Source organism: Bradyrhizobium sp. SUTN9-2, assembly GCF_003122645.1.
Taxonomy (GTDB): Bacteria; Pseudomonadota; Alphaproteobacteria; order Rhizobiales; family Xanthobacteraceae; genus Bradyrhizobium; species Bradyrhizobium yuanmingense.
Genome location: NZ_LAXE01000001.1, coordinates 4,683,322 through 4,725,066 on the forward strand (window position 1 = coordinate 4,683,322; position 41,745 = coordinate 4,725,066).

The following is a 41,745-nucleotide window of genomic DNA, read 5'->3' on the forward strand; positions in this document are numbered from 1 at the left end:
GACCGTCGCCGCCATCACGGACGGATCGGCGCCGGGCCGGCTGGCGGAGACGAAGATGGCGGGAAAGTCGACGTTCGGGACCGAGGCGACCGGCAGGAACCGGTAGGCGACGACACCCAGCAGGAACAGCCCGATCGACAGCAGCGTGGTCGCGACCGGACGGCGGATGAAGGGCTCCGAGATCGATGCCATCACTGCATCCCCTCGGTCGCGCCGGCGACCGGCGGGCCGCCGGATCCAGCCGGCGGCAGCGCCTGCTCGAGGCGACGGTTGATACGATCGAGCGCCAGATAGATCACGGGCGTCGTGTAAAGTGTCAGGAGCTGGCTGAGCAGCAGGCCGCCGATGATGGAGATGCCGAGCGGAAAGCGCAGCTCGGCGCCGGTGCCGCTTTCGATCGCGAGCGGCAGCGCCCCGAACAGCGCCGCCAGCGTCGTCATCATGATCGGACGGAAGCGCAACAGACAGGCCTGCACGATGGCTTCACTGGGCGACATGCCCCGCCCGCGCTCGGCCTCGAGCGCAAAGTCGATCATCATGATCGCGTTCTTCTTGACGATGCCCATCAAGAGGATGATGCCAATCAGGCCGATCACCGAGAGGTCCTGTCCGCACAGCATCAGCGCCAGGATGGCGCCGACGCCGGCCGAGGGCAGCGTCGACAGGATCGTGATCGGATGGATATAGCTCTCGTAGAGCACCCCTAACACGATGTAGATCGTGATGACGGCGGCGAGCAGCAGCCAGGGCTGGCCGGCGAGTGCCTTGGCGAATTCGGCGGCATCGCCGGCATAGACTCCGACGATACTGCCCGGCACGCCGATGCGGGTCTCGATCACCTTTACGGCTTCGACGGCATCGCCGAGCGCCGCGCCCGGCGCCAGGTTGAAGCTGAGCGACACCGACGGGAATTGCGCCTGATGCGAGATCGCGAGCGGCGCCGTGGTCCGCTTCAGCGTCGCCACGGCCGACAGCGGCACCTGGGCATTGGGCGCGCCCGCGGTGGCGCTCGCGGCACCCGGCAGATAGAGCTTCGACAGGATCGAGGGATCGCGCTGATACATCGGCAGCGCCTCCAGCACCACCCGGTACTGGTTGGCCTGACCGTAGATGGTCGAGATCTGCCGCTGCGCGAAGGCGTCGTTCAGCGTGTCGGTGATTGCTTGCAGGCTCACGCCGAGCTGGCCGGCGCGCGTGCGGTCGACATCGAGCTGCGCCCGCAGGCCGCCCTCCTGCGCCTCGGAGGAGACGTCCCGGAACAAGGGATCGCGCCGCATCTCCGCAACCAGCTTGCGCGCCCATTCCGAGACCAGCGTCGCATCGGTGCCGGTCAGCGTGTACTGGTATTGCGAGCGGCTCGACTGGGTCGAGATCTGCACGTCTTGCACCGGCTGGAAATAGACGGTCATGCCGGGGATGCCGGAGACCCGCTCCTTCAACCGGGTCACGACCACGCTGACATCGTCGCGGCGCTCGCCGCGCGGCCGCAAGCTCATGACGAGGCGGCCGACATTGGTGGTCGGGTTGACGGAGCCCGCACCGATCACCGAGACCACGCCGACCACATCAGGGTCGGCCCTGATGGCCTCGGCCGCCTCGGCCTGCCGCCTCTTCATCTCCGCAAACGACACGTCGGGCCCCGCCTCCGTCACCGCCGTGATCGACGCGGTGTCCTGCAGCGGCAGGAAGCCCTTGGGCGCGACGACATAGAGCACCAGGGTCGCGATCAGCGTAACGAAGGTCACGACCAGCGTGGCGCGCTGGCGCTCCAGCACCCACAACAGCGATCCGTGATAGGCGTCGACCGTGCGGTCGATGAAGCGGCTGATCGCGGCCAGTCCCGGCACGGCCAGCTCCTCGTGCGCGTGCTTGAGCAGCCGGGAGCACATCATCGGCGTCAGCGTCAGCGAGACCACCGCCGAGGTTACGACCGCAATCGTCAGGGTCAGCGCGAATTCGCGGAACATGCGTCCGACCAGGCCCGACATGAACAGGAGCGGGATGAAGACCGCAATCAGCGACACCGTCAGCGAGATCACGGTGAAGCCGATCTCGCTGGCGCCCTTGCGCGAGGCCTCCATCGCGCCGTCGCCATTTTCCATGTGGCGCACGATGTTCTCGATCATCACGATGGCATCGTCGACGACGAATCCGGTGCCAATCGTGAGCGCCATCAGCGACAGATTGTCGAGACTGAAGCCGGCAAAATACATGATGCCGAAGCTCGTGATCAGCGACAGCGGCAGCGCGACGCCGGCGATCACGGTCGCGCGCAACGAACGCAGGAACAGCAGCACCACCAGCGTCACCAGCACGACGGCAAGGACCAGCGTGAATTGTACGTCGCGCACCGAGGCGCGGATGGTGACGGTGCGATCGGAGACGATGGTGAGATTCACGCCGGCCGGGATCGCGCGCTGCAGTTTCGGGATCTCGGCGCGGATCTGGCTGACGACGTCGATGACGTTGGCGCCGGGCTGGCGCTGGATGTCGAGGATGACCGCCGGCGTGCCCTGGTACCAGCCGCCGGTGCGGTCGTTCTCGAGGCCGTCGACGATCTGGGCGACGTCGGCAATGGTCACCGGCGAGCCGTTGCGATAGGCGATGATGACGGGCTTGTAGGCTTCAGCCGCCGCGATCTGGTCGTTGGCGGCGATGATGTAGGATTGCTGCGCGCCGTCGAGCGAGCCTTTCGGCCCCGAGACATTGGCATTGGCGATCGCGGTGCGCAGATCTTCCATCGCGATGCCGTAGGCTGCAAGGCGCGCCAGATCGGCCTGGATGCGCACGGCCGGCTTCAACCCGCCCAGCACGGACACGCGCCCGACGCCGGAGATCTGGCTCAAACGTTGCGCCAGAATGGTGTCGGCGATGTCGCTCATCACCCGCAGCGAGATCGTGTCCGAGCGCAGCGCCAGCGTCATCACCGGCGCATCCGCCGGGTTCACCTTGGCGTAGGTCGGCGGGTAAGGCAGCGTCCTCGGCAGCACGCCCGCGGCGGCATTGATCGCGGCCTGCACGTCCTGCGTCGCCCCGTCGATGTCGCGGTTGAGCTCGAACTGCAGCGAGATCTGGCTGACGCCGAACGAGCTCGTCGAGTTCATCGCCGAGAGCGACGGGATCTGCCCGAGCTGCCGCTCCAGCGGCGCGGTGATCAGCGAGGCGATCACGTCCGGACTCGCGCCCGGCAGCTGCGTCGTCACCTGCACGGTCGGGAAATCGACCTGCGGCAGCGCCGAGACCGGGAGTGCGAAATAGCCGAGCAGCCCGCCGATCAGAAGCGCGATGCCGAGCAGCGAGGTCGCGATCGGCCGGCGGATGAAGGGTTCGGAGACACCCATGGGTTATGCCTGCCGCTTCAAGCGGCTGTTGTCGGGATCATGGCTGCTTGGCTCCACTTTCCGATGCCCCCGGCCCCGGCGCCGGTCCCGTCTGCCCCTTCTGGTCGCCTTCACTGCTCTTGCGCTTGGCGCGCAACTCGCCGTCCTTGGCTTGGCCGTCCTTCTGCCCGTCCTTCTGGCCTTCGTTAGCACCATCCTTCTTCTGAGCGTCCGGTGCGCGCGAGCGCTTGCGCGGGGCAAGATCGGCCGACGGAGTCTGGTCATCGCGGCCGACGATCACCTTGGAGCCGTCGGACAGATTTGCGAAGCCCGTGGTGACCACCCTCTCGCTCGCCGACAGGCCGCTCGCGATCACGGCGTCATGCTCGTTCTGCTGGGTCACCGTCACGGGCTTGGCCGAGACGATGTTGTCCGCGCCGATGACGTAGCTGAAAGTGCCGATCGGGCCGCGCTGCACCGCCGAGGTCGGCACCACCAGCGCCTGCGTCAAGGTCTCGACCTTGAGGCGGACATTGACGAACTGGCCCGGCCAGAGCTGGTAATTGGCATTGGGGAATTCGGCCTTGAGCTTGAGCGTGCCGGTGGTCTGGTCAACCTGGTTGTCGATGCCGGTGAGCTTGCCAGTATCGATCACCGTGATGCCGTCATTGCCGAACACGTCGACCGCGAGCGGCCCCTTCGCCGCCGCCGCGTTGACGCGCATGATCTGCTGTTGCGGCAGGCTGAACCACACCGCGATCGGCTGCAATTGCGTGATCACCACGAGGCCCGTGGTGTCGGAGGCATGGATGATGTTGCCCTGGTCGACCAGGCGCAGGCCGACGCGGCCCGAGATCGGCGCCACGATCTTGGTGTAGCTCAGCGTCGCCGCCGCGTTGTCGATCGCAGCCTGGTCGGCCTTGACGAGCGCCTCGGTCTGCGCGACCAGCGCACGCTGGGTGTCGGCCTGCTGCTTGGAGCCGGCGTTGGAGGCAGCGAGCTGCTCGTAGCGCGCGAGGTCGATGCGCTGGTTGGCGAGCTGGGCCTGATCCTGCGCCTTCTTGGCAACCGCCTGGTCGTACTGCGCCTGATAGATCGCCGGATCGATCTCGCCGAGCACGTCGCCCTTCTTGACGTCCTGGCCTTCCGTGAAATTGACCGCGATCAGCTTGCCATCGACCTGCGAGCGCACGGTCACGGTGTTGAGCGCGCGGATCGCGCCGACGCCGTCGAGATAAACCGGCACGTCCTGGATGCGCGGGCTCGCCGCCAGCACCGGCACCGGCAGATCGGGGCGCTGATTGCGGTTGTTCGCCTGCTGCTGTTGCATGACGATCCAGCCGACATAGCCGAGGCCGGCGAGGATCGCGAGCGTGATCAGGGTCATGACGAAGCCGCGGCCGCGCGATCGCTTCGCTGTCCCCTCTCCCGCTCCCTGCTTGGTGTCCGGCTTAAAGAGCATTGACCGGTTTCTCCATTCGCGGCTCCCAGCCGCCGCCGAGCGCCTGGTACAGGCTGACGATGGCCAGAAGCCGTGCGAGTTGGGCCTGCCACAACGCGTCTTCCGCCTGGAACAGGGTCAGCTGGGTGTTGAGCACGGTCACGATGTCGGCGGTGCCGGCGCGCAATTGCTGCTCGGAGAGATCGAAGGCGCGACGCGAGGCGGCGACGACGTCGCGCTGCAATTGCAGCCTGATCGTGGTCTGCTTGATCGAGAACAGCGCGTTGTCGACGTCGGCAAAGGCCTGGATGATGGTCTTGCGATAGGTTTGCAGCAGCTCGTCCTGCCGCGCCTTGGCCAACTCGAAATTGCCGAGGATCCTGCCGCCGTCGAAGATCGGCTGTGTCGCGCTGCCGACGAGCTGGAAGAAGGCCGCATGCGGCTGGAACAGCGAGACCAGCGCCGAGCTCTGGTAGCCGCCATTGCCGGTGAGCTGGATGGTCGGAAAGAATTGTGCCCGGGCATTGCCGATGTTGGCGGTGGCCGAGGCGAGCTGCGCCTCCTGTCGGCGGATGTCCGGCCGCTGCGTCAGCAACTCCGACGGCAGGCCGGGCGTCACGCGCGGGATCGCGATCCGGTCCAGAGAGCCGCCGTGCACGCGCACGCTCTCCGGCGGCCGCGACACCAGCACGGCGAGCGCGTTGACGTTCTGGTCCAGCGTCTGGCGCAACGGCGGCACCAGCGCCTTCTGGTTCGCCAGTACGCTCTCCTGCTGGGCGACGTCGAGATCGGTGCCGGTGCCGGCCCTGCGGCGCTCCCTCACCGCATCGAGGATGCGCTGCGCGCTTGCGATGTTGCGCTGTGAGGTCCTGATGCGGTCCTGCGAGGCCAGCACCTGGAAATAGGCGTTGGCGACGGCGGCGAGCGTGGTCAGCGCGACCGTGTCGCGATCGAAACGGTTGGCGTTCGCCGTCTCCTCTGCCGATTGCAGCGCGTCGCGGTTCTGGCCCCAGAAATCGAGCTGATAGCTCGCGCTCAGCGAGGCCGAATAATTGACGACCTCGCGTCCGCCGATGGACAGTCCCGAAGCGCTCGAGCCCGATGTGCGCGAATAGGTTTCGGATCCGCCTGTCGAGACACTCGGCAGCAGCGCCGCGCCGGCCTGCCGCGCCTGGGCGTCGGCCTGGACGATGCGCGCCACGGCCGCGGCGATGTCGAGATTGACGGTCTGCGCCTCCTCCATCAGCTGCGCGAGCTCCGCAGAGCGGAAGCCGCGCCACCAATCGAGCGACGGCGGCGCATCGCCCTTGCCGGCATATTTGTAGTGCGCGGGAACGTCGAGCGCGGGATCGGGAAGATCCTGGGTCAGCACGCACGCCCCCGAGCCGGCGGCGAGGCACAGCACCGCAATCCATCGTGCCGCGCGCAGCGTTCCGAATGCAGAACCGAGGGACCGCCGCGAGGCGATCACTGGAACTTGCTGTGTCACATCCACCCCCCGCCGAGCAGATCAAGCCGCCGCAACGCTGCCGGATTAACCGATTCGCGGCGGGATGGTCGGGAGGCTTTGGACGACGCGCTCACAGTGATGATGCTTTCTGCGGAACCTGAGCTTCATACTAGCCGGGCGCGGAACGGCGGGACAGTGCCGCAATTGCGAGATGCCCGTGCCAACGAGGCGGGAGCGAACTGACAAGAATGCGAAAAGCGGCTGTCTCGCAGAGACTTTCTTCATTGCGAAACATTGGGAAAACGTAAGCAAGCTTACCAAGATTTCATGTGATATCGCGGCCACACCCGTTGCTGCAGGGTTCGCTTCGCCTCTCCCGCTGCGGCGGCTGAGGTTCTTACCACCGAGGGACAACCGCATTTCTAGATAATCCCCCGCGAACAGGACACGCGCCCTGTCGCGACCCGTTTCGCCCGTGGCAAGAATTGGTCGCAACAACGTTGATCGGGAGCGCAATCGTTTCGTGCACGGGCCGGGGTTGGGCCATTTCCTACTGCAGGCATATCACTGTTTCCGCGGGCGTTTCGGTCGGGTTCGCCGCAGCGCAAAAGCCTTCCCCTTTGGCCTCCCAAGCACTAGGTTCGGGCCAAAGCCGATCAACCCCTTGGTAGTGATTTTCCCCGACATGACCATTCGCAACGACGTTGTCGAAGCCATCGGCAACACCCCCCTGATCAAGCTCAAGCAGGCTTCGGAATTGACCGGCTGCACCATCCTGGGCAAGGCCGAGTTCATGAATCCCGGTCAGTCGGTGAAGGACCGCGCCGGGAAATGGATGATCCTGGAGGCCGAGAAGCGCGGCGAGCTGAAGCCCGGCGGGCTGGTGGTGGAAGCGACCGCCGGCAATACCGGCATCGGCCTTGCCGTGGTTGCGAGCGCGCGCGGCTACCGCACCCTGATCGTGATCCCGGAGACGCAGAGCCAGGAGAAGAAGGATTTCCTGAAGCTTTGCGGTGCCGAGCTGATCGAGGTGCCGGCCCTTCCCTACGCCAACCCCAACAACTACCAGCATGTTGGCCGGCGGCTCGCCGACGAGCTGCGCAAGACCGAGCCCAATGGCGTGCTGTTCGCCGACCAATGGAACAACCTGGACAACGCCAAGGCGCATTACGAATCCACGGGACCTGAGATCTGGGAGCAGACCGGCGGCAAGGTCGACGGCTTCGTCTGCTCGGTCGGCAGCGGCGGCACGCTCGCCGGCGTCAGCCGCTATCTGAAGGAAAAGAACAAGAACATCCGCATCGCCTGCGCCGATCCGCACGGTGCCGGCATGTACGAATATTTCAGGACCGGCGATCCCAAGGCGACGCCGGGCGGCTCGATCACGGAGGGCATCGGCCTCAACCGCGCCACCGCGATCGTCGAGACTGCCAAGGTCGACGATGCCTATCTCATTCCCGACACCGACGCCGTCAGTGCGATCTACGAACTGCTCCAGCATGAAGGTCTGTGCCTCGGCGGCTCGACGGGCATCAATGTCGTCGGCGCGATGCGGCTTGCGAAGCAGCTCGGGCCCGGCAAGACGATCGTCACCGTGCTGTGCGATTCCGGCAGCCGCTATCTGTCGAAGCTGTTCAACGCCGACTTCATGCGCGCCAAGAACCTGCCGGTGCCGGAATGGCTGGAGAAGCGCAGCAACATCAAGCCGCCCTTCGTCTGATCGTCACGCGCATCCTCGGGCCGAAGGCGCAGATCCACAAAATCTGCGCGGTTCGGCCGGCTTAAGCGACCTCCCCGCTTTCCGAGGCCGCGGCACAATAGTCGCGCCAGAACTTGCGGTAGCCCTCCTCGACCCTGCGCGTGTAGGTTTCGACATTACCCGCGGCCGACGCCGCGATCCGGGCCGGCAATTCCGCACGCAGCCTTGCCAGATGCGCGGGCTGGGCAGCGAATTTGCACGCGATGGCGGCGTAGCCCTCGTCGTCCTCGGCCACCCAGTCGTCGAGACCGACGGCGGCCACGATGGAGCCGCCGGCGCGCGAGGATGCGCCGTGGCCGAGCTTGGCGACGACCGGAACGCCCGCATAGAGGGATTCCCAGGTGCTGACGCCGCCGTTCTGCGGAAACGGATCGAGCGAAATATCGACCAGCGCGAAGGCTCGCAGATGATCGGCGCGCTCGGACGAGCCGAGGCAGGTGATCCTCTCCTCGGCAATCCCGTGGGCGACAAATCGCGCGAGAAGGCCGTCGCGCACCAGGGGATCGTCGAGCAGCGTATGCTTGATGATGATCTTCGATCCGGCCACCTCCCGCATCACGTTCGACCACACGCGAATGGCCTCGTCCGAGATCTTGTTGACGCGGTTGAACACGCCGAAGGTGACGTAGCCGTTGCGGAGCATGGGGAGCTCCGAAGGCGGCACATCGAGGATGGGATCGATCGTGATCAGGCACGGCAGGTCATAGACCTTTTCGGCCAGCAGATGCCGCGCCGATTGCGGAATGAAGACCGGGTCCGCGAGCACGTAGTCCATCGTCCGAAGGCCCGTACCGGTCGCGTGCCCGAAGCCCGTGACCTGGATGGGAGCCGGCTTGCGGGCGAAGACCTGAAGCCTGTTGCCCGACGAGTGCCCGGACACGTCGATCAGGATATCGACCTTGTCGGCCTCGATACGATCGGCCAGTTCTTCGTCGAACATCTGCCAGGCATCGACCCAGCCGTCTGCCGCCGACTTGAATTCGGCTGTGATCGCATCTTGAGTCGGCGAACACGAATAGCAGACGACCTCGAAGCTGGCGTGATCGTGATGGCGCAGCACCGGCAGCAAGCCGAACGCCGCCGAATGATACCAGAATTCGGCGGAAACATAGCCGATCACGATCCGCCTGGCGGGATCGAGCTGCCGGGGGGCGAGCTTCCTCTGCGGCACGCGGGCACCGATCGCTTCGCCCCAGGACCGTCGCGTCGCCTGCTGGATAGTGAAATCGGCGTCGGGGAGAAAGTCCAGATAGTAGATCTTCCGCGCCATCAAGTCTGGATCCGGCGAGATCGCCAACGCGGCGTCGAGATGTTCGATTGCGGACGCGATTTCTCCCTGATTTGCAAAACAGGAGCTCAGCAACGCCAATGCGATCGTGGAACGTGGATTCTGCTCGAGCAAGGTCGTGCAGGCCAGGATCGCCTGTGCGGTGTTTCCCAGGCTGAGCGAGACCTCCGCCTTGCCCCGCAAGGCCATCTCGAACCGGGGTGAAAGCGCAAGTGCCGCATCGAAGTCCGCGGCCGCCTGTTCCAGCCGCGACAGGGACGAATTGAGGCGTCCGCGCTGCGCCAAGATCTTCGCTGAATCGGGCTTGATCGCGAACGCCGCTGCGAGCGCAGCCTCCGCCTCATCGTAGCGCTTGAGCTCGATGCTGACCACGCCTTTGCCGATGAGCGATTCGACGTGGCGCGGCTGAAACAACAACGCGCGGTCAAAGCTCTCCCTGGCGCGGTCAAACCGGAACAGCGCCAGCTCCGCCACGCCACGATTGCAAAGCGCGTCGGCGTAGTCGGGCTTCAGCTTGATGGCGCGCTCGTAGACCTCGATGGCCTGTTCGGGCAGGTTCATCTGGAGCAGGATGTTGCCGAGGCCGGCCAGGGCGGGGGTAAAACTCGGCTTCAGCGCGATCGCTTTCTCCTGACAGGCGCGCGCCGCTTCCAATTTCTGAAGCACGAAGTAGACGGCCGCGAGATTGCTCTGAGCCTCGTGCGAGCGCGGATCGATCGCAATCGCGCGCTCGAGCAGCTGTTGCGCTTCGTCGAGGCGCCCGCCCTGCTGCACGCTGAGGCCGAGCACGTGCGTCGCGTCGAAATGATCCGGAACGGCTTGCAAGATCTGGCGGCAGAGCGCCTCGCTCTCCGCATATCTGCCTTGACCATAGGCGCTCGCCGCGGCGGAGATGACGGCGTCGGCCTGCTTCTTCAATTTCTTCTGCAATCGCGCATTCTGGAATGCGCGCGCGCCGACGCTGCTCTGCAAGGTGTCTCTCCGGAAGATGGCCCAAGGCCGAGTCTAACTGATTCGCGCACCGACCCGGCCGGGCTGCCGGACCAGAAATCCGTCCGGGATATCCCGGGGGTCGCCTGCAGGATGCGGCTCAGGAGCCGCCAGGTGCGTCCGCCCCGCTGACCGCAGCGTCGCCGTGCTCGGCGGCAGCGGCACAATAGTCGCGCCAGAACTTTCGGTAGCCCGCCTCGAGCTCACGCGTGTAGATCTCGACATTGCCGGCGGGCGAGGCTGCGATCTGGGCCGGTAAGCCCGCGCGCAACTTTGCCAGATATTCGGGCTGCGAGGCGAACTTGCGGGCGATCTCGACATAACCGTCGTCATCCTCCGCGACCCAGTCGCCGAGGCCGACGGCCGCCACGATGGAGGCGCCAGCACGCGAGGAGGCTCCAATGCCGAGCTTGGCCACGACCGGAACGCCCTTGTAGAGGGATTCCCAGGTGCTGATGCCGCCGTTCTGCGGGAACGTGTCGAGGGAAATATCGATCTTGTCGAAGGCCATCAGATGGTCGTCACGCGAGGTGGTGCCGAGGCAAGTGATGTCCTCCTCCGCAATACCCTGTGCGATGAAGCGTGCGACCAGGCTATCGCGCAGCAGGGCATCGTCGAGCAAACCATGCTTGAGGATGATCTTCGATCCCGGCACTTCCCGCATGATGCGCGACCACACGCGGATCGCATCATCCGAGATCTTGTAGATGCGGTTGAACACACCAAAGGTGACGTAGCCGTTGCGGAGCATCGGCAGCTCGGAGGGCTTTAGATTGGTGACCGGCTCCATCGTGATCAGGCACGGCAGATCGTGGATCTTCTCGGGAAACAGATGCCGGGCCGATGGCGGAATGAAGATGGGATCGGCGAGCACGTAATCCATAGTCGGCATGCCCGTGCCCGTCGCGTGTCCGAAGCCGGTGGCCTGGATCGGAGCCGGCTTCCGCGCGAAGCATTGCAGCCTGTTGCCGGTCGTGTGGCCGGAAACGTCGATCAGAATGTCGACATTGTCGGCCTGAATACGATCGGCGAGCTCGTCGTCCGACATCTGCCAAGCGTCGACCCAGACGTCCGCCAGCGCCTTGAACTTGGCGGTGTACTCGTCCGCCCCCGGCCAGGCGTAATAGCAGACGATCTTGAACTTGGCGTGATCATGATGGCGCAACACGGGCAGCAAGGTGAGTCCCGCCGAGTGTTGTCGGAATTCGGCCGCGACATATCCGACCACAATCTGCTTGTCCGGATCCAGCGGCCGCTTCGGCAGCGTCCTTTGCGGAATCCTCGAGCCGATTGCATCCCACCAGGACTTTCGCACCGCCTGCTGGACCGCGAAATCCGCCTCCGCAAGGTAGTCCAGCAAGAAGATCTTGCCTCTGATCGCGTCTCCATAGTCCGGTCGGAGCGCCAGCGCGCGATCGAGATATTCAATCGCGGATTCCATATCTCCCTGGTTCGAATAAGCGAAGCCCAGAAGCGCCAACCCCATCTCCGAGCGAGGATTTCGCTCGATCAAGGTCGTTGCGGCCGCCATCGCCTGCGCGGTCCTTCCCATGACGAGGCAGACCTGCGCCTTGCCCCGAAGGGCCAGCTCGAGCTTGGGCGAAATCGCAAGCGCCGCATCGAAATCCGCCAGGGCCTCCTGCAGGTGCTGCAGCTCGTAACTGAGCCGTCCGCGCTGGGCCAGAATTCGTGGCGCGCCTGGCTTGATTGCGAGGGCCTGAGCGAACTTGGCTGCGGCCTCATCGTGGTGCCGCAGCTCCATGCTGACCATGCCGCTGCCGACGATGGCCTCGGCGTGACGCGGCTGAAACAGGAGGGCGCGATCGAAGCTCTCCTTGGCACGCATGATCTGCCCTAGCACGATCTCGACCATGCCGCGATTGCAGAGCGCATCGGCATAATCCGGCTTAATCTTGATGGCGCGCTCGTGCATCTCGAGCGCCTGTTCGTACAGCCCCATATGCATCAGCGTATTGCCGAGGTTGGTCAGCGCCACCGCGAAATTCGGCTTGAGCGCGATCGCCCTCTCCTGGCAGCGCCGCGCCTCCTCGTAATTGCCGAGGTCGAAATGCACGGTCGCGAGGTTGTTGTGTGCATCGTGCAGGCGCGGATCGAGCGCGATCACGCGCTCGAGCAGCTCCCTCGCCTCTTCCAGGCGCCGGCCGTCATGGGCGCACATGCCGAGCAGGTGCATGGCATCGACATGATCCGGAAGGGCTTTCAGGATCTCGCGGCATAGCGCCTCGGTCTCGGCATATCGGCCCTGGCCATAGGCGTTCGCCGCAGCGGCAATGACGGCGTCGGCCTGCTTCGTCAACTTCTTCTGCAATCGCGCATTCTGGAACGCGCGCGCGCCGCCGCCGCTCTTCTGCAAGGTGTATCTCCGGAGGATGCCCTCGGCAGAGTCTAACTGATTCGCGAGCCTGGCCCGCCGGTCACCGAGTCCTATCGCCTCCGGGATTTCCCGGGGCCCAGCGCAATCGTCCTACGCCACCTCCGAGGCGGCGGCGCAATAATCGCGCCAGAACCGGCGATAGGCCGCTTCGACCTCGCGCGTGTAAAACTCGACGTCGCCGGCCGGCGAGGCTGCGATCCGAGCCGGCAGATCCGCCCGCAGCTTTGCCAGGTAGGCCGGCTGCGCCGCGTGTTTGCACGCGATCGCGGCATAGCCCGCGTCATCCTCGGCGACCCAGTCCTCCAGGCCGACGGCGGCAACGATGGAGCCGCCGGCGCGCGACGAAGCGCCGCTGCCGAGCTTGGCGACCACGGGAACGCCGGCATAGAGGGACTCCCAGGTGCTGATGCCGCCGTTCTGCGGGAAGGTGTCGAGGGAAATGTCGACCATCGCGAAGGCCCGCAGATGCTCGGGACGCGAGGTCGAGCCCATGCAGACCACGTTCTCTTCGGCGATGCCCTGTGCCGCGAACCGCGCGATCAGTCGATCGCGCAGCAATGGATCGTCAAGCAGCCCGTTCTTGACGATGATCTTCGATCCCCTCACCGCATGCATCACGTTCGACCACACCCGGATGGCCTCGTCCGAAATCTTGAAGATGCGGTTGAACACCCCGAAAGTGACGTAGCCGTTGCGGAGCATGGGTGGCTCTGAAGGCGGAATGTCCAGGATCGGATCGATCGTGATCAGGCACGGCAGATCGTGTACCTTCTCGGCCAGGAGATGGCGCGCCGATTGCGGGATGAAGATCGGGTCCGCGAGCACGTAGTCCATGGTTTGAAGGCCCGTCCCCGTGGCATGCCCGAAGCCCGTCACCTGGATCGGCGCCGGCTTGCGGGCGAAGACATGAAGCCTGCTGCCGGTCGTGTGCCCGGAGACATCGATCAGAATATCGATGCCATCGGCCTGGATGCGGTCGGCCAGCTCGTCATCGGACAATTGTGCGGCATCGACGAAGACATCCGCGAGAGGCTTGAAGCTCTCCGTCATCTCGTCCTGCACCGGCCAGCAGGAATAGCAGACGACCTTGAACTGGGCGTGATCATGATTGCGCAGCACCGGCAACAGAGAGTATGCCGCCGAGTGGTCCCTGAATTCGGATGCGACGTATCCGATCACGATCCGCCGGTCAGGATCGAGTGGCCGCGGCGCCAGCGTCCTTTGCTGCAGCTTCGCGCCGATCGCGTCCCACCAGTATTTCCGCGCGGCCTGCTGGGCGGCGAAATCGGCCTCCGGCAGGTAGTCCAGCACGAAGATCTTGTATCCGATCGCCTCCGGAAAATCCGGCGCGATCTCGAGCGCGGCGTCGAGGTGCGCGAGCGCGGTCAGGATGTCTCCCTGGTTCACATGGCACGCCGCCAAAAGCGCCAACCCCATCTCGGATTGCGGATTGACCTCGAGCAGCGTCTTGACGCCTGCCATCGCCCGCGCCGTGTTTCCCGCGAGAATGTCGATCTGCGCCCGCCAGCACAGCGCGAGCTCGAGCCGTGGCGATTGCGCCAGCGCCGCGTCGAGGTCCGCGGCCGCCTGCTCCAGCCGGGCTAAACTCAAATTGAGCCTTCCACGCTGCAACAGAATCCGCGGCGAACCCGGCTTGATCGCGAGCGCGGCGTCGAAGGCGGCACCCGCCTGCGCGAAGTGCCGGAGCTCGAGGCTGACCATCCCCCTGCCCGCGATCGCCTCGGCGTGAGATGGCTGAAATGTCAGGGCACGGTCGAAGCTCGCCTTGGCGCGTTCGAACTGGCCCGTCATCAATTCCGCCATGCCGCGGTTGCAAAACGCATCGGCATAATCCGGCTTCAGCCTGATCGCCCGCTCGTGCAGCCCGATCGCCTCGTTGCCGAGGCCGATGTGCAGCAACGTATTGCCGAGATTGGTCAGGGTGATCGGACAATTCGGCTTGAGCGCGATGGCCTTCTCCTGGCAGGCGCGGGCGCCAGCGAATTTCTCCAGCGCGAAATAGACGGCGCCGAGATTGCCGTGCGCATCGGGCGAACGCGGCTCGAGTGCAATCGCACGTTCGAGCAGGAATTCCGCCTCGTCGAGCCGCCCGCCGTCGAACGCGCGCAGGCCGAGCAGGTGCGTGGCATGAAAATGATCCGGCACCTCCTTCAAGATCTCGCGGCAGAGCATCTCGGCCTCATCAGGCCTGCCCTGCCCGAGTGCCTCGATCGCGAAGGCCATGACGGCGTCCGCCTGCTTCTTCAGCTTCTTTTCCAGTCGCGCATTCTGGTATGCGCGCACGCCGGCACTGCTCTGCAAGGTCTCTCTCCGGAGATGGTCCGAAAAGAGGCAAGCCGATTCGGATGGTGCCAGGCTTGCGCTCAGACCGGCGAGGCCACGGGTCGCCGGGCTCAGCGCAGAATCTGGCTCAGGAACAGCTTGGTGCGGGCGTGCTGCGGGGCGGCGAAGAACTCGTTCGGGGTGTTGGCCTCGATGATCTGCCCGGCGTCCATGAACACGACGCGGTTGGCGACCTCGCGGGCAAAGCCCATCTCGTGAGTGACGACCAGCATGGTCATGCCTTCCTCGGCGAGGTCGACCATGGTGTCGAGCACCTCCTTGACCATCTCGGGGTCGAGCGCCGAGGTCGGCTCGTCGAACAGCATCACCTTCGGGTTCATGGTCAGGGCTCGCGCGATCGCGACACGCTGCTGCTGGCCGCCGGACATCTGACCCGGAAACTTGTTGGCCTGGTGCGGGATCTTGACGCGCTCGAGGAACTTCATCGCCGTCACCTCGGCGTCCTTCTTGGGGATGTTGCGGACCCAGATCGGCGCCAGCGTGCAATTGTCGAGCACGGTCAGATGCGGGAACAGGTTGAAGCTTTGGAACACCATGCCGACTTCACGGCGGACCGCGTCGACGTGCTTGAGGTTCGGTCCGAGCTCGATGCCGTCGACGACGATCTCGCCTTCCTGGAATTCCTCCAGCGCATTGATGCAGCGGATCAGCGTGGACTTGCCCGAGCCCGAGGGGCCGCAGATCACGATGCGTTCGCCCTTCTGCACCGCGAGATCGACGTCACGCAGGACGTGGAATTCGCCGTACCATTTGTTCAGGCCGGAAATCTTGACGATGGGCTCGGACATGGTGGCCTCGATCAGTTGCGGCGGTGGGCGTTGAGGCGGTGCTCGACGAACAAGGAATAGCGCGACATGCCAAAGCAGAACAGGAAGTAGATGATCCCGGCGAAGGCGAAGCCGGTGAACGCCGTCGACGGCGTCGACCATTTCGGATCCGCGAACGAGGCGCGCAGCGAGCCGAGCAGATCGAACAGCGCCACGATCGAGACCAGCGAGGTGTCCTTGAACAGCGAGATGAAGCTGTTGACGAGGTTCGGAATGACGTGCCGCAGCCCCTGCGGCAGCACGATCAGCGAGGTCGTCTTCCACCAGGACAGTCCGAGGGCGGCGGCCGCCTCGCTCTGCCCGCGCGGGATGGCCGCGAGCCCGCCGCGGACGTTCTCGGCCTGATAGGCGCCGGTGAACAGCGCGATGCCGATCAGCGCACGCACCAAGCCGTCGACGGTGAAATTGCCGGGAAGGAACAGCGGCAGCATGTAGGTTGCGAAGAACAGCACGGTGATCAGCGGCACGCCGCGCCAGAACTCGATGAAGGCGATCGAGAAGATCCGGATCAAGGGAATGGTCGAGCGGCGGCCGAGCGCGAGCGCGATGCCGATCGGCAGCGAGGTGACGATGCCGGTGACGGACACCACCAGCGTCACCAGGAGGCCACCCCACAGATTCGTCGTTACGATCGGCAATCCGCCGTGATCGAGATCCATCAGCCTGATGACGATGGCGATGCCAATGAAGGTGGCGATGCTCGACGCCAGAGCCCGCCCGCCGGTGCGAACACCACCGCCGAGAACGAAGGCGATCAGGCAGACGATCGCGCCCGTGACGGCGAAATCTGCCCAGACCGGCTGGCCCGTGCCCTGGATATAATCGCGCAGCCAGGTGAGCGGAAAGATCAGCCAATGGATCACCGTGCCGAGCAGCACGATGAGGCTCCCGAGCACCCACAGCAGCGGACCGACCGCGGAGGTCCTGCTCGAGGTGAGCAGCGCCTGTCCGGCACCGACGATGCTCTCGTCGAACAATTGCAGCAGGCCGGCCGTCCAGCTCAGCCCGAAGCCCTTGATGCCTCCGCCGTGCAGCAGGAAGAACGCCACCACCGGAAAGGCGACGAAGAACAGGCCGGCATTCAGGCTCTTCGCCGGCAGCCGCGGAATGAGCAGCGGCAACAGTAGGACCACTGCAAGCAACAGCGTCAAGTTCACCCGCCAACGCTCGGCCTCGGGATAGAAGCCGTAGATCAGTTGCGGGAGCTTCGCCTGGATGTAGGGCCAGCAGGCGCCGACCGCAAAGCCGGCGTTCTCGGCGAGGCACGCGGTGCGGTCCTTACCGCTCCAGACCGCATCGACCAACAGGAACTTGACGGAGGGAACGATGGTGAACCAGAGCAGCAAGGCGCCGACGATCGTCAGCAGGATGTTGGTCGGCGAGTTGAACAGGCGCGTGCGCATCAGGCCGATGAAGCCCGTGGTCTTCACCGGCGCCGGACGCTCGGCGAGCAGGTCCTGGCGGACGAAGCTGGACGAGATGACATCGCTCATGCGCCGAGGCTCCGGCTGACGCGCCACCCGTAGACGCTCATGATCGCGCTGGTGAGGAGCGAGATCAGGAGATAGACGCCCATCGTCATGGCGATGATCTCGATCGCCTGCCCGGTCTGGCTCAGCGACGTGCCGGCAAACACCGAAACTAGGTCAGGATAGCCGATCGCGACCGCCAGCGACGAGTTCTTGGTGAGATTGAGGTACTGGTTGGTCAGCGGCGGCACGATGACGCGCATGGCCTGCGGCACGACGATGAGGCGGAGCGTGGCGCCGCGGCTGAGGCCGAGCGAAGATCCCGCCTCCATCTGCCCCTTGTGAACGGACAGGATGCCAGCGCGCACGATCTCGGCGATGAAGGCGGCGGTATAGGTCGCCAGCGCCACCGTCAGCGCCACGAATTCCGGGATGATGCGTGAGCCGCCGGCGAAGTTGAACCCCCTCAGCTGCGGCAGCTCGAAGGTGAAAGGCAGACCGAAGACCAGCATCGTGGCCAGCGGAAGCCCGAACAGCAGGGCCAGCACGGAAGGCCAGATGCGGATCACCTGCCCGCGCTGAAACAGCGCTCGCCTTGCGTAGACGCGCAGCGCCAGTGAGGCGACGATGCCGAGCGCCAGCACCGCGAGGAACGGCGCGAGACCGCTCTGACCGATCGGGCTGGGAATGACGAGGCCCCGATTGCTGATGAAGGCAATGCCGAACAGGGAAATGCTCTGCCGCGGATTGGGCAAGGCCGCGAGCACCGCCAGATACCAGAACAGGATCTGGAACAGCAGCGGCAGGTTGCGGATGACCTCGACATAGATCTCGCCGACCCGCGACAGCAGCCAATTGGGCGACAGCCGGCACAGCGCGACGATGAAGCCGATCACCGTGGCGAAGACGATGCCCACCACGGAGACCACGAGCGTGTTCAACAGCCCGACCACGAACACGCGCAGGAACGTGTCCGAGCCGGTATAGGAGATCAGGGTCTGATTGACGTCGAAGCCGGCATTGTTCCTGAGGAAGCCGAAGCCGGCGGCGATATGCTGGTTCTCGAGATTGGCCCGCGCATTGGAGACGATCTCGTAGCCGATCCAGCCCAGGATCGCCGCGAAGGCAAACTGGACGGCAACGCCGTTCCAGCCTGCCTTGCCGCCCAGAATGCGCCGTATCTTCAGCGCGATCTGGGGCGGCGGTTTTCGAGCCTCGGTGCTCATGCCGCTGCCGGCCGATCAGGGCTGATCAGCGGATCGGCGGCGCGTACTGAAGACCGCCCTTGTTCCAGAGATTGTTGACACCGCGATTGATGCCGAGCGGCGAACCGGCGCCGACGGTGCGATCGAACACCTCACCGTAATTGCCGACGGTCTTGACGATCCGCACCACCCAATCCTTGGTCAGGCCGAGCTGTTCGCCGAAATTGCCGTCGCTGCCGAGCACGCGCTTCAGCTCGGGATTTTCCAGCTTCGCCTTCTCGTCGATGTTCTTCGAGGTCACGCCGAGCTCTTCGGCGGTGAGCATCGCGAACAGCGTCCATTTCACGATGTCGAACCACTGGTCGTCGCCGTGCCGCACCATCGGACCGAGCGGCTCCTTCGAGATGATTTCGGGCAGCACCATGTGGTCGTTGGGGCTGGCGAGCTTGAGGCGGTTGGCGTACAGGCCCGACTGGTCGGTGGTGAAGACGTCGCAGCGGCCGGCCTCATAGGCCTTGACGGTCTCGTCGTTGGTGGCGAACGCGATCACCTCGTACTTCATGTTGTTGGCCTTGAAGTAGTCGGCGAGATTCTGCTCAGTGGTGGTGCCGGTCTGCACGCAGACCGATGCACTGTTGAGCTCGAGCGCCGAATTCACCTTGAGCGACTTCTTCACCATGAAGCCCTGCCCGTCGTAATAGGTCACGCCGGTGAAATTGGCGCCGAGCGAGGTGTCGCGCGAGATGGTCCAGGTGGTGTTGCGCGAGAGCACGTCGACCTCGCCGGATTGCAGCGCGGTGAAGCGGTCCTTGGCGGACAGCGGCACGAACTTGACCTTGGTCGGATCGTTGAAGATGGCGCCGGCAATGGCGCGGCAGACGTCGACGTCGATGCCGGTCCAGTTGCCCTTGTCGTCGGGCGAGGAGAAGCCCGGCAGGCCCTGGCTGACGCCGCAGGACAGCATGCCCCGATCCTTGACGGTCTTGAGCGTTTGCGCATCGGCGGCTTGGGCGGTGAGGCCGGCGGCGAGAGCAAGGGAGAGAGCCAGGGTTACGCGTTTCATGGGCTTTGGGCCTTTCAAGGTCGTCTCAAGGTCAGGAATGTTGTCTTAGGATCGTCTCTGCCAAGCCAGGTCCTTCAAGAATCCGGCCTTGCAAGAGTCATGCTGGAAAACCTTGCCGAACACTCGCCGATCTCGGGAGGCCATACCTTCATCCCCGCCGCCGGCGCCCGCCATCTCTTGGCTGTGACGCGACGTCCGGTCAGGCAATGGATCGAAGGTCGCGGCAGGCCCCTCAACATGCGGCGACTGAATAGCACCTGCGCATCACAGAACGACTGGCGTTCCGGGTCAAGGGGTTGACGGGACTCTTCTGTGTTCTGTTATTAACGACCGCGGCCTTTCGGTCGGCCCAGGGGCGCGATGCGTCCGGTGGAAACGCGGTTTTGAAAGCAGGCGCATGGATTCTTCGTCCCCCCAAGAGCAGCACGCCGAGACCCGGCTGGTCACCTCCGGCCGCGACACCAAGGCGCAGAAGGGGTTCGTCAATCCGCCGGTCTTCCACGGCTCGACCGTGCTCTATCCGACCGCAGAGGACCTGCACGCCCATCGCGGCGAGTTCACCTACGGCCGTCACGGTTCCCCGACCACCAAGGCGTTCCAGGAGACGCTGATGGCGCTGGAGGGTCCGCAATGCGCCGGCGTCGGTATCGTGCCGTCGGGGCTGTCGGCGATCTCCACCACCCTGCTCTCGGTGCTGAAGGCCGGCGACCACATCCTGGTGGTCGACAACATCTATCGACCCTCGCGCAACTTCTGCAACGGCATGCTGACCCGCTACGGCGTCGAGACCACCTATTTCGATCCGATGATCGGCGCCGACATCGACAAGCTGTTCAAGCCCAACACCCGGGCCGTTCTGGTGGAGGCACCGGGCTCGCAATCGTTCGAGATGCCTGACATCCGCGCCATCGCCGAAGTCGCACATGGGCGCGGCGCGCTCGTCATCGACGACAACACCTGGGCGACGCCGCTCTATCACCGCTCGCTGGACCAGGGCGTCGACATCAGCATGCAGGCCGCGACGAAATATATCGGCGGCCATTCCGACATCATGTTCGGCACCATCTCGGCCAACGCCAAGGCCTGGCCGATGATTGCCGAAGGCATCCGCTTGCTCGGCGTCTGTGCCGGCCCCGACGACGTCTTCCTGGCGCTGCGCGGCCTCCGCACGCTGTCGGTGCGGCTGGCGCAGCATCATCGCTCCGGGCTCGAGATGGCGCGCTGGCTGGCGGCAAGGCCTGAGGTTGCGCGCGTGCTGCATCCCGGGCTGGAGACCGATCCCGGTCATGCGATCTGGAAGCGCGACTTCACCGGCGCCTCCGGCCTGTTCAGCATCGTGCTGAAGCCGGCGCCGCAGAAGGCGGTCGACACCATGCTCAATACGCTGAAGCTGTTCGGCATGGGCTTTTCCTGGGGCGGGTTCGAGAGCCTTGCAATTCCCTTCGATTGCGATGCCTATCGCACCGCGACCAAATGGGAGCCCGGCGGCCCGACGCTGCGTCTCCACATCGGGCTCGAGAGCACCGACGACCTCAAGGCCGATCTCGACCGCGGCTTCGCTGCCCTCAAAGCGGCCATGTGAGCATCAGGATTGGGCATCTCGCCCAGCAACGTGCCAGGCTTCAACAAGCGGAGCCGAACGCTGGATCAGCGGTCCAGCGTCTTCGAGGCGGTGCCGCGGTTCTTCCAGATCAGCATGATGTTTCTGATATAGATGATGGTCGCGAGCGACTGTCCGAGGATGATGACGGGCTCGCGCTTCACGACGCCATAGACCAGCGTCATCAGCCCGCCGCCCATCGAGCAGAACCAGAACGCCATCGGCACCACGCTGTTGCCGGCGCGCTCGCTCGCGATCCACTGCACCAGGAAGCGCGCCGTGAAGAACAGCTGCGCGACCAGGCCGAATGCCAGCCAGAAGTCGAACTTGGCGACGAAGACGTCATAGAGATAATTGCTCAGCGCCTGACCGTATTGAATGATCATGCGTCCACCTCGGTCACTTCTGGCGTCGGCTTCTTGCGGCGGATCAGCCACCAGACGCCGGCGAGATCCATGATGCCGATCCACAGCCGGTCGAAGAAACCATAGTTGGACACACCCGAATGGCGCGGCCGGTCGATCACATCGACATAGGCGATGTCGTAGCCTTCGCGGCGGACCAGGGCGGGAAGGAAGCGATGCAGCCCGTCGAAATAAGGCAGCATCAGGAAAACGTCACGCCGGAACGCCTTCAGCCCGCAGCCGGTGTCGCGCGTGCCGTCCTTCAGGATGGCGTTGCGAATGCCGTTGGCGACGCGCGACTGGAATTTCTTGAAGCCGGTGTCCTTGCGCCCGATCCGCTGGCCGGCCGCGAGACCGACGCGCCCTGCCCCCTTCTCGACCGCCGCGATCAGGTCGGGCAGGAAGGCCGGATTGTTCTGGCCGTCACCATCGAGCGTCGCCACGATCTCTCCGCGCGCCGCGCGCACGCCGCTGCGCACGGCCGCCGACTGGCCGCCCGATCTTGCATGGCGAAGCTGACGCAGATTGCTCTGCTGCTTCATGATGGCGCCAAGCCGCTCGCCGGTGGCGTCGGTCGAGCCGTCGTTGACGTAGATGATCTCATAGGGCCAGCGGCCATCGAGTGCCGCGCCGATCTCCGCGATCAGCGGCGCGATGTTGTCGGCTTCGTTGCGCACGGGAACAACGATGGACACCGAAGGCTGGGACGTCGACAAATCGAGGCTCGTGGTTGGAATTGACCTGCCCAAGGGAACCGGCGGTCCCGGCAGGCAGCCGCTTTTATGGGGCGGATGCCCGGTGGGCAACCCTTTTGAGGCGGTCGGAAAACGTCCCTGAAAGCGGCACGATGGTGCCGTCGGCGCGGATGGCAAATCCGAGCTTTCGGGCCGCGAACCAGTAATGAACGGCCATGGCGCCCACCGTTCCGACCAGAGCGCCGGCGACCACGTCGCTCGGATGATGCGCCAGCAACACCAGGCGCGTCAGCACGATCACGATTGCGTAAGTGAACATGAAGACGCGCAGACGCGGCCACAGTGCCGAGACGGCAAACGCCAGGGCGAACGCGGCCACGGCGTGGCCTGACGGCAGGCTGGCATAAGCCCCCGTCCCCTCGAACGGGACGAAGTTGAACGGATTGGCCTTGCCCCCGACGAACGGACGTCCGCGACCGATGACATATTTCAGGATCTCGGCGACGAAGGCTGACACGGCAACCGACAGAAACAGGAATTGCAGCCGCGTGCCGAAGCCGAGCAGCAGCGCGCGGCGGCTCCCACGCAGCCCGGCCGCGACGAGCGCCAGCACCACCAGCGCGGCCCCCAGCACCGAGAGGATATACTCGTCCTTGCCGAAATCGGTGAGGATGCGGATCGGCCTCAGGCTCGGCGTGCCGCGCGGCGGCATCAGCAGGATCTCGGTCTGATCGAACGCGACCATCAGCACGATGACGAGCGCTGCACCCGCCGCGGCAAGCCACAGCGAATGCCGCGCCAGCTTCCGGGCGGCCTCGGCGCGGCGCGAGTGCGAGGGCGACCGCACAAGCTGCGCCAGCGCGCGCCAGGACACCGCTAGCAATTGCGCAGGATAGCCGGCATGCGCTGCAACGTCGGTCAGAGCCCGCATCCTATTCGGTACCTTCGGAGCGGAAGATCGAGATCGAGATCGCGCGCCCTTGCGAGAAATTATAGCCGTCGATGCGCGCGCCGACCTTGTAGCGCAACCCGATCGCCTCGGCGCGCTGCACGAAGCTGCGCTCCGAGCGCTGCTCGATCAGCGCGAAGCGGCAGCTGCCCTGCCGCAGGAAGTCCGCCGCACCGGAGCCGTCCGTGAGCAAGGTCCGGGTGCCCGCCAGGAAGACGAGGCTCGGCTCGTGATAACCGGCCGCAGCCGCCTTCGGTCCGACGCAGGTGACGTTGCGAAGCGCGCGCGCGATCTCGATGCTGGGAAACAGCGGGGTCAGCGACGGCAGCACGATGCCGTAAATCGTCACGGCGAGCATCAGGCCTGCGACCAGGGCGTTGAGAAACGAGCGCTCGGCGCGGTTGGTATCGAACAGCCACCAGGCGAACAGACCGAAGATCAGCGCGGCCGCGATGAACGGCCAGGCTACGAAAGCGGGCTGCCGCGTCAGTATCACCGAGCCGACCACCGCGATGATGGAGGCGGCTGCGGGGATCGCGAACCACCAGGCCGAGCCGCGCATCAGCCAGGAGCGCGACAGCACGCGCCGCTCCACCGCGCCGGCGGTGAGGATCGCGATCGCGGGATACAGCGGCAGCACGTAATGCGGCAGCTTGGTCAGCACCGCCTCGAACACGATCCAGGACGGGATCAGCCAGGCCAGCAGGAACTGCGCGCCGGGCTCGCGGCGGGCCCGCCACACCGCAGGCGCCGCCATCGCCGCCAGCGGCGCACCCGGCCAGAACGTGATCCAGAACAGCGCCAGGTAAAGTCCGGGCGGTGCGCCGTGCGATTCCTGGGCGCCAAGCTTGCTCAGCATGTCGCCGCCGACGGAGGTGGTGAAGAAGGTCTCGCCCGCGCGCCAGAAGATCGCGACGAACCAGGGCAGCACCAGCACCAGCATCCACATCAGGCCCCAGACAGGCCGCAGCTTCCACAGCCAGGAGGCGTCGCGGTCTTGGATCGCGAGCGCGACGATGGTCAGGCCTGCGAACATCAGGATCAGCGGCCCCTTGATCAGGATGCCCGCAGCAAGCGCGGTCCAGAAGATCGCGGGCCAGCTCCAGGGCGGATGCGTCTCGTCCTCGGCGCGCTGCCAGGACAGATAGGCCCGCGCCATCGCGCCCATCGCGGCAACCACGCAGAGCAGCAGCACGGCGTCGGTCTTGGCCAGGCGCGCCTCGACGCCGAGCAGCACCGAGGCGCACACCATCAGCGCAGCCAGCACCGCGGCACGCCGCGTGACGAAGCCGAGCGCGGCCCAATAGGTCATCAGCACGGCGCCGATCGCGCCCATCAGTGACGGCAGCCGGTAGACCCAGATGCGCAATTCGGCCTTCGGCAGCTTGAGCATCGAGGCGGCTTCGACGGTCGCCGATTGCAACCAGTAGATGCCGACCGGCTTCTTGTAGCGGACGTCCTCCTGAAAGCGGATGTCGACATAATCGCCGCTCTCGACCATCTGCTTGGTGGCCTGGGCAAACCGTGCCTCGTCGCGGTCGATCGGCGGGATGGTGAAGAAGCCCGGCAGGAACAGCAGCAGCGCACACAGCACCAGGAAGCCGACCGCGCGCGGGTGGCTGGCCGTGACGATGTCGAGCATGCGCACGAGCCCGCTGCCCGGATTTGTGGGCGATTTCGACTCGCGGGGGGCACCAAAACGGGGGCTGGGGTAGGTCTCGGCCATTGGTTCCGCTTACGCTGAAACCGCCATGGCCACAACCGCTTAAGGCAGGGTCATTGAATTCGAATGACGACTGTGTCCGCGGCGCCCGTGGCGTCGATCACGGTGAGCCGTGCAAAGCCCGGGCCGGGCGGATCGATCAACCGATGACGGCGGCCGTCGATCTCGCCGAGCGCGGTGCCGTTAACCATGACGGTCATGGGCAGCACGCCGCCGGCGACCTTGACCGGCATAGCCGCGCTCTCCCGGCCACCCGATCGATCGACGTCGATCCGCGAGCCGTTCAGCGGAAATTGGATATGCAGCGGCTGCTCGCCCCCGCTTCGCACCAGTTCGCCGACCGGACGGAACCGCTTCAAGGGCAGCGGCAGCTTCGCGTTGCTTGCGACCAGGGTTCCCTTGGGCGGCTTCGGCAAGGCGGCCAGCGTCTTGCCGCTGCGGGCGAAGGCATCGAACAGGATGGGCGCGGCGGCGACGCGTCCGATCAGGCCGGGAACCGGCGCTCCGTCCGGACGGCCAACCCAGACGCCGATGGTCATGCGACCGTCGAAGCCGACCGACCAGGCGTCGCGATAGCCGTAGGAGGTGCCGGTCTTGAAGGCGATGCGGTTGTGGGCGGCGTTCTCCGGCGGGGGCGTGCCGAGCAGGACGTTGCCGACCTGCCAGGCTGCGACCTGATCCAGCAGCCGCAGCGGCTCCCGATCGTCCCTGGCCGTCACGATCTCGCGCAGCGGCTTGGTGGTCCCGAGGCGGGCAAAGCCGGCATAGAGCTGGGCGAGGTCCTGGAGCGTCACGCCGACGCCGCCGAGCCCCATGGCGAGGCCGGGCGCTTCGTCCTTGGGCAGGACGAGGTTGCCGCCGGCCTGCCGCAGCCGCGAGGTCAGCCGGCTCGAGCCGACGCGGTCGAGCAGCACGATGGCCGGCACGTTCAGCGACAGTTGCAGAGCCTTCCTCACCGGCACGGTGCCCTGGAAAGTCATGTCGAAATTTTCCGGCGCATAGGAGCCGAAGCGGACCGGGCGGTCGTCGATCAAGCTGTCGGGATGGACAAAGCCGTCCTCGAAGGCGAGCCCGTAGATGAAGGGCTTGAGCGTCGAGCCGGGCGAGCGGATGGCGCGGGTCATGTCGACCTGCCCTGCCCGGCTCTCGTCGAAATAATCGGCCGAGCCGACACGCGCGAGCACGTCGCCGCTCTCATTGTCGACCACGACGATGCCGACCGAGATGTTCGGACCCAGCGCAATTGCGCGGTCGCGCGCCAGCGGCTCCAGCACCTTCTGCAAGGTCGCATCGAGCGTCAGCTTGATGATCGGCGCGTCCTTGACCGTCGACTGCGCGGCGTCGGAGGCATGCGGCGCCAGGATCGGCATCGGCCTGCGCAGTTTCGGCACCGGCATCGCCTTGGCCTGATTGGCGTCGTCGGCGCTGACCACGTGCTCCTCGACCATGCGGTCGAGCACGCGGTCGCGCGCCTTGCGGGCTGCTTCCGGATAGCGATCCAGCCGGCGCGTCTCCGGCGATTGCGGCAGCGCGACCAGCAACGCGGCCTCCGCCAGCGACAGCCGCTTCGGCTCCTTGCCGAGGTAGGCAATCGACGCCGCGCGGATGCCTTCGAGATTGCCGCCATAGGGCGCCAGCGCCAGATAGAGATCGAGGATCTGCTCCTTGCTCATGCTGCGCTCGATCTCGATGGCACGCACGATCTGCCGCAATTTTGCGTAAAGCGAGCGCTGCCGCCGCGGCTCCATCAGACGGGCCAGCTGCATCGTGATGGTCGAGCCGCCCGAGACGATGTGGCCGCGCGTTCCCAGCTGCAACGCGGCGCGCCCCAGCGCCAACGGATCGATGCCGCCATGGGCGTAGAAGCGCTGGTCCTCATAGGCGAACAGCAGTTTCAGGTAGGTCGGATCGACATTGGTCCTGGTATCGACCGGCAACCGCCAGCGCCCATCCGCCATTGCATAGGCGCGCAGCAGTTTGCCGTTGCGATCGACGATGGTGGTTGAGACCTGGCGGGCTTCGTCGAGCGGAAGCGGGCCGAGCGAATAGACCCAGCCAACGAAGCCGATGATGGCGAGGATAAAGGTGAGCGCGGCTGCGGAGAGAAGGCGAAAGGCGATCCGCCCCCTCCGTCCGTCATGGCCGGGCTTGACCCGGCCATCCACGCCAACACCCACCGCCGGCGCGGCCGTGGCGGCCCGTGTATGTGGCTCGACCTCGCTCATCTCACTCACTTCGCCGCCCGCACCTCGACACTGCCCGTGCCGGTCCGGCCATAGCGCGAGGGATTGTACATGTCCTCGACATAGGCCTGCGGCAGCACGTATTTGCCGGGCGAGACCGCGCGCACGACATAGGCGAGCGTGAAGACCGACTTGGAATCCGAGGCCCGGTCGACGGCCGCGGTGAAGCGGTCGTCGCGGAATTCGGTATGTTCCGGCTCCTCGCCGTCCTCGATCCAGTCCAGCGTGCCGCTGTCGCCCGACGACACCAGGTTCGGATTATCGATCTCCAGACCCGCCGGCAGATAGTCGGACACCATGATGTGGCCGTACTCGGGCTTGGCCTCGGTGATCTTCAGCACCACCGCAAAGCGCTGGTTCTGCTTGACCTTGCTGATGTCGGCGGGCTTGCCGTCGAGCGTATGGTAGCTGCGCTCGATCTTGAAGCCGTTGGACGCGGCCGGCTCCGGCGTGACCGGCGAACCCGACACCGAGACGACCGCCTGCACCGGCGCATCGCCGGTGTTGGTGATCTTCAGCGGCTTGCCGCCCAGCGTGTCCGCCTTGTAGCTGCGATACAAGGCGGTCCTGACCGGCTGGCCGTCGACCTCGATCGAGAGGTTCTCCTTGGCGAGCGCACGCGCCGCCAGCACCAGCCACGCATTCTCCTGCGTGGAGGTGTAGGGCGTCAGCCCGCGGGCGGTCTCGACCCGCGACACCGCCTGCGTCAGCGTCGCCCTCGGCGCATTGCCTTCACTGGCGAGCGACACCAATGCTGCGGCATCGCGCAGCTGCGAGCCGTAGTCGGTGCGGCCGAATTCCAGCGCGGGCTTCGGCGCAAGGCTGTCGAGCGCCGCGCCATAGACCCGTTCGGCGCGGTTGCGGTCGCCGACCAGGGCGAGCGCCGCCGCAAGCTGCGATTTCGCGATTGGGGTCGCGAGGTTGGCGAGCTTGGTATCGGCGAGATAGCGGAGATCGCCGATCGGAGCTGCGCCGTTACGGGCGAGCACATACAGGCCATAGGCGAGATCGCGGCCACCGTCCTTCTCCGGCTCGTCGGCATTGACGACGGAGTTGCGGATACGGTCGAGCGCGTTCTTGAACAGCACGTCCGGCACCGCAAAGCCCTTCTCGCGGGCGCGGGTGAGGAAGTCCGTCACGTAGGCATCGAGCCAGGCATCGTCGCCGCCGGCCAACCACAGGCCGAACGAGCCGTTCGAGCCCTGGCGGGCCAGCAGCCGCTCGATGGCGTCGCGGATGCGCTGGTCGACCTCGGTGTCCATGGCAAGATGCGCGCCGGCCGCGAGCTCGTTGACATAGAGCAGCGGCATCGCCCGGCTCGTGATCTGCTCCGAGCAGCCATGGGGATAGCGGTCGAGCGCCTTCAGGATCGTTGCCGCGTCGAGTGCGGTCGACAGGCTGGCCGAAACTGAGACAGCGCCGGTGCCCGGCACGAGATCGGAGAACATGTCCGAGGTCAGCGTCAGGCTCTCGCCCTTCGCCAGCGTCCGGATCGAGCGCCGCGCCAGCACCTGCGTCGCCGGCTTGACGTCGAACGCATAGTGACGCACCAGCGCGAGGCCATTGGGGCCCCTGATGTCGACGTCGAGCGTCGCCTGCCCCGCCGCGGTCGCATCGAGCGCGAGCGAGAACGAATTGCGCTGCTTGGCGGCGAGCTTCACCGTGGTTGCGGGATTGCCGGTCATCTTCACCGGGCCGCCCGCCTTCACGCTGATGACGTAGTCGCCGGCCTGGCCCTCCACATTGTCGATCTCGAGGTTGACCGAGCCGCGGTCGCCGTTGAGCAGGAAGCGCGGCAGCGTCGTCGTCAGCACCACGGGATCGCGGATCACGACGTCGGTGTTGGCGCGGCCGAGCTTGGTCGCGGTCCAAGCCACCGCCATCACGCGCGCGGTTCCGGCGAACTCCGGAACATCGAAGCTCACATCGGCCGAGCCGTCGGCGGCGACGGTGACGATGCCGGAATAGAGCGCGAGCGGCTTCTGCGTGGGCGGCGAGCCCTGGAGCTCGCCACCGGCGTCGCCGCCGGACTTGATCTGGCCGCGCGTGCCCGACATGCCGTCGATCAGCTGCCCGTAGAGGTCGCGAATCTCGGCGCTGAGGCGACGCTGGCCGAGATAATAATCGTCCGGCGCCGGCGGCTTGTAATTGGTGAGATTGAGGATGCCGACGTCGACCGCGGCGATGACGACCTTGGCGTCCTCGCCCGGATTGAGCCCATCGAGCTTGACGGGGATCTTCAGCGTCGAATTCGGCCGGATCAGCGAAGGCGGCGACAGCTTGACCTGCAAGGTGCGAGCCTGCTTGTCGATGCCGAACCATTTCAGCCCGATCGCACGGCCAGGCATGCGCTGGGCGGCGGCATCGAGCGGACGGCGCAGCGTCGCCACCACATAGGCGCCGGTGCCCCAATCCTTGCCGATCGGGAGCTTGACCTGCGCGGTGCCTTCCTTGACGTCGATGGTCTGCGTCGTCAGCAGCCGCTCGCCGAGCACGTTGATGGTGAGCTTGCCGGCGCTGCGGACGTTGACGGACACCGTCATGGTGTCGCCGGAGGCGTATTGCGGCTTGTCGATCGAGGTCTCCAGCAGGTCCGGCGTGTCGGCGCTGCCGTCCGAGTACCAGCCGACGTCGAACTGCACCGAGGTCACCGGGCCGTCGGCCTCGTTCGACTTGACGTCGAGCCGGTAGCGGCCGGGCTCCGGCGTGAGCGAGAGCCGCGTCGGCTTGTCGACCGTAACAGTGACGTCGCCGTCGGCGACGCGCGAGGTCGACTTGACCGGCTCGTACTCCCAGTAATTGTTCTGGCGGTACCACTGGTAGCGCGATTCGATCTTCAGGAGCTCGTAGCGCAGGCCGTCGCGGCGCAGCTTCTCGCCCTCCGGCGAGACGAACACGACGTCGAACTCGGCCTTGTCGCCCTCGGTGACGTTCTTGTCGCCGAACAGCGGCTTGATGCCGATCTGCGCCGTTGCCGGCGCGACCGGCAGCACGATCTTGCGCTCGACGGCGCGGCCGCCGGTCTCGACCATGCGGACGAAGATCTGCGCCTCCTGCGGGCGCGTCGAGGCCGGCTGCTTGTCCAGCGTCACCGGGAAGGTCGCGACGCCATTGGCGTCGGCCTCCGGCAGGTTCTCCAGCGGCGTGCGCTCGTTCGAGGTGGTCTCTTCGTCGTCGACGCCGAACTTGTAGCCGGCAAAGCCGGGCCGCTCGGCCGCCGGCGCGATCAGCATGTCGCCTTCGAGCTGCAGGCCCGAAGCAGGTGCGCCATAGAGGAAATGACCGTCGGCCTTAAGCTCCACTGGAGCGTTAGCTTTGATCAGCTTGTCCTTGGCGGACAAGTCGAATTCGATCCGATCGGGGACGTAATCCTCGACCATGAAGGTGGTCTCGCCGACCGAAGCTCCCTTCGGATCGGTGAAGGCGCGCACCCGCCACGTGCCGGTCGGTACGGCCGAGTTGAGCGGCACGGACAGCGTGCGGCCGCCGGCGCCCTGATCTGCCAGTACGGCGCGACGATATTCGACGCCGTCCGGGCGCTCGACCACCAGTGTCATCGGCCCGCCGGTGACGGCATTGCCCTGCCCGTCGCGCAGCAGCGCGGTGAGGAACACGGTCTCGCTGGAACGGTAGACGCCACGCTCGGCATAGACGAAGGCATCGGCGCCGGCGGGCACCGCGCGCCCCGAAACGCCGCGGTCGGACAGGTCGAAGGCCGAGGTCTTCAGGCTCAGGAAGGCATAGTCGGCCTTCTCGCCGGTGACCGTGAGCATCGCCGGCGACAATCCGCCCTCGCCGCGCGCAAGGCCGGCCTCGAACAGCACGTGACCAGCATCGTCGGTCTTGCGCGTCGCCAGGATCTCGTTGTTGCGCGCGACCAGGCGCACCTCGGCCTTGCCGACCGGGTCGGTCGACGCCAGCGAGTTGACGAAGACATGAATGCCGTCATTGCCGGAATAAGCGGCGATGCCGAGGTCGGAGACGATGAACCATTGCGTGGCGAGCTGGTAGTCCTCGTCCGAGGCCCTCGCCGCGGCCGTCATGACGTAGACACCGGGCTGGAGCTCGCCGAGCGCCTGGTCGACCGGGAACGCCGTGGTGACGTCCTGGTTCAGCGTCGTCGCAGTCGCAAGCTCGCCGGTCCAGACCTTGACGCCGCGCTCGTCGCCGAGCTCGCTGAGCTGGTACTTCGACAGCGTCCTCTGGAAATCGCTGTCGACCACCGTGTTGATCAGGTTGCGGTCGCCGATCCGGAAGACATTGATGCTGACCGCAGGCGTGTTGACACTGACGACGGGAATGCCGCGCTGGCCGGTCCGCGGCAGCACATAGGCACGGCTGGTGAAGCGCACGAACGGCTTGCGGTCGCGCACATAGATGTTGAACTCGGCCGATTTCGGCAGCCCCTCCTTCACGGTCGACGGCAAGCCGGCGCGCAGGTTGATGTTGTAGCGCTCGCCGTGCTTCAGCCCGTCGACGCAGAGCTGCTTGCCTTCGGCCGACAGCGCCGGCTTGTCCTGCCCGGCGAGAGCCAGGAACGGCGCGAAGTCGGTGCGCTTGGCGAGCTCCTCGGAGAACTGGAAGCAGGCGCGCGGGCTCGCCGAGTCCGAGTCGACGGTATAGTCGAGCAGCCGGAAGCCGTGCTCGTCGCGCATCTTCTCATATTGGCCGCGGACCTCGGCGACCTCGCGCATGTCGAGCGACAGCCGCAGCGCATCCAGTGCCGGCCGCCACAGCTTGCGGTCGGCCAGCGCCTTGCCGAGCACGGCGAGCGCGTCGGCCTCCTCGCCCGGATTGCCGGCGCGCATGTAAGCGATATAGGCCGCCGTCGAGGCGCGCTCCAGCAGGAAGGTCTGCTCGCTCGAGCTCTTCGGCGAGATCTGGAAGATGACCTTGGCGAGCCGCAGCCAGTTGCCGGCATCCTCGGGCGTGGTCGCGGCGATCTGGCCGAGCACCGAAAGGCCGGTGCGGTAATCATTGCGCCGGAAGGCGGCGTCGGCGTCCGTCTTCAGCGTCGCATTGGTCTTGGCGACCGGCCCCGCCTCGCTCTTGATCTGGGCCTCCAGCTTGATCGCGGAATCGGCGAGGTCGTCGCGTTTGAACGCCTTGTCGGCGGCCTGCGCGGTGACAAGGCCGAGCGCCAGCGCGGCGCAGATTGTGACGGCGCGAACGAGACCGATCATCGAAGACTCCCGGAAAGCGCGGACGAACGCCGCGGCGGCAAATGAAATGCGCGGAAAGGTGACGGACTCAAGGCGATGGAACCAGAAGGTGCAAAGCGTCGCTTTCGCCATGACAGAGGTAAGCCCAGAGGAGACCGGCCAAGATATCGCCACGCACGCCGTCCTGATGGCGCAGCACTACCTGACCAGTCGACCGGCGGCCGTGCCCCGGAAGCTGTTCAGCGTTCCCGGCGATGTGATCCATCGTCCAGTCCGCTGCCGCTCAACCCGGCACCCTGACACCCCACCGTTCCGCTTTGTCGCCGCACTGAGGAAAACGGTTCGGTTCAGACTTGGCGAAACACCAGTTTTTTCATATTGGCATGCTACATGAACGGCCAGCCGCCCAATCCGGGCGGCTCAAGACGGCCGGCTCAAGACGGTCCCGTAGCTCAACTGGATAGAGTAGCGGATTTCTACTCCGCGGGTTGCAGGTTCGAGTCCTGCCGGGATCGCCAGCTCGTTGCCTCGCCGCCGCTCTTCACGAACGCGTGGGTAACCATATGCCGGCCTTTGAACGGCGCCGATCAGCCCTATCTAAGCGCCGGGTGAGACGCGCCCGGTAGGTTTGGGAATGCAGCAATCCGAATTGACGAGAATGGCGATCGCATCTGCGGTCGCGGTCGTTGCGATCTCGTATTTGGCGGTCGACGCGGGCTTGGTGAGCACCAATGCGGTCACGAGGCCCATCAAGGTGGTCCAGGCCTCGATCCTTGGCGCCGCAACGGGACAACGTCAGCCTGCATTTGCAGTTGAGGACTGGGCGCGCCGCGGTCACGACAAGCCGCGACTCGAATATTGCCTGGCGGTCGACTGATCGACGCGCCCGCCCTCCGGTCTATCCACAGCCTGCCCGCTGATGACCCCGCCACCACCGCGCAATGGCCGCGGTGAGATCGTCCCACACCTCCGTCGGCAGGTCCGGCACCGCCACCCGGACGCTGTACTGGTCCGTCGTCGCGTCGTGAAACCACTCGGTCGCGGCGAAATCGAAGCCGAAGCTGCCGGCGTGGCGGATGGGAAAGCCCGCGCGGCGCAATTCGCAGCTCATGTCCTCGGCAGCCTGCCGTGCTGCCGCCTCGTCGAGCGCGCGCCTTCCGCGAAGAGTCACGTAGAGGCCGTGAGCGAAGCGAAGCTGAGCCGAGAGCGCCGGGATCTCGGCGGCAAAGCATCGCGCCGAGCTGCGGCCGTTGCGCAAGATCGCCGCCACGCGCCGCTTCGTCAGGGCCCAATACGCCGCGCTGCCCGCGAAGGGCGGGAAGTGGGCCGGCAATGCCGCGCCGCCGAGCAGCCGCACTGCGTTGCGCGTTTCGAACGCGAGACGTGACCATTCAGCGTCCCCTGCCCGCGGTGGACGCTCATGCCCGCGCACGAAGACGGCCGAGCCGAGGCGGCCATATTCCGCTCCGAGCGAATCGAGCTTGTTGTGGCTTCGCACCAGCACCAGCGCAATTCCGTGTCGCCTGGCCCACCCCACGACGCGCCTGATGCGGCCCGACCTGCCGGCGAAGCACGTCGTATCGAAAATCAGGAGATCGAGGCCCGAGCCGTCACAGCGCAGCACCGCCTCGATGGCGCCGGCGACGGAGCAGGAATCCAGCAGCAGGATCCGCGGCGAGCTCACCCGTGCAAGCGCATCGCCGAGCGGCAGCGGCAAGGGTTCGATCCGCAAATGCGGCATGAAGCTTCGGATCAGCTCCAGCGTCTCGCCATAGCAGCCTGGCAGCACCAGGATATCCGCCTTCGCGACGATCCGCGCGGAGGCGAGCAGCACCGCGGAGATCGCCGCCATCCCCGAGGCAGTGTAGATCGCCGTGCTCGTGCAGCCGCCGTCGAGCTCGTAGAACGACGGACCGCGTACCGTGAGATCGGCCCGCTGGTAGTCGTAACTGAACTCGAACGGCCCGCTGGCGGGATCGGCCGTGTGCGACCAGGCGGTCTCGGTCGCCTTCCACTCGTGTAATTCATGCTCCGCCCTGAGCGCGGCAGTGATCTGGAATTTGGACCTGACGACGTCATCGACGGAACGCGGCGACGCCAAATCGAGCGGGTTTCTCAGGCCGTCGTTCAACAGCCTGAGTTCCCAGTGCTTGCGTTCCAGATAGGCCCGAACGGTCTCCATCGCGCTTTCTTGACAGATCCAATCAGGCGTCAACGTCCGGAAATCCCAACGGGTCCAACGTGCCTGCTGCAACGAACCGGCGCCTTCGCAGTTGAAGCCATGCAAGGAGGACAGCATGGCTGACATCAGAGAGCACATGAAGATCATCGGCAAGGACGGCGCACATGTCGGCACCGTCGATCGTCTCGAGGGCAACCGCATCAAGCTGACGCGCAAGGACAGCCCGGAAGGTCACAAGGACCATCATCACTACATCGACACGAAATATGTCGGCGCCGTCGAAGGCGACGTGGTCAAGCTGTCGGTGAATGCCGACGCCGTCCCGAAGACCGAAGCTGCGTAAAACACTGAGCCCCTGCGGGGGCTTTTTGTTTGTTCACGGTCCGACTCCGCTTCGTTCGCGAGTACGAATCGCGACTGCAATTCGATTGCGCGGAGCATTCGTTAACGATGACTTTCTGCGGAAGGTCGCTGCAATGCGATCGGATTTCAGCGCTGCGGATTGACCGGGAACGAATGCGCGATCCGCGCGTTGGATGACCGAACTGAGTGGTGCCGACCCGCCAGCCCCGGTCGGCTTTGAAGGACCCCGTGCTTGTCCCCCGAGCACGGGGTTTTTCTCATCTCAGCGCTCTCGGGCCAAAGGCCTGCGCCCGGCTCGATGCGAGTGGCCGGCTTGCTCATCGTGCAGATCGCGGGCGAGCTCGTGCCATGCCAGGGCCAGCTGGATCAGCCGTTGCCTGTCGGCACCCTCGGCCTCCGCGGCGCGCTTCATAGCGGCCTCGGCCTCATGTTGCGGATCGTACTCGGTGTACATGCGCAGACTCTAGCCGGCCATCTGGACGAGTGCGTGGCAATTTCGTCCGTATGATTGCGGGGTAACGACCAGCCTTCCTGCACCGGTCTGTGAACCACGTCACAGCCTGTCCGCGACATCTCCGCTAAACTACGTGTCCAGGCTTCATGGGTGATGTCCGGTCATGACACGCAAAGCAGCAACCGAAGTCATCGTCCCGAGGCAGCGACATCGCGCGGACCTGCTCGGCATCGCCTATCTCGGCACCATCGGCGTCGTCATGGTGGCCTGGATCGCGGGCCTGGTCTGGGCCTCGATCGCATTCTTCGATTGGCTCGTGTCCTGACCGACCAAGGCATTGGCCTGCCAGCTGATCGCCGTTTTAGAGCAGGTAGGGCAACGCCTGCGAGAGTTTAATTCCGCCGCAAACGATCATGGCCCAGAGCGCCACGCTGATCTGGATGGCATCCAGCATGCACCACATCCCCCGCGAATCATCCCGTCATTTTTCTTTGAAATTGACGTGAGGGGGCGACGAGCACCAGAGCCAATTCATAGCAACCGCCGGCGTGCAAAAGGATGAGGCGGGCCCGAAGCCCGCCTCCAATGGTCCGACCTGCCTGCAAAACTCAATAGCAGGCGCGGGGATCGGCCTGCACATATTGGCCGTTCGGATAGCGGTAGTAGCAGGTGCCCTGCGCCCAGTAATAGCCGGGCTGGGACGCCGCGGTCGCGCCAGCAATCGCGCCCGTCGCGCCGCCAAGAACCGCGCCTGCGGCGGCCCCGGTTGCATTGCCCGAGATCAGTCCGCCCAGCAGGCCGCCGACGAGCGCGCCGCCGAGCGCGCTGGCGCCGGGATCGGCCGGCGGTGGCGGCGGAGGTGGCGGCGCATAGGCCACCGGAGGCCGGGCGTAGACCACCGGCACGTCGTCGATATAGTCCTCTGAAATGTAGGCGGGCGGGCCGGCCATACGCTGCGGATAATAATACCAGACGCCGCCAACGTCCCACCACCAGCCGGATCGGCCATGGCGGACGTCGTGGCGCCAGCGTCCACCCTCCCAGGCAAGGTTGCCGCGATAGGTGTGTCCACCCCAATCACGTGTGGGAGCAGGACCGCGCGCGACGTGACGTCCGGGCGGCGGACCGCCGGCGTTGTGATCCGCATGGGGCTGACCGCCGGGCTGCGCAGGCCTGGTCGCTTGCTGCGGCGGAGGGCCCTTGCGCATGGGCGGATTGGCCTGTGGCGGCGCGCCTGCTGCCGGCCCGGCCGGCGGTTGGACGACCTCTTGCCGGGACCTGGCCTCTTGCGCCTGCGCCGACAGCGCGAGCAGCGACGTGGCCGAAACCAAGGGGATGAAGATCTTCAGATGTTTGGACGTACTCATGCGTGCTCGCCCCCTGCTCTCTCATGGCCGTGAATCCCGGGCGCGATCGGCGAATCGCCGCGCGCCGGGCTGATGCCGGCCGAAATCACTGCCCTGCTTGATCGGCTAAGTCCCGTTACAAATGATTAAGATCAGGGCATTTTTTCGGCCCCATGGCCATGCTGTAGAGCGCGCCTAGCGAGCCGGCTCGATCACATTGCAATTGCTTCGCCCGGACATCAGACAATCCTGCATCTTGCTGGCTGCCGTCAGATCCCGGGCAAGCCACCAGCCGATGCCGAGGATCACGACCGCGATGATCAATCCTGCCAGCGCGCCGCGGCGGTCGCCGCCGGACGGAGGCTTGGGCTGACGGTTCGGTCGAGGATGGGGCTCCTCGCCCGGTTCGGATCTGGACTCTGGCTTCGACATGGCCGCCTGGTCACGCTGGCGCGCTGGCTTTACCACCTCTGCGGCGTCGCGTCACATCCAGATCGTCCGGTCCAATTCAGCCCCGGGTCTGCTGGATTGCATCCTTGCGCAAGGTTTCGACCGCCGGAATTGCCTCCTGAACGCGCGGTGCGCAACTCGTGAGCACGAATGCGGTCTGGGTGCATTCCCAATCCGCTCCCAGGACCGCACTTTCAACCGGCTTCGGACGAGCCAGCAGCAGCGCGGCGCCGGCCACGCCTGCCAGGGCGATGGCAATCGCGAGCGCCTTCAGGCTTGGTCTTGAGATCGTCATGCCCGTGCTCCGTCTCGTACGGGCGGACGCTAGGCGTCGCCCATGTGCTCCCTTATGAGGGACATCACAATTCGGCAGTTTTTTCGGGCTACGAGAGATCGTCGGGGGGCGATTTTTCGTTGACCTGATCGGCTGCGATTATGGGTGGCTTCGCGACGCGCGCCGATGTACACGCTTCTGCGTCGCGTGGCGCCTGCTATGCCCAGCCGACTTACCAACAGGCACCGATGTAGGATCGAAAGCGAGGAAGACAAGGCTCGTCGATGAGTGGATTCAGGGAACCCGGCTTTGCAGACCGGCAAAAGGCGGCGCAGGACGCCCGCAAAAATCTTTTGAACAAGTTCAAGTCGCAGCCGGGGCCGGATGATCCCGCGGTGGCGGCGAAGCGCGCCGAGCGTGAGGCCCTCGCGGCCAAGCGCGCCGAGGCAAAGGCCGCGCGCGAGGCCGAAAAGGCTGAGCAGAAGCGCCTCGAGGAAGAGGCCAAGGCAGCCGAAGCTGCGCGGATCGCGCGGGAAGCCGAGGAAGCCGCCGAGAAGCAGGCTGCGCTCGAGGCCGAGCAGAAGGCCAAGCGCGATGCGCGCTACGCCGCCCGCAAGGCTAAGCGCAAGTAAAACGCGCTGGTCACGTTCAATTGAACTTGAACTGAGCCATCATTCCGGCGGCCTCAAATGCCGCCGGAATTCGAGAGGACGCGGCCCGCCCAAGGGGCGTTGCGCGATGACGACCCGGGATCAGTTCTTCTTCATCATCCCGTCGTCCTTTTTCATGCCGTCCTTCGACATGTGATCCTTCTTCATGCCGTCGTCCTTGGACATGTGGTCCTTCTTCATCATGCCGTCCTTGGACATCGTGTCCTTTTTCATCATGCCATCATCCTTGCCCATCTTGTCCTGAGCAAAGGCGGCCGGCGCAAACGCGAGGCCTAGCGAGAGAGCGGCAGCCGAGACGCCGAGCACGATGCGGGTGCGAATGGTCATGGTTCATCTTCCTTCGTGATTTGTTTGTCAGCGACGGACGCCGCTATCCTGTCTCGACGGATAGCCGTGTGGCGTTGTTACGCTGACCATCGATAAATTTCTGCGGCCAGCCGCCCTCGTTGATTGGCGAGCCCGCATGGATCGGATGTGCTGCAGCGCAGCACAACCGGCACTTGCCGCGGCACTCTGTCTCGAACTATCAGATGAAAGACCATCGGATGGAGACCGGCTTGGATTGGCCCCGCGGTCGCGAAGAACCCAGTTCAAATCACCTCTGCCAAAAACACTCCGAGAAACGCCCAAAGAAACGCCCAAGGGGATTACATCATGTTCACGCGCCGCCATCTGCTCGCGACCGCCGTCGCGGCACCTGCCATTCTCCGCTTCGGCACCGGCACCGCGCAGGCCGCGACCACGCTGAAGATCTCGCATCAGTTCCCAGGCGGCACTATCGACAAGGGCGATTTCCGCGACCGGCTGTGCCGCATGTTCGCCGCCGAAGTGAATAAGCGCAGCAATGGCGACATTGCCGCCGAGATCTATCCGAACTCCTCGCTGATCAAGACCAACGCGCAGTTCTCCGCCATGCGCAAGGGTGCGCTCGACATCAGCCTCTATCCGATGCCCTATGCCGGCGGCGAAGTGCCGGAGACCAATATCGGCCTGATGCCGGGCCTCGTGACCAACTACGACCAGGGTCTGCGCTGGAAGAAGGAGCCCGTCGGCAAGGCGCTGACCGACTTCCTGGCCGACAAGGGCATCATCCTGCTCACCTGGGTCTGGCAGGCCGGCGGCGTTGCTAGCCGTTCCAAGCCGATCGTCGCCCCGGAGGACGCCAAGGGCCTCAAGGTGCGCGGCGGCTCGCGCGAGATGGACATGGTGCTGCAGACCGCCGGCGCCTCGGTGTTGTCGGTCCCGTCGAACGAGATCTACGCGGCGATGCAGACCGGCGCCTGCGATGCCGGCATCACCTCCTCGACGAGCCTGATCTCGTTCCGCCTGGAAGAGGTCGCGAAGTCGCTGACCTCGGGCGCGGGCGCCTCCTATTGGTTCATGCTCGAGCCGCTGATGATGTCGAAGGCGATCTTCGACAAGCTGCCGAAGAACCATCAGGACATCCTGCTCGCGGTCGGCACCGAGCTCGAAGCCTTCGGCCGCAAGGGCGCGCAGGATGACGACGTCGAGGTCGCCAAGGTCTATGAGAAGGCCGGGGCCAAGGTCTCGGCGCTCGACGCCGCCACCGTCGGAAAATGGCGCGACATCGCCCGCGACACCGCGTGGAAGGACTACAGCGCCAAGACCGCGACCGCCGCAAACCTGCTCAAGCTCGCCATCGACGTCGCAGCATGAGCCACGGTCCGCTTCCGGATCGTGACGACCGGACGAGCGTTGCCGCGGGGACCGGCCCTGCGGCGGCGATCGATCGCGGTCTCGCCGTCCTCAACAGCATCATCGTCGTGTTCGCCGCGATCGCACTGGTCGCGGCCTGCGCAATCCTGAGCTACAGCGTGCTCAGTCGCGCCTTATACAAGGCGGCCAATTACTGGCAGGACGAGGCCGCCGTATTCCTCCTGGTCGGCGCGACCTTCATGACGGCGGCCTATGTGCAGCAGAACCGCGGTCATATCGGCATCGAGGCCTTCGTCGGCCTGCTCTCGCCATTCGCGAACCGGGTCCGGCTCTGGCTGGTCGATGCCGCCACGTTCCTGTTCTGCGCCTTCTTCACCTGGAAGTCGTGGACACTGGCGCACGAAGCCTATGTCGACGGCCAGGTCTCGAACTCGATGTGGTCGCCGCCGCTCGCCATTCCCTACACGCTGATGGCGCTGGGGATGAGCCTGCTCTGCATCCAGATCCTCGTGCAGCTTGCGCTGCCCTTCACCGGAGCCAAGCGGCCATGAGCGTTTTCGGCATCGGCCTCGCCTACGGCATCGTGACGCTGCTCGTGATGTTCTCGGGCATGCCCATTGCGTTCGCGCTCGGCGCGGTCGCGGTGGTGTTCATGGCCATCTTCATGCCCTCGGCCTCGCTCGATACGGTGACGCAGAACGTCTACGAGGAGATGGCCTCGATCACGCTGTTGTCGATCCCGCTTTTCATCCTGAAGGGCGCGGCGATCGGCAAGTCGCGCGCGGGCCAGGACCTCTATTCGGCGCTGCATGCCTGGCTGCATCGCGTGCCCGGTGGGCTCGGCGTCGCCAACGTGTTCGCCTGCGCGCTGTTCGCGGCGATGGCGGGCTCGAGCCCAGCGACCTGCTCGGCCATCGGCTCGGCCGGTATCCCCGAGATGCGCAAGCGCGGCTATTCCGGCGGCTTTGCCGCTGGCATCATCGCCGCCGGCGGTACGCTCGGAATTCTGTTGCCGCCCTCCATCACGATGATCCTGTTCGCGGTCGCCGCCGAAAAGTCGCTGGGACGGCTGTTCCTCGCCGGCATCGGGCCGGGCCTGCTGCTGGTCACGCTGTTCGGCATCTATGCCGTCATCCGCTTCCGCCAGGAATATGCGGCGGCCGAAGCGGTTTACAAGAACGGCGGGCCGGAGGCTGCGATCCTGACCCGCGACGAGTACACGCTCGCCGAACGCTTCAGCGTGCTGCCGCGCGTGATCCCCTTCGTGCTGCTGCTCACCGGCGTCATGGTCGCGCTCTATGGCGGCTATGCCACGCCGTCGGAGACCGCCGGCCTCGGCGGCCTCCTGGCGCTGGCGCTGATCGCTGCGATCTACAGCGTGTGGCGGCCGAGCGACCTCGCGCCGATCATGAAGTCGACGATCCGGGAATCGACCATGCTGATGATGATCATCGGCATGTCGCTGCTCTATTCCTACGTGATGAGCTATCTGCACATCTCGCAATCGGTCGCCGAATCCATCGTCGCGATGCACCTGCCGCGCTGGGAGCTGCTGTTCGCGATCCTCGTCATGGTCGTGGTGCTCGGCTTCTTCCTGCCGCCGGTCTCGATCATCCTGATGACGGCACCGATCATCCTGCCGCAGCTCCGCGCCGCCAATTTCGACATCATCTGGTTCGGCGTCGTCATGACCATCGTGATGGAGATGGGGCTGATTCATCCGCCGGTCGGCCTCAACATCTTCGTCATCCGCAACGTCGCGCCCGATATTCCCCTGCGCGAGGTGATCTGGGGTACGCTGCCCTTCGTGCTCTTGATGATGCTTGCAGTGCTGCTGCTGTGCCTGGTGCCGGGGATTTCGACCTGGCTGCCGGACCTCGTGATGGGGCCGGACGGGAGCAGGTAGAAGCGATCGCCGGCCTGTAGGGTGGATTAGCCGAAGGCGTAATCCACGTCTTCTGTCGCAGCGGAGACGAACAGC

32 protein-coding genes and 1 tRNA gene are annotated in these 41,745 nt (G+C 65.5%); 10 read left to right on the plus strand and 23 right to left on the minus strand.

Features of this window, described 5'->3' with window-relative positions; genetic code table 11:
* The 4 genes from XF30_RS39435 to XF30_RS21755 form a co-directional block, all read right to left on the minus strand.
* On the minus strand, positions 1 to 192 hold a 192-nt coding region (locus tag XF30_RS39435; RefSeq protein WP_244608996.1), incomplete at its 3' end, for an efflux RND transporter permease subunit.
* Positions 192 to 3,341, minus strand: coding sequence for an efflux RND transporter permease subunit (locus XF30_RS21745; protein ID WP_109143813.1), 3,150 nt, complete (start codon positions 3,339 to 3,341; stop codon positions 192 to 194). The genes XF30_RS39435 and XF30_RS21745, both read right to left, overlap by 1 nt.
* Positions 3,342 to 3,378: 37 nt before the next feature.
* Positions 3,379 to 4,782, minus strand: a complete 1,404-nt coding sequence (locus tag XF30_RS21750; RefSeq protein ID WP_109143814.1) for an efflux RND transporter periplasmic adaptor subunit — start codon at positions 4,780 to 4,782, stop codon at positions 3,379 to 3,381.
* Positions 4,772 to 6,256, minus strand: a complete 1,485-nt coding sequence (locus XF30_RS21755) for an efflux transporter outer membrane subunit (protein WP_109143815.1) — start codon at positions 6,254 to 6,256, stop codon at positions 4,772 to 4,774. Before XF30_RS21755 ends, XF30_RS21750 begins: the two co-directional genes overlap by 11 nt.
* A gap of 640 nt (positions 6,257 to 6,896) precedes the next feature.
* On the opposite strand from XF30_RS21755, the gene XF30_RS21760 reads away from it, so the two are divergent.
* Positions 6,897 to 7,931 (plus strand): cysteine synthase A, encoded by a 1,035-nt coding sequence (locus XF30_RS21760; RefSeq protein WP_035999544.1) that lies wholly within the window; start codon positions 6,897 to 6,899, stop codon positions 7,929 to 7,931.
* A 61-nt stretch (positions 7,932 to 7,992) separates the two neighbouring features.
* Here the strand turns inward: XF30_RS21760 and XF30_RS21765 are convergent, their stop codons facing one another.
* The 7 genes from XF30_RS21765 to XF30_RS21795 all read right to left on the minus strand — a co-directional run bounded on the left by XF30_RS21765 (position 7,993) and on the right by XF30_RS21795 (position 19,571).
* Positions 7,993 to 10,230 carry an O-linked N-acetylglucosamine transferase, SPINDLY family protein gene (locus XF30_RS21765; protein WP_192893214.1) on the minus strand — a complete coding sequence of 746 codons (2,238 nt, stop codon included), beginning with the start codon at positions 10,228 to 10,230 and terminating at the stop codon, positions 7,993 to 7,995.
* Between the two features lie 118 nt (positions 10,231 to 10,348).
* The gene (locus tag XF30_RS21770; protein ID WP_192893215.1) at positions 10,349 to 12,622 is read right to left on the minus strand and encodes an O-linked N-acetylglucosamine transferase, SPINDLY family protein; all 2,274 of its coding nucleotides are present in this window, start codon (positions 12,620 to 12,622) and stop codon (positions 10,349 to 10,351) included.
* A 111-nt stretch (positions 12,623 to 12,733) separates the two neighbouring features.
* Positions 12,734 to 14,965 (minus strand): O-linked N-acetylglucosamine transferase family protein, encoded by a 2,232-nt coding sequence (locus XF30_RS21775; protein ID WP_192893216.1) that lies wholly within the window; start codon positions 14,963 to 14,965, stop codon positions 12,734 to 12,736.
* A 92-nt stretch (positions 14,966 to 15,057) separates the two neighbouring features.
* The gene (locus tag XF30_RS21780; RefSeq protein ID WP_035999552.1) at positions 15,058 to 15,795 is read right to left on the minus strand and encodes an amino acid ABC transporter ATP-binding protein; all 738 of its coding nucleotides are present in this window, start codon (positions 15,793 to 15,795) and stop codon (positions 15,058 to 15,060) included.
* 11 nt (positions 15,796 to 15,806) lie between these two features.
* Positions 15,807 to 17,327 (minus strand): amino acid ABC transporter permease, encoded by a 1,521-nt coding sequence (locus XF30_RS21785; RefSeq protein WP_109145812.1) that lies wholly within the window; start codon positions 17,325 to 17,327, stop codon positions 15,807 to 15,809.
* Positions 17,324 to 18,529, minus strand: coding sequence for an amino acid ABC transporter permease (locus tag XF30_RS21790; protein WP_036027974.1), 1,206 nt, complete (start codon positions 18,527 to 18,529; stop codon positions 17,324 to 17,326). The genes XF30_RS21785 and XF30_RS21790 overlap by 4 nt, the downstream gene beginning before the upstream one ends.
* 25 nt (positions 18,530 to 18,554) lie before the next feature.
* Entirely contained in the window at positions 18,555 to 19,571 is a 1,017-nt protein-coding gene (locus XF30_RS21795; protein ID WP_035999559.1) for an amino acid ABC transporter substrate-binding protein, read from the minus strand.
* 397 nt (positions 19,572 to 19,968) lie between these two features.
* Between XF30_RS21795 and metC the strand changes: the two genes are divergently transcribed.
* Complete coding sequence (gene metC, locus XF30_RS21805; protein ID WP_109143816.1) at positions 19,969 to 21,153, plus strand: cystathionine beta-lyase; 1,185 nt, start codon at positions 19,969 to 19,971, stop codon at positions 21,151 to 21,153.
* Positions 21,154 to 21,218: 65 nt separating this feature from the next.
* Here the strand turns inward: metC and XF30_RS21810 are convergent, their stop codons facing one another.
* From XF30_RS21810 to XF30_RS21835, 6 genes are all read right to left on the minus strand, one after another.
* Positions 21,219 to 21,557 (minus strand): lipid-A-disaccharide synthase N-terminal domain-containing protein, encoded by a 339-nt coding sequence (locus XF30_RS21810; protein WP_025036223.1) that lies wholly within the window; start codon positions 21,555 to 21,557, stop codon positions 21,219 to 21,221.
* Positions 21,554 to 22,291 carry a glycosyltransferase family 2 protein gene (locus XF30_RS21815; protein WP_036027971.1) on the minus strand — a complete coding sequence of 246 codons (738 nt, stop codon included), beginning with the start codon at positions 22,289 to 22,291 and terminating at the stop codon, positions 21,554 to 21,556. Before XF30_RS21815 ends, XF30_RS21810 begins: the two co-directional genes overlap by 4 nt.
* Positions 22,292 to 22,355: 64 nt before the next feature.
* Positions 22,356 to 23,201 (minus strand): phosphatase PAP2 family protein, encoded by an 846-nt coding sequence (locus XF30_RS21820; RefSeq protein ID WP_109143817.1) that lies wholly within the window; start codon positions 23,199 to 23,201, stop codon positions 22,356 to 22,358.
* Position 23,202: 1 nt separating this feature from the next.
* On the minus strand, positions 23,203 to 24,945 hold the full coding sequence (locus tag XF30_RS21825; RefSeq protein WP_109143818.1) for an ArnT family glycosyltransferase: 1,743 nt from the start codon (positions 24,943 to 24,945) through the stop codon (positions 23,203 to 23,205).
* Between the two features lie 50 nt (positions 24,946 to 24,995).
* Entirely contained in the window at positions 24,996 to 27,107 is a 2,112-nt protein-coding gene (gene pbpC, locus XF30_RS21830) for a penicillin-binding protein 1C (protein ID WP_192893435.1), read from the minus strand.
* A gap of 65 nt (positions 27,108 to 27,172) precedes the next feature.
* Positions 27,173 to 32,368, minus strand: a complete 5,196-nt coding sequence (locus XF30_RS21835) for an alpha-2-macroglobulin family protein (protein ID WP_109145813.1) — start codon at positions 32,366 to 32,368, stop codon at positions 27,173 to 27,175.
* Between the two features lie 420 nt (positions 32,369 to 32,788).
* Here XF30_RS21835 and XF30_RS21840 point away from each other — a divergent pair.
* Together XF30_RS21840 and XF30_RS21845 are read left to right on the plus strand one after the other, a co-directional pair.
* A tRNA-Arg gene (locus XF30_RS21840) sits at positions 32,789 to 32,865 on the plus strand.
* 140 nt (positions 32,866 to 33,005) lie between these two features.
* Entirely contained in the window at positions 33,006 to 33,224 is a 219-nt protein-coding gene (locus tag XF30_RS21845) for a hypothetical protein (protein WP_225112821.1), read from the plus strand.
* A gap of 21 nt (positions 33,225 to 33,245) precedes the next feature.
* Here the strand turns inward: XF30_RS21845 and XF30_RS21850 are convergent, their stop codons facing one another.
* Complete coding sequence (locus XF30_RS21850; protein ID WP_109143820.1) at positions 33,246 to 34,529, minus strand: PLP-dependent aminotransferase family protein; 1,284 nt, start codon at positions 34,527 to 34,529, stop codon at positions 33,246 to 33,248.
* 115 nt (positions 34,530 to 34,644) lie between these two features.
* Here XF30_RS21850 and XF30_RS21855 point away from each other — a divergent pair, with 115 nt between their 5' ends.
* Entirely contained in the window at positions 34,645 to 34,872 is a 228-nt protein-coding gene (locus XF30_RS21855) for a DUF2171 domain-containing protein (protein WP_025036201.1), read from the plus strand.
* Positions 34,873 to 35,154: 282 nt separating this feature from the next.
* Here the strand turns inward: XF30_RS21855 and XF30_RS21860 are convergent, their stop codons facing one another.
* Positions 35,155 to 35,346: a hypothetical protein gene (locus XF30_RS21860; protein WP_109143821.1), complete on the minus strand. Its 192-nt coding sequence runs from the start codon at positions 35,344 to 35,346 to the stop codon at positions 35,155 to 35,157.
* 163 nt (positions 35,347 to 35,509) lie between these two features.
* Here XF30_RS21860 and XF30_RS38590 point away from each other — a divergent pair, with 163 nt between their 5' ends.
* On the plus strand, positions 35,510 to 35,671 hold the full coding sequence (locus tag XF30_RS38590; RefSeq protein ID WP_035999590.1) for a hypothetical protein: 162 nt from the start codon (positions 35,510 to 35,512) through the stop codon (positions 35,669 to 35,671).
* A gap of 283 nt (positions 35,672 to 35,954) precedes the next feature.
* Here the strand turns inward: XF30_RS38590 and XF30_RS21865 are convergent, their stop codons facing one another.
* From XF30_RS21865 to XF30_RS21875, 3 genes are all read right to left on the minus strand, one after another.
* On the minus strand, positions 35,955 to 36,713 hold the full coding sequence (locus XF30_RS21865) for a hypothetical protein (protein ID WP_109143822.1): 759 nt from the start codon (positions 36,711 to 36,713) through the stop codon (positions 35,955 to 35,957).
* Between the two features lie 174 nt (positions 36,714 to 36,887).
* Positions 36,888 to 37,124, minus strand: coding sequence for a DUF2273 domain-containing protein (locus tag XF30_RS21870; protein WP_146207736.1), 237 nt, complete (start codon positions 37,122 to 37,124; stop codon positions 36,888 to 36,890).
* 76 nt (positions 37,125 to 37,200) lie between these two features.
* Complete coding sequence (locus tag XF30_RS21875; protein ID WP_109143824.1) at positions 37,201 to 37,437, minus strand: hypothetical protein; 237 nt, start codon at positions 37,435 to 37,437, stop codon at positions 37,201 to 37,203.
* 263 nt (positions 37,438 to 37,700) lie between these two features.
* Between XF30_RS21875 and XF30_RS21880 the strand changes: the two genes are divergently transcribed.
* Positions 37,701 to 38,048 (plus strand): DUF6481 family protein, encoded by a 348-nt coding sequence (locus XF30_RS21880; protein ID WP_036027966.1) that lies wholly within the window; start codon positions 37,701 to 37,703, stop codon positions 38,046 to 38,048.
* Positions 38,049 to 38,168: 120 nt separating this feature from the next.
* Here the strand turns inward: XF30_RS21880 and XF30_RS21885 are convergent, their stop codons facing one another.
* On the minus strand, positions 38,169 to 38,414 hold the full coding sequence (locus XF30_RS21885) for a pentapeptide MXKDX repeat protein (RefSeq protein WP_035999609.1): 246 nt from the start codon (positions 38,412 to 38,414) through the stop codon (positions 38,169 to 38,171).
* 327 nt (positions 38,415 to 38,741) lie between these two features.
* Between XF30_RS21885 and XF30_RS21890 the strand changes: the two genes are divergently transcribed.
* Genes XF30_RS21890 through XF30_RS21900 form a run of 3 tightly spaced genes read left to right on the plus strand, consistent with a single transcriptional unit; the run spans position 38,742 to position 41,670 of the window.
* A complete protein-coding gene (locus tag XF30_RS21890; RefSeq protein WP_035999613.1) occupies positions 38,742 to 39,764 on the plus strand; it encodes a TRAP transporter substrate-binding protein in 1,023 nt (340 codons plus the stop codon).
* A complete protein-coding gene (locus tag XF30_RS21895) occupies positions 39,761 to 40,315 on the plus strand; it encodes a TRAP transporter small permease (protein WP_109143825.1) in 555 nt (184 codons plus the stop codon). Before XF30_RS21890 ends, XF30_RS21895 begins: the two co-directional genes overlap by 4 nt.
* The gene (locus XF30_RS21900) at positions 40,312 to 41,670 is read left to right on the plus strand and encodes a TRAP transporter large permease (protein WP_109143826.1); all 1,359 of its coding nucleotides are present in this window, start codon (positions 40,312 to 40,314) and stop codon (positions 41,668 to 41,670) included. Before XF30_RS21895 ends, XF30_RS21900 begins: the two co-directional genes overlap by 4 nt.
* The last annotated feature ends 75 nt before the right edge of the window (positions 41,671 to 41,745 follow it).

What these genes read in the sequence shown, in the direction of transcription:
- XF30_RS21745 (WP_109143813.1), bottom strand. Translation starts at nt 3,341, where the DNA reads ATGGGTGTCTCCGAACCCTTCATCCGCCGGCCGATCGCGACCTCGCTG.
- XF30_RS21750 (WP_109143814.1), bottom strand. Translation starts at nt 4,782, where the DNA reads ATGCTCTTTAAGCCGGACACCAAGCAGGGAGCGGGAGAGGGGACAGCG.
- XF30_RS21760 (WP_035999544.1), top strand. Translation starts at nt 6,897, where the DNA reads ATGACCATTCGCAACGACGTTGTCGAAGCCATCGGCAACACCCCCCTG.
- XF30_RS21780 (WP_035999552.1), bottom strand. Translation starts at nt 15,795, where the DNA reads ATGTCCGAGCCCATCGTCAAGATTTCCGGCCTGAACAAATGGTACGGC.
- XF30_RS21785 (WP_109145812.1), bottom strand. Translation starts at nt 17,327, where the DNA reads ATGAGCGATGTCATCTCGTCCAGCTTCGTCCGCCAGGACCTGCTCGCC.
- XF30_RS21790 (WP_036027974.1), bottom strand. Translation starts at nt 18,529, where the DNA reads ATGAGCACCGAGGCTCGAAAACCGCCGCCCCAGATCGCGCTGAAGATA.
- XF30_RS21795 (WP_035999559.1), bottom strand. Translation starts at nt 19,571, where the DNA reads ATGAAACGCGTAACCCTGGCTCTCTCCCTTGCTCTCGCCGCCGGCCTC.
- metC (WP_109143816.1), top strand. Translation starts at nt 19,969, where the DNA reads ATGGATTCTTCGTCCCCCCAAGAGCAGCACGCCGAGACCCGGCTGGTC.
- XF30_RS21810 (WP_025036223.1), bottom strand. Translation starts at nt 21,557, where the DNA reads ATGATCATTCAATACGGTCAGGCGCTGAGCAATTATCTCTATGACGTC.
- XF30_RS21820 (WP_109143817.1), bottom strand. Translation starts at nt 23,201, where the DNA reads ATGCGGGCTCTGACCGACGTTGCAGCGCATGCCGGCTATCCTGCGCAA.
- XF30_RS21825 (WP_109143818.1), bottom strand. Translation starts at nt 24,945, where the DNA reads ATGGCCGAGACCTACCCCAGCCCCCGTTTTGGTGCCCCCCGCGAGTCG.
- XF30_RS21835 (WP_109145813.1), bottom strand. Translation starts at nt 32,368, where the DNA reads ATGATCGGTCTCGTTCGCGCCGTCACAATCTGCGCCGCGCTGGCGCTC.
- XF30_RS21845 (WP_225112821.1), top strand. Translation starts at nt 33,006, where the DNA reads ATGGCGATCGCATCTGCGGTCGCGGTCGTTGCGATCTCGTATTTGGCG.
- XF30_RS21850 (WP_109143820.1), bottom strand. Translation starts at nt 34,529, where the DNA reads ATGGAGACCGTTCGGGCCTATCTGGAACGCAAGCACTGGGAACTCAGG.
- XF30_RS21855 (WP_025036201.1), top strand. Translation starts at nt 34,645, where the DNA reads ATGGCTGACATCAGAGAGCACATGAAGATCATCGGCAAGGACGGCGCA.
- XF30_RS21860 (WP_109143821.1), bottom strand. Translation starts at nt 35,346, where the DNA reads ATGTACACCGAGTACGATCCGCAACATGAGGCCGAGGCCGCTATGAAG.
- XF30_RS38590 (WP_035999590.1), top strand. Translation starts at nt 35,510, where the DNA reads ATGACACGCAAAGCAGCAACCGAAGTCATCGTCCCGAGGCAGCGACAT.
- XF30_RS21865 (WP_109143822.1), bottom strand. Translation starts at nt 36,713, where the DNA reads ATGAGTACGTCCAAACATCTGAAGATCTTCATCCCCTTGGTTTCGGCC.
- XF30_RS21870 (WP_146207736.1), bottom strand. Translation starts at nt 37,124, where the DNA reads ATGTCGAAGCCAGAGTCCAGATCCGAACCGGGCGAGGAGCCCCATCCT.
- XF30_RS21875 (WP_109143824.1), bottom strand. Translation starts at nt 37,437, where the DNA reads ATGACGATCTCAAGACCAAGCCTGAAGGCGCTCGCGATTGCCATCGCC.
- XF30_RS21880 (WP_036027966.1), top strand. Translation starts at nt 37,701, where the DNA reads ATGAGTGGATTCAGGGAACCCGGCTTTGCAGACCGGCAAAAGGCGGCG.
- XF30_RS21885 (WP_035999609.1), bottom strand. Translation starts at nt 38,414, where the DNA reads ATGACCATTCGCACCCGCATCGTGCTCGGCGTCTCGGCTGCCGCTCTC.
- XF30_RS21890 (WP_035999613.1), top strand. Translation starts at nt 38,742, where the DNA reads ATGTTCACGCGCCGCCATCTGCTCGCGACCGCCGTCGCGGCACCTGCC.
- XF30_RS21895 (WP_109143825.1), top strand. Translation starts at nt 39,761, where the DNA reads ATGAGCCACGGTCCGCTTCCGGATCGTGACGACCGGACGAGCGTTGCC.
- XF30_RS21900 (WP_109143826.1), top strand. Translation starts at nt 40,312, where the DNA reads ATGAGCGTTTTCGGCATCGGCCTCGCCTACGGCATCGTGACGCTGCTC.